General features: G+C 66.1%; 57 protein-coding genes, 2 tRNA genes, 1 other RNA gene and 1 riboswitch (1 of these 61 running past the window's edge). Of the genes, 40 read left to right on the plus strand and 20 right to left on the minus strand.

Annotated elements, in window-relative coordinates; all coding sequences use genetic code 11:
- Window positions 1–2: 2 nt before the first annotated feature.
- Complete coding sequence (locus tag QFZ57_RS13180) at window positions 3–1,403, minus strand: glucose-6-phosphate dehydrogenase (RefSeq protein WP_306900563.1); 1,401 nt, start codon at window positions 1,401–1,403, stop codon at window positions 3–5.
- An 84-nt stretch (window positions 1,404–1,487) separates the two neighbouring features.
- Here QFZ57_RS13180 and ffh point away from each other — a divergent pair, with 84 nt between their 5' ends.
- Complete coding sequence (gene ffh / locus QFZ57_RS13185; RefSeq protein ID WP_306900564.1) at window positions 1,488–3,071, plus strand: signal recognition particle protein; 1,584 nt, start codon at window positions 1,488–1,490, stop codon at window positions 3,069–3,071.
- 111 nt (window positions 3,072–3,182) lie between these two features.
- Entirely contained in the window at window positions 3,183–3,917 is a 735-nt protein-coding gene (locus QFZ57_RS13190; protein ID WP_306630838.1) for an alpha/beta fold hydrolase, read from the plus strand.
- Here QFZ57_RS13190 and thiC read toward each other — a convergent pair.
- Window positions 3,914–5,740 (minus strand): phosphomethylpyrimidine synthase ThiC, encoded by a 1,827-nt coding sequence (gene thiC, locus QFZ57_RS13195; protein ID WP_373461245.1) that lies wholly within the window; start codon window positions 5,738–5,740, stop codon window positions 3,914–3,916. The genes QFZ57_RS13190 and thiC overlap by 4 nt on opposite strands.
- Window positions 5,736–5,843, minus strand: a riboswitch (TPP riboswitch). It overlaps the preceding gene by 5 nt.
- Window positions 5,844–5,921: 78 nt before the next feature.
- Between thiC and QFZ57_RS13200 the strand changes: the two genes are divergently transcribed.
- The 17 genes from QFZ57_RS13200 (at window position 5,922) to QFZ57_RS13280 (ending at window position 19,322) form a co-directional block, all read left to right on the plus strand.
- A complete protein-coding gene (locus QFZ57_RS13200) occupies window positions 5,922–7,004 on the plus strand; it encodes an amidohydrolase family protein (protein ID WP_306900565.1) in 1,083 nt (360 codons plus the stop codon).
- Between the two features lie 99 nt (window positions 7,005–7,103).
- Window positions 7,104–7,979 carry a VOC family protein gene (locus tag QFZ57_RS13205; RefSeq protein WP_306900566.1) on the plus strand — a complete coding sequence of 292 codons (876 nt, stop codon included), beginning with the start codon at window positions 7,104–7,106 and terminating at the stop codon, window positions 7,977–7,979.
- A gap of 122 nt (window positions 7,980–8,101) precedes the next feature.
- The gene (locus QFZ57_RS13210) at window positions 8,102–8,557 is read left to right on the plus strand and encodes a hypothetical protein (RefSeq protein WP_306630841.1); all 456 of its coding nucleotides are present in this window, start codon (window positions 8,102–8,104) and stop codon (window positions 8,555–8,557) included.
- Between the two features lie 235 nt (window positions 8,558–8,792).
- Window positions 8,793–9,215: a 30S ribosomal protein S16 gene (rpsP, locus tag QFZ57_RS13215; protein ID WP_056335390.1), complete on the plus strand. Its 423-nt coding sequence runs from the start codon at window positions 8,793–8,795 to the stop codon at window positions 9,213–9,215.
- A 1-nt stretch (window position 9,216) separates the two neighbouring features.
- On the plus strand, window positions 9,217–9,459 hold the full coding sequence (locus QFZ57_RS13220; RefSeq protein ID WP_306630842.1) for an RNA-binding protein: 243 nt from the start codon (window positions 9,217–9,219) through the stop codon (window positions 9,457–9,459).
- A gap of 100 nt (window positions 9,460–9,559) precedes the next feature.
- Window positions 9,560–10,108, plus strand: coding sequence for a ribosome maturation factor RimM (gene rimM / locus QFZ57_RS13225; protein WP_306900567.1), 549 nt, complete (start codon window positions 9,560–9,562; stop codon window positions 10,106–10,108).
- Entirely contained in the window at window positions 10,109–10,921 is an 813-nt protein-coding gene (trmD, locus tag QFZ57_RS13230; RefSeq protein WP_306900568.1) for a tRNA (guanosine(37)-N1)-methyltransferase TrmD, read from the plus strand.
- A gap of 236 nt (window positions 10,922–11,157) precedes the next feature.
- Window positions 11,158–11,517 carry a 50S ribosomal protein L19 gene (rplS, locus tag QFZ57_RS13235; RefSeq protein ID WP_306630844.1) on the plus strand — a complete coding sequence of 120 codons (360 nt, stop codon included), beginning with the start codon at window positions 11,158–11,160 and terminating at the stop codon, window positions 11,515–11,517.
- Between the two features lie 84 nt (window positions 11,518–11,601).
- Entirely contained in the window at window positions 11,602–12,279 is a 678-nt protein-coding gene (gene lepB, locus QFZ57_RS13240; protein ID WP_306900569.1) for a signal peptidase I, read from the plus strand.
- Window positions 12,280–13,107: a signal peptidase I gene (gene lepB / locus QFZ57_RS13245; protein WP_306630846.1), complete on the plus strand. Its 828-nt coding sequence runs from the start codon at window positions 12,280–12,282 to the stop codon at window positions 13,105–13,107.
- Between the two features lie 2 nt (window positions 13,108–13,109).
- Entirely contained in the window at window positions 13,110–13,931 is an 822-nt protein-coding gene (locus QFZ57_RS13250; protein WP_373461246.1) for a ribonuclease HII, read from the plus strand.
- A gap of 47 nt (window positions 13,932–13,978) precedes the next feature.
- The gene (locus QFZ57_RS13255) at window positions 13,979–14,305 is read left to right on the plus strand and encodes a DUF2469 domain-containing protein (protein WP_306630847.1); all 327 of its coding nucleotides are present in this window, start codon (window positions 13,979–13,981) and stop codon (window positions 14,303–14,305) included.
- Window positions 14,306–14,414: 109 nt separating this feature from the next.
- The gene (locus tag QFZ57_RS13260) at window positions 14,415–14,771 is read left to right on the plus strand and encodes a YraN family protein (RefSeq protein ID WP_306630848.1); all 357 of its coding nucleotides are present in this window, start codon (window positions 14,415–14,417) and stop codon (window positions 14,769–14,771) included.
- Complete coding sequence (locus QFZ57_RS13265) at window positions 14,771–16,315, plus strand: YifB family Mg chelatase-like AAA ATPase (RefSeq protein WP_306630849.1); 1,545 nt, start codon at window positions 14,771–14,773, stop codon at window positions 16,313–16,315. Before QFZ57_RS13260 ends, QFZ57_RS13265 begins: the two co-directional genes overlap by 1 nt.
- A gap of 152 nt (window positions 16,316–16,467) precedes the next feature.
- Complete coding sequence (dprA, locus tag QFZ57_RS13270; protein WP_306901580.1) at window positions 16,468–17,604, plus strand: DNA-processing protein DprA; 1,137 nt, start codon at window positions 16,468–16,470, stop codon at window positions 17,602–17,604.
- Window positions 17,605–17,651: 47 nt separating this feature from the next.
- On the plus strand, window positions 17,652–18,578 hold the full coding sequence (locus tag QFZ57_RS13275) for a tyrosine recombinase XerC (protein WP_306900571.1): 927 nt from the start codon (window positions 17,652–17,654) through the stop codon (window positions 18,576–18,578).
- Between the two features lie 240 nt (window positions 18,579–18,818).
- Window positions 18,819–19,322, plus strand: a complete 504-nt coding sequence (locus QFZ57_RS13280) for a DUF3145 domain-containing protein (RefSeq protein ID WP_188571271.1) — start codon at window positions 18,819–18,821, stop codon at window positions 19,320–19,322.
- A 113-nt stretch (window positions 19,323–19,435) separates the two neighbouring features.
- On the opposite strand, the gene fabF is transcribed toward QFZ57_RS13280, so the two are convergent.
- From fabF to aceE, 6 genes are all read right to left on the minus strand, one after another.
- Window positions 19,436–20,671: a beta-ketoacyl-ACP synthase II gene (gene fabF, locus QFZ57_RS13285; protein WP_306630851.1), complete on the minus strand. Its 1,236-nt coding sequence runs from the start codon at window positions 20,669–20,671 to the stop codon at window positions 19,436–19,438.
- Window positions 20,672–20,847: 176 nt separating this feature from the next.
- A complete protein-coding gene (locus QFZ57_RS13290) occupies window positions 20,848–21,093 on the minus strand; it encodes an acyl carrier protein (protein WP_056335424.1) in 246 nt (81 codons plus the stop codon).
- A gap of 77 nt (window positions 21,094–21,170) precedes the next feature.
- A complete protein-coding gene (locus tag QFZ57_RS13295) occupies window positions 21,171–22,232 on the minus strand; it encodes a beta-ketoacyl-ACP synthase III (protein WP_306900572.1) in 1,062 nt (353 codons plus the stop codon).
- Window positions 22,229–23,158 (minus strand): ACP S-malonyltransferase, encoded by a 930-nt coding sequence (locus tag QFZ57_RS13300; protein ID WP_306900573.1) that lies wholly within the window; start codon window positions 23,156–23,158, stop codon window positions 22,229–22,231. The genes QFZ57_RS13295 and QFZ57_RS13300 overlap by 4 nt, the downstream gene beginning before the upstream one ends.
- Before the next feature lie 88 nt (window positions 23,159–23,246).
- Entirely contained in the window at window positions 23,247–24,491 is a 1,245-nt protein-coding gene (locus tag QFZ57_RS13305; RefSeq protein ID WP_306900574.1) for a PucR family transcriptional regulator, read from the minus strand.
- A 242-nt stretch (window positions 24,492–24,733) separates the two neighbouring features.
- A complete protein-coding gene (aceE, locus tag QFZ57_RS13310) occupies window positions 24,734–27,475 on the minus strand; it encodes a pyruvate dehydrogenase (acetyl-transferring), homodimeric type (RefSeq protein ID WP_306630855.1) in 2,742 nt (913 codons plus the stop codon).
- Window positions 27,476–27,903: 428 nt separating this feature from the next.
- Here aceE and QFZ57_RS13315 point away from each other — a divergent pair, with 428 nt between their 5' ends.
- The 7 genes from QFZ57_RS13315 (at window position 27,904) to QFZ57_RS13345 (ending at window position 32,878) form a co-directional block, all read left to right on the plus strand.
- Window positions 27,904–28,323, plus strand: a complete 420-nt coding sequence (locus QFZ57_RS13315) for a DUF3052 domain-containing protein (RefSeq protein WP_306630856.1) — start codon at window positions 27,904–27,906, stop codon at window positions 28,321–28,323.
- Entirely contained in the window at window positions 28,320–28,814 is a 495-nt protein-coding gene (locus tag QFZ57_RS13320) for a peroxiredoxin (protein WP_306630857.1), read from the plus strand. Before QFZ57_RS13315 ends, QFZ57_RS13320 begins: the two co-directional genes overlap by 4 nt.
- A gap of 7 nt (window positions 28,815–28,821) precedes the next feature.
- Window positions 28,822–29,742: an NAD-dependent protein deacetylase gene (locus QFZ57_RS13325; protein ID WP_306900575.1), complete on the plus strand. Its 921-nt coding sequence runs from the start codon at window positions 28,822–28,824 to the stop codon at window positions 29,740–29,742.
- A 98-nt stretch (window positions 29,743–29,840) separates the two neighbouring features.
- Window positions 29,841–29,916 (plus strand) — tRNA-Val (locus tag QFZ57_RS13330).
- 100 nt (window positions 29,917–30,016) lie between these two features.
- Window positions 30,017–30,307, plus strand: coding sequence for a hypothetical protein (locus tag QFZ57_RS13335; protein WP_306900576.1), 291 nt, complete (start codon window positions 30,017–30,019; stop codon window positions 30,305–30,307).
- Window positions 30,308–30,578: 271 nt separating this feature from the next.
- Window positions 30,579–31,376 (plus strand): IclR family transcriptional regulator, encoded by a 798-nt coding sequence (locus QFZ57_RS13340; protein WP_306630860.1) that lies wholly within the window; start codon window positions 30,579–30,581, stop codon window positions 31,374–31,376.
- 155 nt (window positions 31,377–31,531) lie between these two features.
- Window positions 31,532–32,878, plus strand: a complete 1,347-nt coding sequence (locus QFZ57_RS13345) for an MFS transporter (RefSeq protein WP_306630861.1) — start codon at window positions 31,532–31,534, stop codon at window positions 32,876–32,878.
- A gap of 154 nt (window positions 32,879–33,032) precedes the next feature.
- On the opposite strand, the gene QFZ57_RS13350 is transcribed toward QFZ57_RS13345, so the two are convergent.
- On the minus strand, window positions 33,033–34,097 hold the full coding sequence (locus QFZ57_RS13350; RefSeq protein ID WP_306900577.1) for a D-2-hydroxyacid dehydrogenase: 1,065 nt from the start codon (window positions 34,095–34,097) through the stop codon (window positions 33,033–33,035).
- A gap of 61 nt (window positions 34,098–34,158) precedes the next feature.
- On the opposite strand from QFZ57_RS13350, the gene QFZ57_RS13355 reads away from it, so the two are divergent.
- The 3 genes from QFZ57_RS13355 to QFZ57_RS13365 are packed head-to-tail and all read left to right on the plus strand — an operon-like array spanning window position 34,159 to window position 36,922.
- On the plus strand, window positions 34,159–35,085 hold the full coding sequence (locus QFZ57_RS13355) for an NAD(P)-dependent oxidoreductase (protein WP_306900578.1): 927 nt from the start codon (window positions 34,159–34,161) through the stop codon (window positions 35,083–35,085).
- Window positions 35,082–35,852: an SDR family oxidoreductase gene (locus QFZ57_RS13360; RefSeq protein ID WP_306900579.1), complete on the plus strand. Its 771-nt coding sequence runs from the start codon at window positions 35,082–35,084 to the stop codon at window positions 35,850–35,852. Before QFZ57_RS13355 ends, QFZ57_RS13360 begins: the two co-directional genes overlap by 4 nt.
- Window positions 35,852–36,922, plus strand: coding sequence for an L-idonate 5-dehydrogenase (locus QFZ57_RS13365; protein WP_306900580.1), 1,071 nt, complete (start codon window positions 35,852–35,854; stop codon window positions 36,920–36,922). Before QFZ57_RS13360 ends, QFZ57_RS13365 begins: the two co-directional genes overlap by 1 nt.
- On the opposite strand, the gene QFZ57_RS13370 is transcribed toward QFZ57_RS13365, so the two are convergent.
- Window positions 36,923–37,648, minus strand: a complete 726-nt coding sequence (locus QFZ57_RS13370; protein ID WP_306630866.1) for a FadR/GntR family transcriptional regulator — start codon at window positions 37,646–37,648, stop codon at window positions 36,923–36,925.
- A 234-nt stretch (window positions 37,649–37,882) separates the two neighbouring features.
- Here QFZ57_RS13370 and gndA point away from each other — a divergent pair, with 234 nt between their 5' ends.
- Window positions 37,883–39,319 carry an NADP-dependent phosphogluconate dehydrogenase gene (gene gndA, locus QFZ57_RS13375; protein WP_306630867.1) on the plus strand — a complete coding sequence of 479 codons (1,437 nt, stop codon included), beginning with the start codon at window positions 37,883–37,885 and terminating at the stop codon, window positions 39,317–39,319.
- Between the two features lie 83 nt (window positions 39,320–39,402).
- On the opposite strand, the gene epsC is transcribed toward gndA, so the two are convergent.
- The 3 genes from epsC to msrA all read right to left on the minus strand — a co-directional run bounded on the left by epsC (window position 39,403) and on the right by msrA (window position 41,552).
- A complete protein-coding gene (gene epsC / locus QFZ57_RS13380; RefSeq protein ID WP_306630868.1) occupies window positions 39,403–39,987 on the minus strand; it encodes a serine O-acetyltransferase EpsC in 585 nt (194 codons plus the stop codon).
- Between the two features lie 39 nt (window positions 39,988–40,026).
- Window positions 40,027–40,962, minus strand: coding sequence for a cysteine synthase A (gene cysK / locus QFZ57_RS13385; protein WP_306630869.1), 936 nt, complete (start codon window positions 40,960–40,962; stop codon window positions 40,027–40,029).
- A 65-nt stretch (window positions 40,963–41,027) separates the two neighbouring features.
- Entirely contained in the window at window positions 41,028–41,552 is a 525-nt protein-coding gene (msrA, locus tag QFZ57_RS13390) for a peptide-methionine (S)-S-oxide reductase MsrA (RefSeq protein WP_306900581.1), read from the minus strand.
- Window positions 41,553–41,651: 99 nt separating this feature from the next.
- On the opposite strand from msrA, the gene QFZ57_RS13395 reads away from it, so the two are divergent.
- Both QFZ57_RS13395 and QFZ57_RS13400 read left to right on the plus strand, forming a co-directional pair.
- The gene (locus tag QFZ57_RS13395) at window positions 41,652–42,575 is read left to right on the plus strand and encodes a Nif3-like dinuclear metal center hexameric protein (protein WP_306900582.1); all 924 of its coding nucleotides are present in this window, start codon (window positions 41,652–41,654) and stop codon (window positions 42,573–42,575) included.
- 103 nt (window positions 42,576–42,678) lie between these two features.
- Window positions 42,679–43,416: a zinc ribbon domain-containing protein gene (locus tag QFZ57_RS13400; RefSeq protein WP_306900583.1), complete on the plus strand. Its 738-nt coding sequence runs from the start codon at window positions 42,679–42,681 to the stop codon at window positions 43,414–43,416.
- A gap of 8 nt (window positions 43,417–43,424) precedes the next feature.
- Here the strand turns inward: QFZ57_RS13400 and QFZ57_RS13405 are convergent, their stop codons facing one another.
- Window positions 43,425–44,189 carry a YaaA family protein gene (locus QFZ57_RS13405; protein WP_306900584.1) on the minus strand — a complete coding sequence of 255 codons (765 nt, stop codon included), beginning with the start codon at window positions 44,187–44,189 and terminating at the stop codon, window positions 43,425–43,427.
- A gap of 56 nt (window positions 44,190–44,245) precedes the next feature.
- On the opposite strand from QFZ57_RS13405, the gene rnpB reads away from it, so the two are divergent.
- From rnpB to QFZ57_RS13430, 5 genes are all read left to right on the plus strand, one after another.
- Window positions 44,246–44,637, plus strand: an RNA gene (gene rnpB / locus QFZ57_RS13410) — RNase P RNA component class A.
- A gap of 45 nt (window positions 44,638–44,682) precedes the next feature.
- Window positions 44,683–45,225 (plus strand): TspO/MBR family protein, encoded by a 543-nt coding sequence (locus QFZ57_RS13415; RefSeq protein WP_306900585.1) that lies wholly within the window; start codon window positions 44,683–44,685, stop codon window positions 45,223–45,225.
- A gap of 269 nt (window positions 45,226–45,494) precedes the next feature.
- Window positions 45,495–46,973 carry a glyceraldehyde-3-phosphate dehydrogenase gene (locus QFZ57_RS13420; RefSeq protein ID WP_306630875.1) on the plus strand — a complete coding sequence of 493 codons (1,479 nt, stop codon included), beginning with the start codon at window positions 45,495–45,497 and terminating at the stop codon, window positions 46,971–46,973.
- Window positions 46,974–47,048: 75 nt separating this feature from the next.
- The gene (locus tag QFZ57_RS13425) at window positions 47,049–47,258 is read left to right on the plus strand and encodes a hypothetical protein (RefSeq protein ID WP_306630876.1); all 210 of its coding nucleotides are present in this window, start codon (window positions 47,049–47,051) and stop codon (window positions 47,256–47,258) included.
- 125 nt (window positions 47,259–47,383) lie between these two features.
- Window positions 47,384–48,199: an HNH endonuclease family protein gene (locus QFZ57_RS13430; protein ID WP_306900586.1), complete on the plus strand. Its 816-nt coding sequence runs from the start codon at window positions 47,384–47,386 to the stop codon at window positions 48,197–48,199.
- Between the two features lie 35 nt (window positions 48,200–48,234).
- Here QFZ57_RS13430 and def read toward each other — a convergent pair whose 3' ends face one another.
- The 3 genes from def to orn form a co-directional block, all read right to left on the minus strand.
- Window positions 48,235–48,807 (minus strand): peptide deformylase, encoded by a 573-nt coding sequence (def, locus tag QFZ57_RS13435; protein WP_306900587.1) that lies wholly within the window; start codon window positions 48,805–48,807, stop codon window positions 48,235–48,237.
- 113 nt (window positions 48,808–48,920) lie between these two features.
- Window positions 48,921–48,993 (minus strand) — tRNA-His (locus QFZ57_RS13440).
- A gap of 130 nt (window positions 48,994–49,123) precedes the next feature.
- Window positions 49,124–49,753, minus strand: coding sequence for an oligoribonuclease (orn, locus tag QFZ57_RS13445; RefSeq protein WP_306630879.1), 630 nt, complete (start codon window positions 49,751–49,753; stop codon window positions 49,124–49,126).
- A gap of 156 nt (window positions 49,754–49,909) precedes the next feature.
- Between orn and mptB the strand changes: the two genes are divergently transcribed.
- On the plus strand, window positions 49,910–51,466 hold the full coding sequence (gene mptB, locus QFZ57_RS13450) for a polyprenol phosphomannose-dependent alpha 1,6 mannosyltransferase MptB (protein ID WP_306630880.1): 1,557 nt from the start codon (window positions 49,910–49,912) through the stop codon (window positions 51,464–51,466).
- 25 nt (window positions 51,467–51,491) lie between these two features.
- Here mptB and QFZ57_RS13455 read toward each other — a convergent pair whose 3' ends face one another.
- The gene (locus QFZ57_RS13455) at window positions 51,492–52,199 is read right to left on the minus strand and encodes a DNA alkylation repair protein (RefSeq protein WP_306900588.1); all 708 of its coding nucleotides are present in this window, start codon (window positions 52,197–52,199) and stop codon (window positions 51,492–51,494) included.
- 81 nt (window positions 52,200–52,280) lie between these two features.
- Here QFZ57_RS13455 and QFZ57_RS13460 point away from each other — a divergent pair, with 81 nt between their 5' ends.
- Window positions 52,281–53,183: an aldose 1-epimerase family protein gene (locus QFZ57_RS13460; protein ID WP_306900589.1), complete on the plus strand. Its 903-nt coding sequence runs from the start codon at window positions 52,281–52,283 to the stop codon at window positions 53,181–53,183.
- A gap of 47 nt (window positions 53,184–53,230) precedes the next feature.
- Here the strand turns inward: QFZ57_RS13460 and QFZ57_RS13465 are convergent, their stop codons facing one another.
- Both QFZ57_RS13465 and QFZ57_RS13470 read right to left on the minus strand, forming a co-directional pair.
- Window positions 53,231–53,992 carry an alpha/beta hydrolase gene (locus QFZ57_RS13465; protein WP_306900590.1) on the minus strand — a complete coding sequence of 254 codons (762 nt, stop codon included), beginning with the start codon at window positions 53,990–53,992 and terminating at the stop codon, window positions 53,231–53,233.
- Window positions 53,992–55,068: a LacI family DNA-binding transcriptional regulator gene (locus tag QFZ57_RS13470; protein ID WP_306630883.1), complete on the minus strand. Its 1,077-nt coding sequence runs from the start codon at window positions 55,066–55,068 to the stop codon at window positions 53,992–53,994. Before QFZ57_RS13470 ends, QFZ57_RS13465 begins: the two co-directional genes overlap by 1 nt.
- A 169-nt stretch (window positions 55,069–55,237) precedes the next feature.
- On the opposite strand from QFZ57_RS13470, the gene QFZ57_RS13475 reads away from it, so the two are divergent.
- Window positions 55,238–55,278, plus strand: the beginning of a protein-coding gene (locus tag QFZ57_RS13475; RefSeq protein ID WP_306900591.1) for a Gfo/Idh/MocA family protein. 1,129 nt of this gene lie beyond the right edge of the window; only the first 41 of its 1,170 coding nucleotides appear in the window; its start codon is at window positions 55,238–55,240; its stop codon lies off the right edge, out of view.

A 55,278-nucleotide genomic window follows, 5' to 3' on the forward strand; every position in this document is an offset into this window, starting at 1 on the left:
TCCTACTTGGTGCCGTTGGTGGGCCAGGACGCCGGGCCGGCCGAACCGGCGTCGTACTCTTCCAGCGGGACCTCCCCGCGCTCCCAGGCTTTCAGCACCGGCTCCACGATCCGCCAGCAATCCTCCGCTGTATCGCTCCGTACGGAGAGCAACGGATCGCCGGCCAGCACGCCTTCCAGCACTTCGCCGTAGGGCAGGAGATCGGAGGCGCTCAGTTCCGCTTCCAGGGTGACCCGGCCCAGGCTGAAGATGTTTCCGGGACCGTTGACGTCGACGTCGAACTCCAGCGTGTCCGGGCCGAAGCCGATGCGCAGCTGGTTGGGGGAGTCCACCCCGGTAAAGCCCTGCGGCAGGTGGGGCACCGGAAGGAAGGTAACCACCGCTTCCTTGCGCTTGTCGCCCAGTGCCTTGCCCGAGCGCAGGATGAAGGGGACGCCCCGCCAGCGCCAGTTGTCGATGCCCACCTGGATCTCGGCGAGTGTTTCCGTTCCCCGTCCGGCATCCACGCCTTCCTCCGCGGCGTAGTCGGGGACGTCCTTGCCTGCCACCGAACCCGCCGTGTAGCGGGCCCTGCGCGTTGAGTCCGTGAAGGGGGCGCTGACGCTGCTGGCCCTCAGGACGGTGGACACGGCGTCGCGGAGGTCGCGCTCGCCGATGGTGGCGGGTGGCTCGATGGCCATGATTGCCATGATCTGCAGGAGGTGGCTTTGGATCATGTCGCGGAGGGCGCCGGCGCCGTCGTAATAGCGGGCGCGGCCTTCCAGGGCGAGGTCCTCGTCGAAGAAGATCTCCACCTTTTCCACGTGCTGCCGGTTCCACACCGGCTCCAGGAAGTTGTTGGCGAAACGCAGGCCCAGGATGTTCAGGACGGTGGCCTTGCCCAGGAAGTGGTCCACCCTGTGGATGTGGTCCTCCGGGACCAGGCGCGCCAGGGTCCGGTTGAGGGAGCGTGCCGATTCCTCGCTGGAGCCGAACGGCTTCTCCATCACCAGCCGGGTGCCATCCGGAACCTCATCGGCCTGGAGCGTCTCGCATGCCAGCTGGCTGATCCGCGGCGGCAGCGCAAAGTAGACGGCCACCGGGCCTTCCAGTTCCGCGAGGAGGGCTGCAAGGGCACCCTTGGCCGTAACGTCCACCTGGTGGTACACCGTCTCCTTGTGCAGCAGCTCCAGGGCGTCTTTCCCGGACTCATCTGCTGCACCGGCTGCGGCGCTGAACGATGACTGGACCCGCTCCCGCCATTGTTCCGGTGTCCACGGATCCGAGCCGGCACCCACCAGGGTGAGGCCCTCCGCGCGGCCCGCCGCAACAAGCCGCGCCAGGCCTGGCAGGAGGAGCCGGCCGGTGAGGTCGCCGGAGGCACCGAGGATGAGCAGGGTCTTCACAGTTGTTTGGCTCGTCATTTTGCCAGCATGCCACCTGACGCGCCTGACTTGATACCCTAGATAGTCGAGTCCCGATCATCCACTGAAAGAAGTGCACGTCGCGTGTTCAATTCACTCTCTGACCGGTTGACAGCAACCTTCAAGAATCTCCGCGGTAAAGGCAGGCTCACCGAGGCAGACGTCGATGCCACCGTCCGGGAGATCCGCCGCGCCCTTCTGGACGCCGATGTTGCCGTTCCGGTTGTCCGGGAGTTCACCGGCCGGGTCCGTGAACGCGCTCTGGGTGCCGAGGTCTCGGCCGCGCTGAACCCCGGCCAGCAGATTGTCAAGATCGTCAACGAGGAACTCGTGGAGATCCTTGGCGGCGAAACCCGGCGGATCCGGCTGGCAAAGAACGGCCCCACGGTCATCATGCTCGCCGGCCTCCAGGGTGCAGGCAAGACCACCCTTGCCGGGAAGCTGTCCAAGTGGCTGAAGTCCCAGGGCCACAGCCCCATGCTGGTGGCCTGCGACCTGCAGCGGCCCAACGCCGTCACCCAGCTCCAGGTGGTGGGCCAGCGCGCCAACGTGCCCGTGTTCGCCCCGCATCCGGGGGCCACCTCCGCGGAGCTGGACCAACCAGCCGGTGACCCGGTCGCCGTCGCTCGCGCCGGAGTCGAGGAAGCACGCCAGAAGCTGCACGACGTCGTCATCGTTGACACGGCCGGCCGCCTCGGCGTGGACGCGGACATGATGGAACAGGCCCGCCAGATCCGCCGCGCCATCGTGCCCAACGAAGTCCTGTTCGTGATCGATTCCATGATCGGCCAGGACGCCGTGAACACGGCCCTCGCCTTCGACGAAGGCGTGAACTTCACCGGCATCGTGCTCTCCAAGCTCGACGGCGATGCCCGCGGCGGTGCCGCGCTTTCGGTCGCGTCGGTCACCGGAAAGCCGGTCATGTTCGCCTCGACGGGCGAGGGCGTGGACGACTTCGAGCTCTTCCACCCGGACCGCATGGCCTCCCGCATCCTGGACATGGGCGACGTGCTCACGCTCATCGAGCAGGCCGAGAAGTCCTGGGACAAGGACGAAGCCGCCCGGATGGCGAAGAAGTTTGCCGACCAGGAAGAATTCACCCTGGACGACTTCCTTGCCCAGATGCAGCAGATCCGCAACATGGGCTCCATGAAGAAGATGCTCATGATGATGCCGGGCGCCCAGAACATCCGCCAGCAGCTGGAGCAGTTCGACGAGCGCGAGATCGACCGCGTGGAAGCGATCGTCCGGTCCATGACGCCGCACGAGCGGCTTGCGCCGAAGATCATCAACGGCTCACGGCGGGCCCGCATCGCCCGTGGCTCCGGCGTCCACGTCTCCGAGGTCAACGGCCTGCTGGAGCGCTTCGCCCAGGCGCAGAAGATGATGAAGAAGATGGCCCAGGGCGGCATGCCGGGAATGCCCGGGATGCCGGGCCTGCCCGGTGCCGGCGGCGGTGCGCGGAAGAACGCCAAGAACGCGCCCAAGAAGAAGGCAAAGTCCGGCAACCCGGCCAAGGCTGCCCAGGAGCGCAAGGAGGCGGAGGCCCGCCGTGCCAACGCTGCCAAGGCGCTGCCTACCGGTGCCGCCTTCGGCCAGCAGGGCGGCGACTTCGATCCGTCCCAGCTGAACCTCCCGAAGGGCTTCGACAAGTTCCTCGGCAAGTAGCAGGCAAGTAGCAGTTCCCGGCCAGGTAGCGCCAGGTGCCGTTTTGTTCGCTCCAAACGACACCTGGCGCTACGTGCTTGGGATGTCAGTGCCGTGGAATAGGGTTGGGACATGTTCAAGCAAAGGGTAGTGTTCGTGCACGGCGCCGGAACCTTCGGTGCCGCCGCATGGCCGCGCCAGCACGGCATGGCACTGTCCTACGACGCCCTGTTCCTCCGCCGCCACGGCTTTGATGCCGACGCGGAGCCGCTGGAGTCTTCTTTCGCGGAGGACACCGCAATCATCCTGCGGTCCCTCGCCGACGACGGCCGCGGCGCGGCCGGCGGGCACGTGGTGGCACACGCCCAGGGGGCAATCGCTGCCATGATGGCCGCCGTCGAACGCCCGGACCTGGTCTTTTCGTTGACGCTGGTTGAGCCGGCCTGCCTCTCCCTGACCGCGGAACTTCCGGCCACGGCGGCGCACATCAGCCTGATGCAGCCACTTTTCGACGTCCGGCACCAGCTCAGCGACGAAGACTTCCAGCGCGAATTCGTCCGGCGGGTCTACGCCACGGACCTCCAGCAGGCCGCCACCACGGAGGAGAAACGGTCCGCCCGGCGCCTGCGGCTGCAGGCACCGTCGTGGGAGGCGCCGCTGCACATTGTTCCCGGTGTTCCCACGCTGGTCCTGACCGGCGGGTGGGAACCGCTGTACGAGGAAATTGCCGGCTACCTCCGGGAAACCGGCGCCCTGCACCGCGTTGCCGCGGGAGGGCACCGGCCCCACGACTCCCCGGACGGGGACCGGGCCATCCGGCAGTTCATCAGCCGGGTCAGCCAAAGCCAGCCCGCCCGGGCATCCTAACTGTCAGCGGGAACCCGCAGTTCGGGCAGGTAGACCTTACCGCCTGCCGCCAGGAATTCCTCGCTTTTCTCCCGCATCCCCGATGCCACCCCGGCAAGCGCTGCCTGCGCTTCCGCGGAGCCGAATTCGTCGCGGATGTCCTGGCTGATCCGCATGGAGCAAAACTTGGGCCCGCACATCGAACAGAAGTGTGCCGTCTTCGCGGGCTCGGCCGGCAGCGTCTCGTCGTGGAACGCCTCCGCCGTCACCGGATCCAGCGACAGCGCGAACTGGTCCCGCCAGCGGAATTCGAACCGCGCCTTGGACAATGCGTCGTCCCGTTCGTTCGCCCCCGGGTGGCCCTTCGCAAGGTCCGCCGCGTGCGCCGCGATCTTGTAGGTGATCACGCCGGTCTTCACGTCATCCTTATTGGGCAGGCCCAGGTGTTCCTTCGGGGTGACATAGCACAGCATGGCGGTGCCGTAACGGGCAATTTCGGTGGCACCAATGGCTGAGGTGATGTGGTCGTAGCCGGGAGCAACATCAGTCACGAGTGGTCCCAGGGTGTAGAACGGCGCCCCCTTGCAGAGTTCCTGCTGCCGCTCGACGTTTTCGCGGACCAGGTGGAAGGGAACGTGGCCGGGCCCTTCCACCATCACCTGCACGTCGTACTTCCAGGCACGCTGGGTAAGCTCGGCAAGCGTGTCCAGTTCCGCGAACTGGGCCGCGTCGTTGGCGTCCGCCGTTGAACCTGGACGCAAGCCGTCACCCAGGGAGAAGGCGACGTCGTACTTCGCGAAGATTTCGCACAGCTCGTCGAAGTGCGTGTAAAGGAAGTTCTCCTGGTGGTGGGCCAGGCACCAGCCGGCCATGATCGAGCCGCCCCGCGAGACAATCCCCGTCACCCGGTTGGCTGTGAGCGGGACATACCGCAGCAGCACGCCGGCGTGGATGGTCATATAGTCCACGCCCTGCTCGCACTGTTCAATCACGGTGTCCCGGAAAATCTCCCAGGTCAGCGCGTTGGCTTCCCCGTTGACCTTCTCGAGGGCCTGGTAGATGGGGACGGTCCCGATAGGAACCGGAGAGTTTCGGATGATCCATTCCCTGGTGGTGTGGATGTCGTCGCCGGTGGAAAGATCCATCACGGTGTCCGCGCCCCACTGGGTGGCCCACTGCAGCTTGTCCACCTCCTCGGCGATAGAACTGGTGACCGCCGAGTTGCCGATGTTCGCATTGATTTTCACCAGGAATGCCTTGCCGATGATCATCGGCTCGGACTCAGGGTGGTTGATGTTGCTGGGGATGATGGCCCGGCCGGCAGCTACTTCACTGCGGACCAGTTCGACGTCGCAGTTCTCGCGGAGCGCCACGAAGCGCATCTCCTGCGTGATGATTCCCTGCCGGGCATAGTGCATCTGCGTCACGGTCCTGCCTTCGACGGCGCGGCGGGGCACCGGTTGCGCGCCCTTCCACTCCGCCGAGGCAGCACCGCGGCGCACGGCCGAGCGGCCGTCGTCGAGGAGGTTGCGCTCCCGGCCGCTGTATGCCTCCGTGTTTCCACGTGCCGCGATCCACGCCGAGCGGAAGGGCTGCAGGCCGCGGACGGGGTCGCTGCCGGGCCCCGCTGTCCGGTAGGTCCGGAAGGGCGCGTTCGGCTGGCCGTTGGGGGACGGCTCCAGGGCGACCTCCGTCACCGGTACCCGGATTCCGGACCCGGCGTCTTCAATGAACGCCAACGAATGCGACGACAGGGACTGGGTCACCTGCGGTGCCGATGCAGTGCCGGACTCCCCGGCGGCCGGCACGTGGGCAGGGTTCAACTGGGTGTTTTGCGTACTCAAGGGAATACTCACTTCCTTCGCCGGCATTACCCGGACAGGTTCAACGGTCGCAGGCTGCGTCAGCCCGATCTCAGCCCTTGCAGGGGCACCCGTGTGGTCAGGATCGAAGCTACCACAGGGCCGCGGAAGCGCCCCGTCACATTGCGGGTGCTAGCCTGTCCGGGCATCGAAAGGAGCCGGAATGGCAGGCATCATTCACTTTCGCGGTCCCGTTTTGGCCGCACCGGACCAAGTACGGCACGGGCTCTGGTCAGTGGACGGCAGGCTCACGTTCCGCCGGCCCGCCGCCCCTCCGGACCGGGTGCTCGATGGATGGGTCCTGCCCGGCTTCGCGGATGCCCACTGCCACATCGGGCTGGGGCCCGCCGGGCCAGTCGAACCCGCCGTTGCGCGGGAACAGGCACTGGCTGACCTGAACGCCGGGACACTGCTGGTCCGGGACGCCGGCTCACCCGCCGATACCCGCTGGATGCAGGGCGGCCGGGACTTCCCGGTGCTGATCCGTGCCGGACGGCATGTCGCCCGGACGCGCCGGTACCTGCGCGGCTTTGCCGAGGAGGTTGAGCCGGAGGGCCTCGTTGAGGCTGTGCGAAAGCAGGCGCGCGACGGCGACGGCTGGGTCAAGCTGGTGGGGGACTGGATTGACCGGAGCGTTGGTGACCTGGCGCCTTCCTTTCCCGCCGCCGTCGTGCGTGACGCCGTCCAGGCTGCTCATGATGAAGGTGCCCGGGTCACGGCGCATTGCTTTGCCGAGGACACCCTGGACCAGGTGCTGGACGCCGGGATCGACTGTGTCGAGCACGCCACGGGGCTCCTGCCCCGCCACCTGCCCCGCTTTGTGGAACAGGGCGTACCGATCGTGCCCACGCTCATCAACATCGCCACGTTCCCCGATATTGCCGCGCAGGCAGATTCCAGGTTTCCGCGCTACGCGGCCCACATGCATGCCCTTTTTGAGCGCAGGCTGGAACGGGTCGCGGAGGCCCATGCCGCCGGCGTGCGTATCTTTGCCGGCACCGATGCAGGCAGCGTGATCCGGCATGGCAGGATCGCCGATGAGATCCTCGCGCTGCACAGCGCAGGCCTGCCCATGGAGGCGGCCCTTGATGCCGCCTGCTGGGCGGTCCGCAGGTGGCTGGGTGCGGACGGCCTGGAGGAAGGCGCGCGGGCCGACGTCGTGGTCTGCCGGGAAGATCCGCGGGCAGTGCCGGAAACGATCACGGACCTGGAACATGTGGTGCTGGGCGGTCGCATGGTCCGCTGACCATCAGTAACCCGGGACTTGGAATAAATTGAAGCTTCAAGTAATTTTAACGTGTGACAGGCCGCCAACGGGACGGCCGCCAACACAAGGAGCCTTCACATGACCGAAGCAGCCAGCACCCAGGATCTTCTTCCTGCCGAACTCGCCATGGGCACGGTGATGCTCAAGGTGGGCGACATGAAGGTCATGACGGACTACTACCAGCGTGCATTGGGCCTCGAGGCGGTGGCCGAGCAGGACGGCGGGCTCTACCTTGGCAGGCTCGGCAAGCCGTTGGTCCACCTGGCGCCGGCTCCCGGGCTGCACCTTCCCGGCAGGGGAGAGGCGGGCCTGTTCCACACTGCCCTGCTGTTTGAGGACCAGGCATCCCTTGCTGCCACCATCGCCACGGCCGCACAGTACGAGCCGCGGTCCTTCACCGGCAGTGCCGACCATCTGGTCAGTGAGGCCTTCTACTTCACCGACCCTGAGGGCAACGGCGTCGAGCTGTACTGGGACCGCCCGCGCAGCAACTGGTCCTGGAACGGGACCGACGTGGTGATGGACAGCCTCGCGCTGCCGCCGCAGCGCTACCTGGAGCAGTACCTCACCGAGGAGTCCCTGGAGGGCCAGCGGCAGACCCCCGCAGGGGTGGGGCATGTCCACCTCCAGGTTGGTGACGTCCAGACCGCCCGGGACTTCTACGTGGGCACGCTCGGTTTCGAGAAGACGGCGGGCTGGCACGGGCAGGCACTGTTCGTTTCCGCCGGCCGCTACCACCACCACATGGCCATGAACGTCTGGAACAGCCGCGGTGCCGGCCCGCGCAAGGACACGCTTGGCCTGGGCGAGGTGCTCATTGAGGTTCCCTCGGGTGACGACGTCGGGGCGCTGGCTGACCGGCTCAAGGTCGCCGGGGTGCCCGCCCACCACACCGGTGCCGAACTCCGGTTCGAAGACCCATGGCGCAACCGGCTCCGGGTGGCGGTCCGCTGACTGGTGCCGGAAGCGGTCCGCGTGTGCGCCGGCAGGTCCGCAACTACTAGGCTGAATCCGTACGGCCGGGCGGCAGGCAGCACCCGGCGCACAGCTCCGTCAACGGAAGAAGGGCACCAGCCATGGGCTTCACCGAGATCTTTGTCGCCACCCATGACGCCGCGCTAAAACGCGCCGGCATCCTTGACGAAGGAAGCGGCTCCGCGGCGGACGGCACGGCCGCGGGCCAGGCGGTCCGCATCCAGGGCATCAGCGACTTTGAAGTCGAACAGCTGGGTGATCTCGCCGGCACTGCCGTGCACGCCGGCGGAGCCGACTATGAGCTGACCATGGTGGATGTCGCCAGCGATTCCCTTCTCGCCGTTCCGCCGGCCATGGTGCGCGCCCTGGCGGACCTGCTCACCTACGAAACCGAAGGCGAAGGAAATGTCCTCGACGACGTCGCCGAACAGTGGGCCGGCCAGGAGGACATGCCGTTCGACGCCGGCCAGGCCCGGACCTACGTGCATCAGCTGGCGGAACTTGCCGCCTCAGTCGACGACGCCGACCGGACGGGGCTGTACGTCTGGTCCGCCTGACCCGCAGATGCCGGATTGGCGGGTCTTCCGGGCGCCCTGCGGCCGGCTGCCGCGCCGCAGGCAGCAGGCCAAGTCGAAATAACGGCGCCCATCTGGCACAATAAACAGGTACTCGATCTGCGCGGCCCCTCTCTCCGCGTCCGGATCCTGTCCTTTGAGCCCGCAAGTACGGCCCGCCCCACGGGTGCAGAAAGCCGGGTTCACCCCTTTTTCTGAAACAGGAGTGACCACAAAAGTGGCCGTAAAGATTCGCCTTAAGCGCTTCGGCAAGATGCGCGCCCCGTACTACCGCATCGTCGTCGCGGACTCACGCACCAAGCGTGACGGACGTGCCATCGAGGAAATCGGCAAGTACCACCCCACCGAAGAGCCCTCGTACATCGAGGTCAACTCCGAGCGTGCACAGTACTGGCTGTCCGTCGGCGCCCAGCCGTCCGAGCAGGTTGCCGCGATCCTGAAGATCACCGGTGACTGGCAGAAGTTCAAGGGCCTGCCGGGCCAGGAAGGCACCCTCAAGACCAAGGTCGAGAAGGAAGCCTTCGTTGCCCCGGAGAAGGGCTCGGTCATCATCCCGGAAGCCATCACCAAGAAGGCCTCCAAGTCTGACGCTGCCGAGGCCCCGGCCGACGCCGAAGCTGAGACCACCGAGGCTGAGTAGATTGCTGGCAGACGCGCTGGAGCACCTGGTCCGGGGAATCGTTGATTCCCCGGACGACGTCAAGGTCAGCTCGAAGAACAACCGCCGCGGGGACACCCTCGAGGTGCGCGTTCATCAGGACGACCTCGGACGGGTGATCGGCCGCCAGGGCCGCACGGCCCGCGCACTGCGCACCGTGGTGGCAGCACTGGCCGGCGGCGAACCGGTAAGGGTCGACGTCGTCGACACCGACCGCCGCCGCTGAGCGCTCGGCAACATTCAGTTTTGCTCCGGCCCCTCCACCACCAGGTGGAGGGGCCGGACTGCTTTCACCAGAATCACCACAACCCGGAACAGAGGAACAGATGCAGCTTCAGGTGGCACGGATTGGCAAGCCGCACGGCATTCGCGGGGAAGTCACGGTCCAGGTCCTGACCGACGCCCCGGAGGACCGCTTCGTGCCGGGAACGGAATTTGTGGTCGAACCGGCCTCTGCCGGCCCGCTGACCGTCAGCAGCGCCCGCTGGAACAAGGACATCCTGCTGCTGGGCTTCGACGAAATCGAAACCCGCAACGACGCGGAAACCCTGCGCGGGGCCAAGCTGTTCATCGAAACCGAAGAACTGGACGGGGACGACGACGACGAGGGCTGGTACGAGCACGAACTTGTCGGCCTTGAGGCCAGGGTAGGGGATCAGGTGGTGGGCAAGGTCGCTGCGCTGAACACCATGCCCGTCCAGGACCTGCTCATGGTCACCACCCCGGAGGGCAAGGAAATCCTTGTCCCGTTCGTGGAGCAAATCGTGCCTGAGGTGAATATCGCGGAGGGCTTCATCCTCCTCACCCCGCCGGACGGCCTCTTCGAACTCAACTCCGACGAAGCCGCCGCCCCGCAACCGGAAGGCAGCGACTAGATGCGGATCGACGTCGTCAGCATCTTCCCTGACTACCTGGCCCCGCTTGAACTCTCGCTGATCGGCAAGGCCCGCCAGGACGGAATCCTGGACCTGCACGTCCATGACCTGCGCAGCTTCACCACGGACAAGCACCGTTCCGTCGACGACACCCCTTACGGCGGGGGCGCCGGGATGGTCATGAAGCCCGAACCCTGGGCCCAGGCCCTCTCCGCAGTGGCGGAGGGGCGCCCGGATCCGCAGCGCAAGCCGGTCCTGATCGTTCCGTCGCCCGCGGGCGAACGGTTCACGCAGGCCCTCGCCTACGAACTGGCGGAGGAACAGCACCTGGCATTTGCGTGCGGGCGGTACGAAGGCATCGATGAACGGGTCGTCGAATGGGCGCAGGAGCACTTCACCGTGCGGCCCGTGAGCCTGGGCGACTACGTGCTGAACGGCGGGGAAGTGGCCGTTCTTGCAATGGTCGAGGCCATTGGCCGGCTGCTCCCCGGTGTGGTGGGCAACCCCGACTCCCTGGTGGAGGAATCCCACTCGGACGGGCTCCTGGAGTATCCGGTCTACACCAAACCCTCCGTTTGGCGTGACCGCGAGGTACCGCCGGTGCTCCTCAGCGGCAACCACGGCAGGATCGCCCAATGGCGCCGGCACGAACAGTACCGCCGGACAGCGGACCGCCGTCCGGACCTCCTGGAAGGGTTCGACGCCGGCAGCCTGCCCCGTGCCGACCGCACCGAACTGCACAACCTGGGCTACGACGTCGTGGACGGCAGGCTGGTCCGCCGCCCGGAGGCGGCAGTCGAACGGCGGGACTAGTGCCGGCGGAATTGGCGTAACCCTGCTGCTGTGGCAAAATTAACCCTTGTGTCTGCTGGGTCCGCACCTGCCACAGGGGGTAGCGCGGCCAACAGCCCGACAACCGGCCCCATCAACCCTTGAAGCGGCCGGACCACTTTTACTTCGGCGGCGAGACCCGGACTGCTTTCGAGCAGCCGGACTTGGCTGCCGTGACCCAAAGTGAATGACCTGTGGCGTTCACCAGGAGTGCAATCATGCATATTCTCGATTCCGTCGATGCAGCCTCGCTGCGCAGCGATGTTCCCGAATTCCGCGCGGGCGACACCCTCAAGGTGCACGTGAACATCATCGAAGGCAAGAACACCCGTGTCCAGGTCTTCCAGGGCTTCGTCCTGGGCCGCCAGGGCGACGGCGTGCGCGAAACCTTCACCGTCCGCAAGGTCTCCTTCGGTGTCGGTGTGGAGCGTACCTTCCCGGTGCACTCCCCGATCATCGAAAAGATCGAGGTTGTCACCAAGGGTGACGTCCGCCGCGCCAAGCTGTACTACATGCGTGCGCTGCGCGGCAAGGCTGCCAAGATCAAGGAAAAGCGCGACTTCAGCTCCGCCAAGTAAGTCCTGCCCGGACTTACCGCAAGGCTGGAGCGCGGCCGTAGCCGGCACGCGCCGGAGCAATCCATCAGCGCCAGGATACGGACCATGCACCAGACAAAACGCCAGCCCCGCAAAACGGGCTGGCGTTTTGTTTTACTTGCCCTTGTCCTTGCCGTGGCCATCAGCGGGCTGGTCCGCTCCCTGTGGCTTGACGTCTACTTCATCCCCTCGGAGTCCATGGAGCCGCTGCTGGAAGGCGGGGACCGGATCCTGGTGTCCCGCACGGACTTCCAGTCCGAACCCATCCGGCAGGGGGACGTTGTTGTCTTTGACGGCCGTGGCAGCTTCGCGCCCCTCAACAGCGGCAGAGGACCGTTGGTGGATGCCGCAGCCTCCGCCATGCAATGGCTTGGCCTCACCGGCAGCGACACAACCTACGTCAAACGGGTCATCGGCCTTCCGGGGGACACAGTGGTCTGCTGCGACGCGGCCGGGAAGGTCACCGTCAATGGGACAGCGCTGGATGAGCCCTACGTCTTCCCCGGCGACGCGCCCAGCACGCAAAAGTTCAGCACCCTGGTTCCCGAGGGGAGGCTGTGGCTGATGGGCGACCACCGCTCCGTGTCCGCCGATTCCCGCAGCCTGCTTGGTGCGCCCGGCGGGGGACTGGTCCCGCTGGCCCGGGTGATTGGCCGGCCGGTCCAGATCCTTTGGCCGCTTGATAGATTTGCTCCAGTAGCACGGCCGCCCGCAGCGGGGCCGACAACAGAGAACGGACGGTAAATGCCCGAGAACCACGAGCGGAAACCTGAACCGCGCCACGACGGCGCCTCAGGGACGCCGGCCGTTCCAGCTTCGTCCGCGCCCGGTGAGGGTCCGGAGGCGGCCGCGCGTGTCCACCATCGAACCAGGATGGCATCCAAGGCTGCGGGCAAGTCCCCCGGCAACCCCTTGCTCGGGTGGCTGAAGGAAATCGCCACAGTGGTGGTCATTGCGGTGGTGTTGTCCTTCCTCATCAAGACTTTCCTCTTCCGGGCCTTCTTTATCCCGTCCGAATCCATGGTGAACACCCTGGACGTGGACGACCGAATCTTCGTAAACCTCCTCGTTCCGGAGCCGTTTGCCCTCAGCCGCGGGGATGTGGTGGTGTTCCGGGATACAAAGGGCTGGCTGCCGCCCGCCCCGGCAAAGGCACAGGGCCCGTTCACCTGGGTCCAGGATGGCCTGACGTTCGTTGGCCTCCTGCCGGACAACTCCGAGCAGCACTTGGTCAAGCGGGTCATCGGGCTCCCGGGCGACCACGTGGTCTGCTGTGATGCCGGCGGTAAACTGACCATTAACGGGACCGCTGTCGACGAGAAGTACATCAACCCGGCTGAGGTCCCGCAGGTCCGCAACTTTGACGTCACCGTTCCGGAAGGCAAGGTGTGGGTGATGGGTGACAACCGCAACCACTCCGCCGATTCCCGCGCGCACATGGAGACCAACGGCGGATTCATAGAACTCAAGGACCTCGAAGGCAAAGCTGCTGTGATCGCGTGGCCGCTCAACAGGATCAAGACACTGGACAACTACCCGGACGTGTTCCGGAATGTCCCCGCGGCCCGCTGACCATGTCCTCTGCAGTGCAGGCTTCTCCGGGAGTGGAAGTTCCCCCGGCCGTGAAAGTTCCGCCGGCAGCCAAAGTGCGCTCCGGTTCGAAGCCGGCGGCACGGGGCGCGAAGGCACCCACGCTGCGGCATGAGCGGACCTTCAAGGCCCAGGGCGTACGCCTGCTGGCCGGGGTGGACGAGGTGGGCCGCGGCGCCCTTGCCGGCCCTGTCAGTGTGGGAATCGCCGTCGTTGACCTGGAGCGGCAAAAGCCGCTGGCGGGCGTGCGGGACAGCAAACTCCTCAGCCCGGCGGAGCGGGAACGGCTTGACCCCCTGGTGCGGCGCTGGAGTGTCGCCTCGGCGGTGGGACACGCCTCCGCCGGCGAGATCGATTCGATCGGCATCATCGCTGCCCTTCGGCTGGCAGGAACCCGGGCGTGGAACAGCATCCTCGGGGCGGGAACCATCCCGGAGGCCGTGCTGCTGGATGGAAGCCACAACTGGCTTTCCCCGGCAGGCCAGCTGTCCTTGTTCGATCAGCCCGTGCTGGAGGCCGCCTGCGAAGCGCCGGTGCACACCAAGGTCAAGGCGGACATGCAGTGCCTCAGCGTGGCGGCTGCGAGTGTCATCGCCAAGGTGGAACGGGACCGGATGATGCGGGAGCTGCACACGGAGTATCCCGATTTCGGCTGGGACATCAACAAGGGGTACGCCACGGCAGCGCACCGGAACATCCTGCGTGCCGCCGGGCCCACACCGTACCACCGGGTGAGTTGGCGGCTGCTCGGCGGGGAACTGCAGGGCGCAGAGGCCTCCGACGGGGAAGAGACGTACGAAGACTGACTCCCGCCCCGGCGCCAGCCGTACCGGACATGGTGCAAGATGGAAGCATGAGTGCTGAGGATCTTGAGAACTATGAAACCGACATGGAGCTTCAGCTCTACCGTGAATACCGCGACGTCGTCGGCCTGTTCAGCTACGTTGTCGAGACCGAGCGGCGCTTCTACCTCGCCAACCACGTTGACCTCCAGGCCCGCAGCGCCGATGGCGAGGTCTACTTCGACCTGACCCTCCAGGACGCCTGGGTATGGGATGTCTACCGTTCGGCGCGGTTCGTCAAGAGCGTCAGGGTCCTGACCTTCAAGGACGTCAACGTCGAGGAACTGCCCCGCAACGAGGAACTTTCCGTGCCCAAGGACGTGGACCTGGGTAACTAGGGCCCACCGGGAGCCCGACTTCCCCTCCACACCAGGCCCCTGTCCACATACGGCAGGGGCCTTCTGTTCTCCGCTGCCGTCCGCATCCAGGCTGGTTGCGGAGGTAGAAATGAAATCGAAAGACCTGTTGGGCAGGCGCGGCGAGGACCTCGCCGCGGGCTATCTTGAAGCGCTGGGCATGCTGGTGGTTGAGCGCAACTGGAGGTGTGCTGAGGGCGAGATCGACATTGTTGCCCTCGACGGCGATGCGCTGGTCATCGCCGAAGTCAAAACCCGCCGCTCCCTGGATTACGGCCACCCCTTTGAGGCGGTGGGCCCGGAAAAGCTGGCCAGGCTGCACCGCCTCGGTGCCGCCTGGTGCCGGGACCATGAGTTGCGGATGCCGCTGCGCCGGGTGGACGTTGTCGCCGTCGTGGACGACGGCGGCGGGGAACCCGTGGTGGAACACCTCAAGGGGGTGGGGTGATGGCGCTCGGCCGGACCTACTCCGTCGCCCTGGTAGGGCTCAACGGCTACATCGTGGAAGTCGAAGCGGACATCGGCCAGACCCTCCCGGCCTTCGTCATTCTTGGGCTGCCGGACGCGTCGCTGAATGAAGCCAAGGAGCGCATCCGCTCAGCTGCAAAGAACTCCGGGATTCCACTCAGCCGCCGGAAGATCACCGCCAACCTCATTCCCGCCTCGCTGCCCAAGCGCGGCTCGGGTTTCGATCTCGCCGTCACTATGGCCGTGCTCCGGGCCGCGAACGATATCAAGCACACGGGGCGCGCAGTTTTCATCGCTGAGTTGGGGCTCGACGGCAGGCTGCGGCCCGTGCGGGGTATCCTGCCGGCGGTCATGGCGTCGGTCCAGGCCGGGTATCCGGAGATCGTGGTGGCGGAAGCCAACCTGGCGGAAGCCTCCCTTGTCCCCGGTGCCAAGGTACGTGGATACCGAACACTTGCCCGGCTTGCCCTCGACTTCGGGGCTGATCCGCAGGAACTTGCCCTGGATTTCGAGCCTGACGAGGCCGATGATGCCGGTGATGGCCCGGCCCTGCCTGGCCCGTGTCCCGACATGGCGGATGTCTCCGGACAGGGCGATGCCCGCAGGGCTCTGGAAGTGGCTGCGGCGGGTGCCCATCATGTGCTCCTCACCGGGCCGCCGGGCGCCGGAAAGACGATGCTGGCGGAGCGGCTGCCCGGTCTTTTGCCGGACCTTGGTGACCACGAGTCCATGGAGGTCACGGCCATCCACTCACTGTGCGGCCTGCCGTCATCCACTGTCCAGCTCCTGCGGCGCCCGCCATTTGAGAACCCGCACCACTCAGCCACCGCTGCAGCCATCATCGGCGGCGGCTCGGGCCTGCCCAGGCCAGGTGCAGCGTCGCGCGCCCACCGTGGCGTGCTGTTCCTGGACGAGGCACCGGAATACGAACGCCGCGTCCTCGACGCACTGCGGCAACCGCTGGAGAGCGGGGAACTGGTGATCCACCGGTCAGCCGGAACGGCGGCCTACCCGGCCCGGTTCCAACTGGTACTCGCGGCCAACCCCTGTCCCTGCGGCAAGGCGTCGGGCAAGGGGCTGGACTGCACCTGCACGCCCGTGATGCGCCGGCGCTACCTCGCCAGGATGTCCGGACCCCTGCTGGACCGGGTGGACATCCAGTTGCAGGTGGAGAGGGTATCCCTGGCCGAGTTCGGGCAGGCGGGCGCGGAAGAGGACACCGCATCAGTGGCACGCCGGGTACTGGACGCGCGTGCGCGGCAAGCGGAGCGGTTACGGTCCTTCGGTCTTGAGACCAACTCGCAGGTGCCAGGACGCATACTGCGCGGCGAATTGCGGCTTCCCCCGGCCGCCACCCGGATCCTGGACCAGTCGCTGGAGCGGGGAGTGCTGACCGCACGCGGGTATGACCGCGTCCTTCGGCTCGCCTGGACCCTTGCGGACCTGGGGCACAGGGAGAGGCCGGAGCCAAATGACATCGGACAGGCACTGTGCCTGCGGCAGGCCGCGGCGGCCGTGGCATGACAAACGTGGCGGTGTGGAACGAACAGAAGGAACCGGGTGTGGAGAAGGAATTGCTCGTGGAGAAGGAACCAGCCGTGGAGAAGGCGCCGGGAGTAAGGAAGCCGGTGGGCATTGATTCGGAACGGTTGGCCCGCGCTGCCCTTTCCCGGCTGATGGAGCCACAGGACGCAGCGGGCCTGGCCCTCGTGCAGATTGCAGGGGCAACAGACGCCCTGCGTATCGCCACCGGCCAAGTGGCGCCCGGACCTGGCCTGGAGCGCGACATCACCTCGCTGCTGGCGGACAGCGGTGCGGCCAACAGCTGGGCCGGACTGGCTGCGGCATTGAAGCGCTGGCAGCCACGGCTGCCTGACCTTGCGCCCGAACGCGACCTTGCCACCATGACCCGGCTTGGCGGGCGCCTCATCATCCCCGGCGATGAACTGTGGCCGGCCCAGCTTTCGGACCTGGGAATCCAGGAGCCCATCTGCCTTTGGTGGCGCGGCCAGGAACAGCCGTTGCCGGCGGCAGAGAAGTCCATCGCCCTCGTGGGATCCCGGGACAGCACCAGCTATGGGGCGGCGGTGACAGGGGACCTCGCCTACTCGCTGGCGCAACGGGGCTTCACAGTGGTCTCGGGCGGAGCCTACGGGATCGACGCCCATGCGCACCGTGCCGCCCTTGCCGGGGGTACCTCGGCCGTCCCCACCATGGCGGTCATGGCCGGGGGAGTGGACCGGTTCTATCCGTCAGGCAATGACGACCTGCTGCGCGCTGTGGCAAATCAGGGTGCGGTGCTGGCCGAGGTACCGCCGGGCTCGGCCCCTACCCGCTACCGCTTCCTGCAACGGAACCGACTGATTGCTGCGCTCTCCGCGGTGACGGTGGTGGTGGAGGCACGCTGGCGCTCCGGCGCACTCAACACAGCCCACCATGCCGAGACCCTGGGCCGTGCCGTCGGCGCCGTTCCCGGATCAGTCCACAGCGCCAACTCCGCCGGCTGCCACCGGCTCCTCCGCGAAGGGGGAGGTGTCTGCGTCACCGATGCGGCTGAAGTGGCCGAACTTGCCTCACCCAGCGGAACCGGACTGCCCGAACAGGGCACCGCGGACGCGGCGGTGCAGGACGGATTGACCCTGGAGGATCTGATCCTGCTGGATGCGCTGCCGCTTCGCTCCACTACTTCCGTGGAAAAGCTCTCGGCCGTGGCCGGACTGGGTCAGGAGTCGGTGCGGGCAGGACTCGGGAGGCTGGGGCTGCTGGGACTGGCAGTGTCGGAGCGCGGCGGCTGGAAACGCGGCAAGGCATAGACCGTGTCCGGCGGCGGTGGAGGCCGGGCAGCTGGGAAAGTAGAGGAGTGGACAATGACGGACTGCACGGGGAGCTCGGCAAGGCACTGGACGCGTTCGCCGGCTACTTGTCAGGGGAGCGTGGGATGTCGGCGCACACCAGGCGTGCGTACTTGGGCGATCTGCGCAGTCTCTTGGCCCACGCTGCATCGGAAGGCGTGTCAGGGCTGAAGGACCTTGAACTGGGCACTTTCCGCCGCTGGCTCGGCAGCCAAAGTACGGCAGGCGCCTCGCGGGCAACGCTTGCACGCCGGTCTGCCACGGCGCGGGTCTTCACTGCCTGGGCTCTGCGGGAAGAACTTATCGACGTGGATCCCGCCCTGCGGCTGAAGGCACCCAAACGCGAAGGATCCCTGCCGGCAGTCCTGCAGGCATCCCAGCTCACCCGCGTACTTGAGGGGCTGGAAACGGCAGCCGCGGAGGGCGAACCGCTCGCCGTGCGGAACCGCGCCATCGTGGAACTCCTTTATGCCACAGGCATCCGGGTGGGGGAACTCGCCGGGCTGGACGTCGATGACCTGGACCCCGACCGCCGCACTCTGCGGGTCATCGGCAAAGGCAACAAGGAACGCACCGTCCCGTTCGGAGTGCCGGCCGCCGTCGCCGTCGACGACTGGCTCCGGCGGGGGCGGCCGGCAGTGGCGAAGGACAACAGCGGGCCGGCGCTCTTCCTCGGAGCCCGCGGGGGACGGGTTGACCAGCGCCAGGTCAGGGCCCTGGTGAAGACCCTGTTCGAGGCACTGGGTGATACCTCCGCATCGGGACCCCACGCCCTGCGCCACTCGGCAGCCACGCATCTGCTCGACGGCGGCGCGGACCTGCGCGCCGTGCAGGAGATCCTGGGCCACAGCAGCCTGGCCACCACCCAGATCTACACGCATGTCTCGGTTGACCGCCTCCGGAAGAGCTATCAGCAGGCGCACCCCCGGGCCTGAGTGCCACGCTAATCGCACTGGCGTAATTCCATGGCGTACGGCACAATAAGAGTCACGTCCGGCAACTTTCAAGTGCGGCTTGAAGCTCGCAAGGCTTCATGCGGCGCGGCAAGCCCGGACGCTGCTTAATCTGATACATCTGAATACAGGCAGGGAACCACCGCCGCAGTGAAAAGGCGCAGCAGTTCCATCCAGGCAGAGGTCGTTGGGGAAGACGTACCTAGAGCTATGGAGGATGGAATGTCTGTTGCAATGACCCGCGGTGTGCTGTTCGTTCACTCGGCCCCTACGGCGCTGTGCCCCCACGTTGAGTGGGCAGTCGGCGCCGTGGTGGACAAGCGGACGGACCTTGAGTGGACCCCGCAGCCTGCCGCGCCCGGAATGTTCCGGGCCGAGTTGTCCTGGACCGGTGCCCCTGGCACAGGTTCAAAACTCGCGTCCTGCCTTCGCGGCTGGGCGCATCTCCGGTATGAGGTGACGGAGGAGCCCAGCCAGGGCGTGGACGGCGGCCGCTGGTCCCACACCCCGGAACTGGGCATTTTCCATGCCGTCACCGACGTCCACGGCAACATCATGGTGTCCGAGGACCGCATCCGTTACGCCTACGAATCCGGCGCCGGTGACCCTGCCGCCGTGTACCACGAGCTGTCCCTCGCCCTGGGCGAGGCCTGGGACGAAGAACTTGAACCGTTCCGCCACGCTGCCGAAGGCGCTCCCGTGCGCTGGCTCCACCAGGTGGGCTGACCGCCGTCGTCCGTCCCCGCAGCGACGAAACCACACCTCCATAGCAAAAGGAGGCCCCGCATCCTGGCGGGGCCTCCTTTTGTGCCGTCCGGGGCGCGTTCCCCGGGCAACGCCTAGACGCTGCGGATGGCCACGACGGCGTTGTGGCCGCCGAAACCGAACGAGTTGCTCAGTGCCACGATGTTTCCGGCAGGCAGGTCACGGGCGGAGGTGACCACGTCGAGCGGGATCTCCGGATCCTGGTTTTCAAGGTTGATAGTCACCGGCGCCTTGCGATCGTGGACGGCCAACACGGTGAGGACAGCCTCAACCGCGCCGGAAGCCCCCAGGAGGTGGCCCATCTGGGACTTGGTGGCTGAGACCGCGACGCTGTCCACGTGAGCGCCCAGGGCGGCGCGCAGGGCCGTGTACTCGGGCTTGTCGCCGACAGGGGTGGAAGTGGCGTGCGCGTTGACGTGAACCACGTCTTCAGGCTGGATCCGGCCGTCGAACATGGCCGCCTTCAGCGCGCGGGTGGCTCCGAGCCCCTGGGGGTCCGGCGCGGTGATGTGGTAAGCGTCAGCGGTGACGGACGTCCCGGCGAGCTCGGCGTAAATCCGGGCACCCCGGGCCAGTGCGTGCTCCTCGGCTTCGAGGACCAGGGCGCCTGCACCTTCACCCATGACGAAGCCGTCACGCGCGGTGTCGTAGGGGCGGGAGGCGCGCTCGGGCTCGTCGTTCCGGCGGGACAGTGCCTGCATGGAGGCAAACGCTGCCAGCGGCATGGGGTGGATGGCAGCCTCAGCGCCACCGCACATGACGACGTCCGCCTTGCCCGAGCGGATGAGCTCCAGGCCAAGGTGCATGGCTTCCGTGCCGGAGGCGCAGGCGGAGACCGGCGTGTGGGCACCGGCACGGGCGCCGAGGTCCAGGCTTACGGCTGCGGCAACACCGTTGGGCATGAGCATGGGCACGGTCATGGGAAGAACCCGGCGCGGGCCCTTTTCCTTCAGGGTGTCCCAGGCATCCAGCAGCGTCCAGACGCCGCCAATGCCGGTGGCAAAGGCAACGGCCAGCCGGTCCTGGTCGAATTCCGTGATGCCGGAATCGGCCCAGGCCTCGCGCGCGGCGATAACGCCGAACTGGGTGGAGGGGTCCATCCGCTTCGCTTCGACGCGGCTGAGCACCTCAAGGGCCGGTGTGCTGCACCGGGCAGCGAAATGGACGGGAAGCTCGTACTTGGCTACCCAGTCGTCCTCCAGGGTGCGGGCACCGGAGACCCCCTTGAGGGCGTTGTTCCACATCGTGGGTACATCGCCGCCGATGGGCGTGGTGGCACCCAGACCGGTAATGACTACTTTGCGTGTCATGGGATCACTCTTTCGTCGGTGGGGTATCCATCTGCGGCTGCCGCAGGGTCCCGCACATTTGATAATCGGCCCCGTCCCTTGTCAGGGCAATGGGCCGGATAAATGCGGCGGGCTGCCGGTCCGGTCAGTCCGGACCGGCAGCCCTGCCATGCCGTGAGACGGCGAAAAGCCTGTGACTAGGCCTGTGCTCCGGAGATGAAGCTGACAGCGTCGCCCACGGTCTTGAGGTTCTTGACCTCTTCGTCCGGGATGCGCACGCCGAACTTTTCCTCGGCGTTGACCACGATGGTCATCATGGAAATGGAGTCGATGTCCAGGTCCTCGGTGAAGGACTTGTCCAGCTCGACTGCCTCCGGGGCCAGGCCGGTTTCCTCGTTGACGATTTCAGCCAAGCCGGCCAGGATCTCTTCGTTGCTAGCCATTGGTGGCTCCTTTTCTTGTATTGCCGGCAGGGGCTGCCGGAAACGGTCCGGACCGCGGTTGCGGCCCTTGGGCGTATCTAGGGAAGGACAACTACCTGCGCGCCGAAGACCAGGCCCGCGCCGAAACCGATCTGAAGGGCCAGCCCGCCGCTCAGACCGGGGTTCTCCTGCAGGAGCCGGTGCGTCGCCAGCGGGATGGAGGCAGCGGACGTGTTGCCGGCTTCGGCAATGTCCCGTGCCACTGTAACCGTCTCGGGCAGCTTCAGCTTCTTCACCATCTCGTCGATGATGCGCATGTTGGCCTGGTGCGGGATGAAGGCAACCAGGTCTTCAGCCTCGATGCCGGCGGCATCGAGCGCCTGCTGCGCCACCTTGGCCATTTCCCAGACAGCCCAGCGGAAGACGGTCTGGCCGTCCTGGCGCAGGGTGGGGTACAGCTCCTGGGCTTCTTCGAGCAGGGCCAGATCGCCGGTGGAGTCGGACTGGCGGGCGGCGAGGCCGAGGTCGCGGACGTCCAGCATTGAGCGGGTCATGCCGATGGCGTCCCACTTGCTGCCGTCCGAGCCCCATACGGAGGGGGCGATTCCGGGAGTTTCGGAGGGGCCGATCACAACGGCGCCCGCACCGTCCCCAAGAAGGAAGGAGATGGTGCGTTCCCTGTTGTCAATAACGTCCGAGAGCTTCTCGGCACCAACCACCAGCACGTACTTGGCCGCGCCGGAGCGGACCAGCGCATCACCCTGGGCGATGCCGTAGCAGTAGCCGGCGCAGGCAGCCGAGATGTCAAAGGCGGGCGCCGGGGTAGCACCGAGACGGTTGGCAAGGCTGGCCGCGGCGGAGGGCGTGGCGTAGGGGTGGGTCACGGTGGAAACAATGACGGCGCCGAGCTCCGAGGCCTCAATGCCGGCCTTCTCCATGGCTTCGCGGGCAGCGCCTTCGGCCATATCGATCACGCTGACGTCCGCTGGCGCACGATGGCGGGTGACAATGCCGGTGCGCTGTCGGATCCACTCGTCCGATGAATCGATCCACTGGCAGACGTCCTCGTTGGTGACGATGACATCCGGCCGGTAGGCCCCGAGGCCGAGGATGCGGGTGTGTTCGTGGATCGGAGCCTGTTTCAGCGTGGGAACGCTCATGCGTTGCCCTCCAGTTCTGCAAAGAGCGCCAGGGCGGCGGAGAGGTCCTCGGGGGTCTTGACCGCGACGGTCTTGACGCCGGGCATGCCGCGCTTGGCCAGTCCGGCCAGTGTGCCGGCAGGTGCGAGTTCAATCACGCCGGTAACACCGCGGTTGACCATGGTTTCCATGCAGAGGTCCCACCGTACCGGGCGCGAGACCTGGGCGATCAGGCTTTCGACGGCGGCACCTCCGTCGGTGACCTCGGCGCCGTCGTAATTCGACAGCAGGGGCACCTTCGGCGCCACCGGGTTCAGCTGCGGCTCCAGTTTCCTGAGGGCGCTGACTGCGGGCGACATGTGGCTGGTGTGGAAAGCGCCGGCCACCTTGAGCGGGATGACGCGGGCCTTGGCGGGCGGGTTGTCGGCCAGGGCCTTCAGCTGTTCGAAGGTTCCGGCGGCGACTGTCTGGCCAGCCCCATTGACATTGGCAGGGGCCGCACCGGCCGCCTCAATGGCAGCCAGCACCTCGGCCGGGTCACCGCCGACTACGGCGCTCATGCCCGTGGGGGTGACGGCTGCCGCGGCGGCCATGCTGTTGGCACGCTCGCGGACGAAGGTCATGGCTTCCTGCTCCGTCAGCACGCCGGCAAGGGCGGCTGCAGTGATCTCACCGACGGAGTGGCCCGCCAGGATCACCGGGAGGGAGCTGAGTTCGACGTCGAAGAGGGAGGCGGCGGTGACCAGCCCCGCGGCAACGATCAGGGGCTGCGCCACCGCAGTATCCTTGATGGTTTCCTCGTCGGAGGTGGTCCCGTGGGCCACCAGGTCGATGCCTGCGATGTCGCTCAGGGAGGCCAGCTGGCCTGCCACCGAAGGAAGTTCCAGCCAAGGGGCCAGAAAACCCGGGGTCTGTGAGCCCTGTCCAGGGCAGACTATTGCAAGCACGTAACCAGCTTTCCAAATTACTGTGTGATCCAGCGGTGTTTCTCCACACCAAGCTCACGGGGTCAGATTGTAGGAAGTCTACAATGCCTCACGCCTGGTTCCGGGACACCTGCCGCTCCGTGGCGGCCTTAGGCGGGGCGGAAAGACGGCCCACCACCAGCGCGGCCTGCAGCACGAACGCCTCCCGCGGCAGCAGCGGGTCCCAACCGGTGACGTCGCAGACGCGCTTCAATCGGTACCTGACGGTGTTGGCGTGGACGAAGAGTTCCCGGGCCGTGGCCTCGAGTGAATGACCCAGCTCCAAGTAGGTTCCCAGCGTTTCCACCAGACCGTTGGAGGCCGCCAGGAGCGGCCGGTAGATGTTCTTCACGAGCGAGCGGCGTGCGGCGTCGTCACCGGAAATAACCCGTTCCGGCAGCAGGTCGTCAGCGGCTACCGGGCGTGGGGCGGAGGGCCAGGCGCGGGCGGCCGTCAGCCCGGCAAAGGCCGACTGGGCGGAACCGCTGGCCTCCAGCAGCGAACTGGCCTCGGGGCCGTAAACAACCGGCCCGGGGGCGAACATGTCGCTTAACTTCACGTAGGCGGTTTCGCGGTCCTGCACCCCGCCAAGGATGAGGATCAGCCGGTCGCCCTGAATTCCTACCAGCGCGTCCTCGGCGTAACGGCCAGCCATGCGCCGCAGCTCGCTGACATAGCTGGCGCTGGGCTCCGACGGTGAATTTCCCACCATCACCGTGAACCGCTCCTGCGCCTTCCAGCCAAGCGCTGCGATGCGTGAGCGCAGGGCGTCCGTGTTTTCGCCGCGCAGGATCGCGTCGACAATCAGGGCTTCCAGCCGGGTGTCCCAGGAGCCGCGGGATTCAGCAGCGCGGGCATAGACATCTGCGGCTGCAAAGGCCACTTCCCGCGAGTACCGCAGGACTGCCTCGCGCAGGGAGGGCTGGTCGGCTTCGGGTGCGATGACCGGAACCTGGTCCTCCACCACCTCCACCACGATCCTGATCAGCTGCAACGCCTTCTGCAGGCTGATTGAGCGGGTCAGCTCCGTGGGGGCTGTCCCGAAAACGTCCGTAAGGATCCACGACGGCGAACTGGGCCGCTCATACCAGGTGACGAAAGCCGCGATGCCGTTCTGCGCCACCATGCCGAGCGCCGAGCGCTCGTCCGCACTGAGCCGGCTGTACCAGGGCAGCGCCTGCTCGAGCCTGCGCAGGGTGGTGGTGGAGAGCTGGCCTACGCTGGCGCGGAGCTGCTTGAGGGTTTCGGACTTCTCCGGCGTGGCCTTCGGCGGCGCTGGTTTCCGCTTCGGTGACGGACTGGCTGGTGCTGGCATTCTTTGAGCATACGGCCAGCGTCGCGCAAGCTCCATTTGTGCGAAGGCTACAATCCGCCTTGTCACGGATCACAGCGGGACCCGCCTCCCTGGGCCCGCCCATCCAGGAAAGGACGACGGCGGCCCCCACCTTGTGGTGGGGACCGCCGTCGTTCGTTTGTCGTTCGTCGTTTTTGGGCAGATATGCGGGGTTCCGGGCCTCGGAAGTCCTTGTACCTGCCCAAAAACTCCTCGGGTGGAGGCTAGGCTTCGCCTCCGGCGTTGCCTGTGGTGCCGGCATTGACGTTGAGCAGCTTGTACTTCTCGATCGCCTTGACCGGGGCGTCAACATCCACCTCGCCGCGGCGCGCCAGCATTTCGAGGGCACGGACCACGATGGAGTGGGTGTCGTTTTTGAAGAAGCGGCGGGCTGCTGCGCGGGTGTCGGAGAAGCCGAAGCCGTCGGCGCCGAGGGTGGCGAATTCGTTGGGGACGAATTGGCGGATCTGGTCCGGGACGGCTTTCATGTAGTCACTGACGGCGACGATGGGGCCGGTGGCGCCTTCGAGTTGCTGGGTGACGAACGGGGTGCGGGCGGGTTGGCCGGGGTTGAGGAAGGCTTCCTCTTCGGCGGCGAGTCCGTCGCGGCGCAGTTCGTTCCAGGAGGTGACGGACCAGACGTCGGCGGAGACGTTCCAGTCGTCGGCCAGGACGCGTTGGGCTTCGATGGCCCAGGGCACGGAGACGCCGGAGGCGAGGATCTGGGTGCGGGGACCGTCGATCTTTGCCGGGGCGAGCAGGTAGATGCCCTTGATGACGCCTTCGATGTCGAGGTTTTCGGGTTCGGCGGGCTGGATGATGGGTTCGTTGTACACGGTGAGGTAGTACATGACGTTCTTGTCTGTCGAGTCCGGCCCGTACATGCGTTCGAGGCCGGAACGGATGATGTGTCCGATTTCGTAGCCGTAGGCGGGGTCGTAGGTGAGGACTGCGGGGTTGGTGGAGGCGAGCAGGGGGGAGTGGCCGTCGGCGTGCTGGAGGCCTTCGCCGGTGAGGGTGGTCCGGCCTGCGGTGGCGCCGATGATGAAGCCGCGGGTCATTTGGTCCGCGGCGGCCCAGAAGGCGTCGCCGGTGCGTTGGAAGCCGAACATGGAGTAGAACACGTAGACCGGGACCAGGGGCACGCCGTGGGTGGCGTAGGAGGTTCCGGCGGCGGTGAAGGCTGCCACGGCGCCGGCTTCGTTGATGCCGGGGTGGATCAGTTGGCCCTGTGCGGATTCCTTGTAGGCCAGGACGAGGTCGCGGTCCACGGAGAGGTAGTTCTGGCCCTTGGGGTTGTAGATCTTCGCGGTGGGGAAGAACGCGTCCATCCCGAAGGTCCGGGCTTCGTCGGGGATGATCGGGGCGATGTGCTTGCCGAAGTTCTTATCCCGCATCAGGTCCTTGAGGAGCCGGACGAATGCCATGGTGGTCGCGGCCTGCTGTTTGCCGGAGCCGCGCTTGGCGACCTCGTAGGACTTGTCTTCGGGCAGCACGATCTGGTCGTGGGTGTTCCGGCGTTCGGGGACGGAGCCGCCCAGGGCGGCGCGGCGTTCCATCATGTACTTGATTTCGGGGGCGCCGGTGCCGGGGTGGTAGTACGGGGGCCGGTACGCGTCCTTCTCGAGCTCTTCGTCGGTGACGGGGATCCGGAGGTGGTCGCGGAACTTCTTCAGGTCATCGAGGGTGAGTTTCTTCATCTGGTGGGTCGCGTTGCGGCCCTCGAAGTGCGGGCCCAGGCCGTAGCCCTTGACGGTGTGGGCGAGGATGACGGTGGGTTTGCCCTTGAATTCGGTGGCTGCCTTGTACGCGGCGTAGACCTTGCGGTAGTCGTGGCCGCCGCGTTTGAGGTTCCAGATCTGGTCATCGGTCAGGTCCGCGACGAGGTCCTTGGTCTGCGGGGTTTTGCCGAAGAAGTGTTCGCGGACGAACCCGCCGGATTCGGCCTTGTAGGTCTGGTAGTCCCCGTCCACGGTCTCGTTCATGATCTTCACCAGGGACCCGTCGGTGTCGCGGGTGAGCAGGTCATCCCATTCCCGGCCCCAGACGACCTTGATCACGTTCCAGCCCGCGCCGCGGAAGAACGCCTCGAGTTCCTGCATGATCTTGCCGTTGCCGCGCACCGGCCCGTCCAGGCGCTGGAGGTTGCAGTTGATCACGAAATTCAGGTTGTCCAGGTTCTCGTTCGCCGCCAGCTGCAGCAGGCCACGGGACTCGGGTTCGTCCATCTCACCATCGCCCAGGAACGCCCAGACCTGCTGGTCCGAGGTGTCCTTCAGGCCCCGGTTGTGCAGGTACCGGTTGTTCTGCGCCTGGTAGATCGCGTTCATCGGCCCGATGCCCATCGACACCGTGGGGAATTCCCAGAAGTCCGGCATCAGGCGCGGGTGCGGGTAGGAGGACAGGGCGTGCCCTTCCCGGGACTTTTCCTGCCGGAACCCGTCCAGGTCCTCCTCGGAGAGCCGGCCTTCCATGAACGCCCTCGCGTACATGCCGGGGGAGGCGTGGCCCTGGAAGAAGACCTGGTCCCCGCCGCCGGGGGCGTCCTTGCCGCGGAAGAAGTGGTTGAACCCGACCTCATACAGGGTCGCCGCACCCGCGTAGGTCGAGATGTGCCCGCCGACGCCGATATCGGGCCGCTGCGCCCGGTGGACCATGACCGCGGCGTTCCACCGCATGTACGCCCGGTACCGGCGCTCAAACTCCTCGTTGCCCGGGAACTCCGCTTCCTGGTCCACCGGGATCGTGTTCACGTAATCGGTGGTGGTCACCATCGGCACCCCGACGCTCTGCGCGCCCGCGCGCTGCAGCAGGCTCCGCATGATGTATTGGGCACGCTCGGTGCCCTGTTCCCTGATCAACGCATCCAGGGACTCAACCCACTCGGCAGTCTCTTCCGGATCACGATCAGGCAGCTGGTTAGTCAACCCGCTGAGGATATGGGAGGTCTCTTCTCCTGCAGCCACGTCCAACCTCTCTTTGCGCGCATGAATCGGCGCACTCAGGCCAGGCAGGGTGACTGCCCGGCGTATATACGCCGTGTGCGACGTATCGGTTACAACAGCCCGGTCATGTGTGCCGGGCAGCTTCCTAGCGCTCCTATGGTCTGCAGGGAGTCGCAAGGTTGTCGTCCCGCAGCCATAGTTGTCATCAGCCACTCTAGCCCTGACCAGAACACGATGCGTAGCTGCAGCCCGGGTCCTGCAGTTGTATTTCGTTCGTCATACTGGTTGTGTGACGAAAAGCCGCTGCCATCGTGCGGCTGCAGCTGGATGTGACGCAGAATATGCGCCGTTCCAGGGGCGGCAGCTTGAAGCGCAGGCACAAAGGGTGTTGGCTTGGGAGTAATGGAAATCACTATGCGCACCGCATATATGAGGCATTGGAGGAACACGTGAGCGAGGCCGACGCCGCCACTTCGGTAAATGTGGCGGAAAAATTGGGTTTCAAAAACGGGGATCTGATTCAGGAGTTCGGTTACGACGACGATGTCGATTTCGACTTGCGTGACGATATTGAGGACTTCACCGGTTCGGAGCTGCTGGACGAGGACGATCACGAGGTGGCGGACGCCGTCGTCCTGTGGTGGCGCGCCGGCGACGGAGACCTGGTGGACAGCCTGATGGATTCCCTCACCACCCTGAGCGAAAACGGCGTTGTCTGGGTTCTCACCCCCAAGTCGGGCAGGGGCGGCTACGTTTCGCCCGCGGACATCCAGGAAGCGGCACCCACCGCCGGCCTGCACGTGACAACCTCAGCGGGAGTCTCGAAGGACTGGAGTGCAACCCGTCTGGTCAGCAGGAAGAACAAGTGACGGCAGCGGTTGAGGCCGCTTCCGCAGCTGTTCCAGTGCCCGGCGCAACAGCGCCTGACTTTGAGCTTGCCAACCAATACGGCGAGCCGGTGCGGCTGTCGTCCTTCCGCGGGCAGAATGTAGCGCTGGTTTTCTACCCGTTTGCGTTCTCCGGGATCTGTACCGGCGAGCTGTGTGAGATCAGGGACAATCTGGCCACGTTCGAGGATTCGAACGCGGTGGTCCTTGCGGTTTCCGTGGACAGCAAGTTCAGTCTCCGTGCCTATGCGGAGCGGGACGGCTACACTTTCGACCTGCTTGCCGACTTCTGGCCGCACGGCGCGGTAGCCAGTGCCTATGGGGTGTTCGACGCCGTCAGTGGCATGGCAAAGCGGGCCACTTTCATCATTGACGCCGATGGCAGGATCAGTTACCGCGTGGTGAATCCCCGCGGCCAGGCGCGGGACTTTGCCGAATACCGCGCAGCCCTGGCGGATCTGAAGCAGGCCTGAGCGACCCATGGCGGAGCAGCGGCGCGGGACAGGGCTTACCGGCTTTGCCAGCATGCCGCCAGTGGCCCCTGCCCCGCCTTCAGGCGAGGATCTTGAGACCCTGGCCCGGATCCGGGACCTGCTTGCCGGCGCCCGCTTCGCACTGCTGACGGGCGCCGGCCTCAGCACCGACTCCGGCATTCCGGACTACCGTGGCCCGGACTCGCCGCCGAGGACGCCCATGACCTACCAGGAGTTTGTCCGGGACGCAGCCAACCGGAGGCGTTACTGGGCCAGGAACCATATCGGGTGGTCGCATATGCGGCACGCGGACCCGAACCAGGGCCATTATTCCGCCGCTGAGCTTGAACGGCTCGGTTACCTCACCGGCCTGGTCACGCAGAACGTGGACCGCCTGCACCAGGATGCGGGCAGTTCAAACGTCGTCGATCTCCATGGCCGGTATGACCAGGTGATCTGCCTGGACTGCGGGCGAACCTACACCCGGCGTCTCCTGGCTGGCGTTTTCGAGGAGCTCAACCCCGGATTCCTGGAACGGGCCGCGGCCTCGGGGCTGGTGGAAATGGCACCCGACGCTGACGCCACCGTGGAGGACCAGACGCTTATCAGCAGCTTCGTGGTACCGGTCTGTCCTGCCTGCGGCGGGACCCTGAAGCCGGACTTCGTCTACTTCGGGGAAAATGTTCCCAAGGACCGGGTGGAACGCTCCTACGCCATGGTGGACCAGGCAGCCGCCCTGGTGGTCGCGGGGTCATCGCTGACGGTCATGAGCGGCCTGCGGTTTGTGCGCCACGCTGCCAAAGAGTCCAAGCCGGTGGTCATCATCAACAGGGGCGCCACCCGCGGTGATGACAGGGCAACCATCAAGCTCGAAGCCGGGGTGAGCCAGGCGTTGGGTTACCTGGCAGCTGAACTTCCACCGCTCTAGGAAAGACCGTTTCTTCCATGGATTCGCGTTTCCGGTCCGCAGTCGGGTAGAGTTTATGTTCGTTGGTTGCGGCGCTACAGCCTGAAACCGCGTCGTTTGGGTCTTTAGCTCAGCTGGTAGAGCGCCACGTTTACACCGTGGATGTCATCGGTTCGATCCCGGTAGGACCCACCAGGATAGACCCCGTTGCCCCGCCTTGCCGGTGGACGCAGCGGGGTTTTTTGTTGCCTGCCCTCGTGCCGTAATTGTCCGACCCCTGCCATACCTTGCAGGAATGGAACACGTCATAGTGCACACAGACAGCAACGGAATGCCGACGGCGGTGCTGGGCCGGGGCAGGGAATGGACAGTGGGTGCCGAACCGGTCAGATGGTTCGAGCGCATCAACTGGTGGGAATCCAGCCGCCGGATGCCGAAGGGCGGGAGCGGTGTGGATGTCGAAGTCCTGCAGCTGCAGGTGAGGCTGGGAAACAACAGCAGGTCAGCCCTGACCACCCTGTACCTCCAGCGCGACGGCGTCGGCGGCGGCTGGCGCCTTCGGGAGTCAGAAGCGGGCGCAGCCTGAAGGACTGGCCCGGGCAGTTTCCGGGGGCTCCGGTTGGCGGCAGTCTGTTTTCAGGCATTGGAAAACCCTCCACCGCGACTATTGGGGGATGCCGCGGTGGAGGGCCTGGGATGAATATACCGTGAACTGCCGGAAACAAAAAGTCATGCGGCGCGTATGGTTTCCCCGCGCCTGGGCAGGGCCGCCGCTGGTCATCAGCGAGCCATTATGATGGTTGGTGTTCAGCTGAATGGACAGCAGGACAAGCGCCCGCGCCTACCGAAGGAGAATCATGGCCGATTCCCGTACTCCGCGTTCTTCCGACGGGCAGGGAAGCGCTTCGCCGGCGCCGGCTGTCACCCGCGCTGCGGCCGTCCTGGAGGCTCTCGCTGCGTCAGCCGGTGGAAGGCTCACCCTCAGTGACCTTGCCCGTGAGCTGGGAATCCCAAAATCCTCCACCTCCAATCTGCTGCTGGCTTTGGAGGAGGCCCGCCTCATCAACAGGCAGGGCTCCGAATTCACCCTGGGCCGCAAGCTGGTTGAGCTTGGCGCGGCCTACTTGAGCCGCATGGACGAGGTCCAGGAGTTCTACCGGTACTGCGAGCAGGCGCCCACGCTCTCGGGTGAGACCGTCCGAATTGCCATGCTGGACGGAACCAACGTCATCTATTTGGCCCGTTATGAGGGGCATCCCGCCGTCCGGCTGACATCAAACATAGGCGACAAAATGCCCGTCTCACTTTGTGCGGTGGGCAAGGCCTTGGTCGCCAGGCTTCACGAGCACGACATTGACGATATGTTCCCCGACGACGCCCAGCTGCCCGTCCTCACCCCCAAGTCACTGCGGACCGGCCGGGAGCTCAAAGCCCAGCTACGGACAATCCGCGAGCAGGGCTATGCCTTCGAGGACGAGGAATCCACCACCGGCGTGGTTTGCCTGGCGGTGGCTGTCCCTACCCGCGGCTCCCATGGCCCCAGCCTGGGGCTGTCCGTAACTGCGCTCAAGGCCACCTATACGGCGGAGCAGGGGGCGCAGATGGTCAAGGAGTTACAGGAACTCGCGCAATCCCTCGGTAATCCCATGGGCTAGGAGGGGCGCCGCCCAAGGCGGACTGGGCATTTTGCACTCAAGCCCTTCCCTCTTGTCCAACTTGCTGTACTCTGTTCAACATAGTGATCGGCACGATGGTGCTGTCGCTGACCCGCCAGGCCAACGGGGGCCTGGCGCGTGATGAGGGAGTTCTTGTGACAACTCGTACTAATGCACCGCAGGCCGCGGACGGCACCGTCGTCGACGCGGACCAGCTGCGAAGGGCAACTCTGGCAAGTTCCGTAGGTTCCGCACTGGAGTACTACGACTTCTATATATACGGCCTCGCGTCCGCACTCATCTTCGGGCCGCTCTTCTTCGCACCGCTCGGCGAAAGCGGTGCTGTCATTGCATCTTTTGCCACTTACGGCGTGGGGTTTGCTGCCCGGCCCTTCGGCGGCGTCGTTTTTGGCTACATCGGTGACAGGTTCGGCCGCAAGATGGTCCTGATCCTCACCATCGGCCTGATGGGCATGGCCAGTTTCGCCATAGGGCTCCTGCCCACCTTCGAACAGGCCGGGATGCTCGGCGCAGTCCTCCTTGTAACCCTCCGCATCATCCAGGGCCTCGGGGCCGGAGCCGAACAGGCAGGTGCCACAACGCTCATTTCGGAGGTGGCGCCGCGCCGCCGTCGTGGTTTCTTTGCCGCCCTGCCTTTCGTAGGGATCCAGCTGGGCACCCTGCTTGGTGCGGGAACCTTCGCGCTCATGGCGCTGGCGGACAAATCCGTCCTGCAGGCCTGGCTGTGGCGCGTGCCGTTCCTGGCAAGCTTCATCCTGATCGCCATTGCGGTCTTCATCCGCCTTCGCCTCAAGGAAACGCCCGTCTTCCAGGAACTGGAGAAGCATAAGGCGGTGGTAAAGAATCCTGTCGGCCAGATCTGGAAGCATTCGAAGAAGAATGTCCTGGTGGGCATCGGCCTGCGCATGGGTGAAAACGGAAACTCCTCCATCTACTCGGCCCTGCTGGTTTCGTTCATCAGCATGCCCGCCGGAGTTTTCGCCGGTGACAAGTTCATCGGACCCACCGGGCTGCTGATCGCAGCCGGCTTTGCCGCTGTCATGGTGGTCACCTTCGGCGCTCTTTCCGACCGCTACGGCCGTGTCCCTGTGTACCGGTACGGGGCCCTGTTCCAGGCGGTGATCGCCCTTCCGGCGTTCTATCTGGTGACGCTGGGCAACGTTACGCTCGTCTGGGTTGTCATGGTGCTTGGCATCGCCCTGGGCGTGCAGGCCATGCTTGGGCCGCAATGTGCCCTCCTGCCGGAGCTGTTCGGTTCCCAGCACCGCTTCACGGGAGTCGCCCTGAGCCGTGAAATCTCCGCAGTTCTCGCCGGCGGGTTTGCGCCCATGATCGGCGTCGCGCTCCTGGCCGCCACCAACCATTCCTGGCTGGTTCCCGCGCTCTACTCGCTGGTTCTGGCGCTGATCTCGTTCATCACCACCTTCTTCACCCCGGAAACGGGCGGACGGGACCTGGTCCTCGTCGAGGACGCCAGCTAGTGCGGGACTAACGCCCGGCCGGGGCAACCCGGCCGGGCGTTTGGCGTGCTGCGACGCAAAAGTACGGCCGCTGCAGGCCCCCGGTGGAGGGATGCAGCGGCCGTACGTGGTGCAAGCCGGCCCGGACGGGCGGTGGTCAGCAGAAATGCGGTGGTCAGTAGAAGTGGACCGTGTCCACGAGGTGTGGCAGTTCGCCGCCGTCGAGGAACGTGCGCAGGTTGGTGCAGAAGCGTTCAGCGATCAGCCTGTTCTCCGCGGCGCTCAGGGCGGAGGTGTGCGGCGATACCAGGACCTTGGGGTGGCCCCACAGCGGGCTTTCGAGGGGGAGCGGCTCCACCGCGAACACGTCCAGGCAGGCGTAGGAGACGTGGCCGTTGTCCAGGGCTTCCAGCAGTGCCTCCTCATCCACGACCGTTCCCCGGCCGACATTGACGAAGACGGTGCCAGGCTTCATGGCGGCGAAGGCGTCGCGGTTGAAGAGCTTTTCCGTGTAGGGCGTTCCGGGAAGCGTGTTGACCACGGCGTCGGCGGTCGCCAGGAGGCCGGCGAGTCCGTCATTGCCGGTGACCTGGTCGATGCCTTCCAAGGGCTCCAGGGTCCTCTTGGTGCCGCTGACAGTCATGCCAAGGGCCCGCGCCAGCCGGGCCGTCTCGAGCCCGATCTCGCCGAGCCCTGCAATAACAAGCCGGGACCCGCTGACCAGCCGGGTGGGGGTCCGGAGTGCCGGCCAGTTCCTGGCCTGCTGGTCGCGCACCAGATCGGCGGTGCGCTTGAAGCCGTTCAGGATGCCCATGGCCGCGAACTCCGCCAGGGGCAGGGCATGCACGCCTGCGGATGTTGTGACTTTGAATTTCTGCAGGGTCTTCTGGTCCAGGCCGGAGGCCTTGACGGCGCCGCCGGCTCCGGCTGCCATGGCATGCACCCACTGCAGGTGTTCGTTTTCGTTGGCGATCCGGGCCAGGCCCGACGGGCTCTCGTTGGGGAAGCCGTAGAGGACCTGGGCGCGCTTCAGCATCGACCAATAGCGCTCTTCCTGTTCCGGGGTACGCCGGAACCGTGGATCTCCGGCGTGGTCCGCCGGAAACCGCTCGGGAGGCAACAGGTCGGGCTCGTACAGGACGGTAACGGATGGGTCCACGGCCCGGATGCGGTCCACCAGCTCAGCTTCGAGCGGCACGGCAATGGCCACGGTAGTTGCAGAAGTCATAGTGTTCATCATACTGAATTATGGCTAGGATATTGAACGATTGTTTTCGAGCACGACGACGTGAGGCTGATCCATGGAGGACAAGCGCGCAGGCTTTGTTGGCTTGGGGCTGATGGGCGGGCTGATGGCTGCGAACGCCATTGGCAGGGGTTGGCAGGTTACGGGCTGGAACCGGTCGCCGGAGGCGGTGTCACGGCTGCAGGATTTGGGCGGCACGGCTGCCCGGCAGGTTACGGATCTGGGCCACCTTCCCGTCATTGTCTTCATGCTGCCGGACCTGCCCCACATCGAGGATGCTGCTGCCGGGCTGCTTGAGGGCTGGAAGCAGAAGCCGCCCGCGCCGAACACGGTCCTGCTGGTCATGAGCAGCGTCTCGCCCACGGCCGTGCAGGCCTTCGGGCGCCGCATCGCCGGGCTCACCCACGGCAACGCCCAGGTTGTGGATGCCCCGGTCAGCGGCGGAACCAGGGGCGCAGCGGACGGTACCCTCGCCATCATGGCCGGAGGGGACGTCGAAGCCTTCCAAAAGGTCGAGCCGCTGCTGCAGTGCATGGGCACCACAGTGCGTCATCTCGGCCCCCTCGGCGCAGGGTCACTGGCCAAGGCATGCAACCAGTTGGTGGTGGGAACCACGACGGCGGCGCTCGCCGAAGCTGCCGAACTCGCCGAACGTTCCGGGCTGGACCCGGCGGGGCTCTTTGACGTTCTGTCCGGCGGCCTGGCCGCAAGCAGGGTCCTGGACATCGTGGGACCGCGCCTGGTCAGCAAGGACTACACCCCGACCGGCCCCGCAAAATTCATGCACAAGGACCTGTCCTTTGTGCTGGACGCCGCCCGGGCGGCGGGTACCGCGACCCCCATGGCGACGGCCGCCGTCGACCTCTACGCGGAACTTAAGCGCCAGGGCCTCGGTAACCAGGACCTCGCCGTCGTGCGCCGGACGATCTCGAACCTCAGCCAGGGAGCCGCAGCAGCGGCGGAAGGAACAGTTGCGCCATGAGTTCTTTGTTTGATTTGACGGGCCGCGTGGCCCTGGTCACGGGTTCCAGCCGGGGGATTGGTTCGGCCCTTGCGCGGGCGCTGGCGGATGCCGGTGCCACGGTGGTGCTGAATGGGGTGGATCCGGAGCGGTTGAAGGCGGCCGAGGCTGCGCTCGCGGCGGGTTTTCCGCCGGGCCGGGTGCACAGTGTCGCGTTTGATGTCACGGATGGTGACGCGGCGGCCCGGAGTGTCCAGTGGATTGAGGAGCATGTGGGTCCGTTGGAGATCCTGGTGAACAATGCCGGGATCCAGCACCGGGTGCCGATGCTGGAGTTGGATGTGGCGGACTGGGAGCGGGTGCTCGCCACGGATCTGACGAGTGCTTTCCTGGTGGGCCGGGAAGCCGCCCGGCACATGATTGGCCGGGGGCGGGGCAAGATCATCAACATCTGCTCGGTCCAGGCGGACCTGGCCCGGCCCACGATTGCACCGTATGTCGCGGCGAAGGGCGGGCTGCGGAACCTGACCCGGGCGATGACGGCGGAATGGGCCGGTTCCGGGCTGCAGATCAATGCGGTTGCGCCGGGCTATATCCATACGGAGATGACGCAGAACCTGGTGGATGATGAGGAGTTCAATTCCTGGATCCTGGGCAGGACGCCCGCGCACCGGTGGGGCACGGTGCAGGACCTGGCGGGGCCGGTGGTGTGGCTGGCCTCGGACGGGTCGGACTTCGTGAACGGACAGACCATCTTCATTGATGGCGGAATGACGGTGGTGGTCTGATGGCAGCAACATCCCTTGGCGTGGCGGAACTCCCGGCGTCCGGCCCGGCGCTGGTGGCGCATGCCGCAGGGGACCTTCGTGTTGATGAGGTGCCGTTGGCCCGGCCGGCACCGGATGAAGCGGTGGTCGAGGTGATGTACGGGGGGATCTGCGGGTCGGACCTGCATTACTGGCTGCACGGAGCGGCGGGGGAGTCCATCCTGAAGGCGCCGCTGGTCCTGGGCCATGAGATCTCCGGGGTAGTGGTGCGTGCCGCCGCCGACGGGTCCGGACCGCAGGCCGGGACCGCCGTCGCGGTCCACCCGGCAACCCCGGGTCCGGGTGCGGCGAGGTATCCGGCGGACCGGCCCAACCTGTCCCCGGGGTGCACGTACCTGGGCAGCGCGGCCCGTTATCCGCACACGGACGGTGCGTTCAGCCGCTACGTGAACCTGCCCACACGGATGCTGCGGGCCCTGCCCGAGGGGATGGACCTGCGCACCGCTGCCCTGATCGAGCCCGCCTCGGTGGCCTGGCACGCTGTATCCCGGGCCGGCGATGTCCGTGGGAAGACCGCCCTGGTGATCGGCTCCGGGCCCATCGGCGCCCTGGCCGTCGCGGTCCTTAAACGCGCGGGCGCCGCCCGGATCACCGCCGTCGACCTGCACCCCAAACCGCTGGACATCGCCACGGCCGTCGGCGCGGACGAGGTAATCAATGCCGCCGACGCCGCAGCGATCGCCGCCGTGGAGGCCGACGTCGTGATCGAATCCTCCGGCAACCACCACGGCCTCGCATCCGCCATCCAGGGCGCGGCCCGCGGCGGGACCGTGGTGATGGTCGGGCTGCTGCCCGCCGGCCTGCAGCCGGTGCCCATTTCGCTGGCCATCACGCGCGAACTCGACCTCAAAGGCTCCTTCCGCTTCAACGACGAAATCGATGAAGTGATCAGCGCCCTCGCGGACGGCTCCCTGCACATCGACCCCGTCATCACCCACGAATACCCGCTCGCAGAAGCCCTGCACGCCTTCGAAGTGGCCAAAGACTCCACCACCTCAGGCAAGGTCCTCCTCAGCTTCGGCGGCAGCTAGTTACTGCCGGACGGGGATGAACACCCGTGGCTGCTCCGTCCAGGTATCGGCCATCTGCGACATGGTGCGCCGCATGATACGGTCCGAGGCCTCACGTGCAGAGGCGGCATCACCCCTGGCAATTGCTTCCGCTACATCCTCATGCCACTGGAGGGCCGCCTGATGGGGATGGTCAGGCATCAGGCCGTGGACGGTGCGGCCGGTCAGGGTTTCGGCCACCTGGCCCATGAGGTTGGCGAACATCTCGTTGCCGGAACCGGAGAGCAGCAGCGAATGGAACCGGATATCCAGTTCCAGGAAGCGGGCAACTTCGCCGTTGTTCCCGGCTTCGCGCATGGCACGGGCAACGTCAACGAGTTCCATCCGCAGCGGGGCCGGCGCGTTCTGTGCTGCCAGCTCGGCAGCCGCGGGCTCCACCGCGGCGCGCAGTTCGGCAAGTGAGCGCAGCTGGGCGCCACGGGCGTCGCTTGCCAGCCGCCACCGGATCACCTGTGGATCAAAAGGATTCCAGCGGCTTGCCGGCAACACCCGGATGCCCACCCGCTTGGTGGTTTCCACCAGCCCCAGGGACTGCAGGACCCGCACCGCTTCCCGGATTACCGAACGGGAAACCTTCAGTTCATCCTCCAGTTGCTCCGCGAGCATGACGTGTCCCGCAGGGAGATCCCCGGCGATGATCCGCGTGCCCAGGTTGTCGATGGCACGGTGGTGGAGGCTGCTGGTCATGCTGCTAAGCCTAGTTGTTGGCAGACGCCCGGTTGTGCCCGTTCCCGCTGCGGCCGGGAATGGCGGACGCCGGCGGCCCTAAACTGGCACCGACACAATCGGTTCCATTACGCCGCCGTTACTTTCGCGTCACAGCAAGAATATATATGCTTTATTCCGACCCCCTGATATGCCCCGGCGTCTTCCCGTCCGCGGAAGCCGGCATCCGTGGCTAACAATGAATTGGAGTTATTGATGTCTGCACACATCGGTGTCACCGGCCTCGCCGTCATGGGCGCCAACCTCGCCCGGAACCTCGCCCGCAACGGTTTCACGGTTGCCCTGCACAACAGGTCGGTGGAGAAGACGGATGCGCTGCTGGAGAAGCACGGTTCGGACGGAGACTTCATCCGGACCGAAACCCTGCAGGAGCTGGTGGACTCCCTGGAGAAGCCGCGCCGGGTGCTCATCATGGTCAAGGCCGGCAAGCCCGTGGACTCGGTCATCGAGCAGCTTGAGCCGCTGCTGGAGCCGGGCGACATCATCATCGACGCCGGCAACTCCCACTATGAGGACACCCGCCGCCGGGAAGCGGCCCTGGCCAAGAAGGACCTGCACTTCGTGGGCGTCGGCGTGTCCGGCGGCGAGGAGGGTGCGCTGAACGGCCCTTCCATCATGCCGGGCGGTTCCAAGGAGTCCTACAAGGCCCTCGGCCCGCTGCTGGAAAAAATCTCCGCAAAGGTCGACGGCGAGCCCTGCTGCGCCTGGATCGGCACCGACGGTGCCGGGCACTTCGTCAAGATGGTCCATAACGGCATCGAATACGCCGACATGCAGGTCATTGGCGAGGCCTTCGACCTGCTCCGCTCCGGTGCCGGCATTGAGCCCGCCGAGCAGGCCAAGATCTTCTCCGAGTGGAACCAGGGCGAGCTGTCATCCTTCCTGATCGAGATTTCCGCCGAGGTCCTGGGCCACGTGGACGCCAAGACCGGCAAGCCGTTCGTTGACGTCGTCGTCGACGCCGCAGGCCAGAAGGGCACGGGCCGCTGGACTGTCATCTCCGCCCTGGAACTGGGTTCACCGGTATCCGGCATCGCCGAATCCGTCTTCGCCCGGGCGCTCTCTTCCCAGGCCGCACAGCGCAAGCTGGGCCAGGAGCTGCTGGCCGGCAACGAGGCCGCCGTCGAGATCCCGGAGACGTTCGTTGAAGACGTCCGCCAGGCGCTCTACGCCTCCAAGCTGGTCTCCTATGCCCAGGGCCTGGACATGCTGACCTCCGCAGCCAAGGAATACGGCTGGGAGCTGAAGCTGGACGAAATCGCCTCGCTGTGGCGCGCCGGCTGCATCATCCGCGCCGAGCTCCTCAAGGACATCACCAAGGCCTACGCCGCGGACCAGAAGCCGGCCAACCTGCTGTTCGCTCCGGCGTTCACTAAAGCCATTGCCGATGCCCTGCCTGCCTGGCGCCGCGTTGTCGCCACCGCCGTCCAGCTCGGCATCCCGGTGCCGGTCTTCTCCTCATCGCTGGCCTACTACGACGGCCTGCGCCGCAAGCGCGTGGCCGCCGCGCTGATCCAGGGCCAGCGTGACCTCTTCGGCGCGCACACCTACGGCCGCATCGACACCGAGGGCACCTTCCACACCCTGTGGGGCGAGGACAAGTCCGAGGTTGAAGCGGTGGACACGCACTAGCACTAGCCGCCGCACGACAAAGGCGGGCAGTTTCCCCGGTCACCCGGGGGAGCTGCCCGCCTTCGTTATGCTGCGTTAAATTGTCAGATCCGGTATTCGATGTCGTATTCGGCCGGATCCACGGCGGGCTTGGTTTCCCGCTGCGCATCCCGGTGCCTCCACCTGGCGGGAACGCCGGTGACGATCGATTCCGGCGGTGCATCCTTAACCACTACGGCGTTGGCCCCCACGGCACTGTCACGGCCGATCGTGATGGGTCCCAGGATCTTGGCGCCGGCGCCGATCGTGACGCGGTCGCCGATGGTGGGGTGCCGCTTGATCCGGGCCAGTGAGCGCCCGCCGAGCGTGACGCCGTGGTAGATCATCACGTCCTCGCCGATCTCGGCGGTCTCCCCGATCACCACCCCCATGCCGTGGTCGATGAAGAAGCGCCGGCCGATGGTGGCGCCGGGATGGATCTCGATGCCGGTCCAGGACCGGCCCAGCTGGGAAAGCAACCGCGCCGGGAAACGGAGCGCCGGGTTCTGCCACATGCGGTGCGTCAGCCGGTGGATCCAGATGGCGTGCAGGCCGGAATAGGCGAAAAAGTTCTCAAAAGAACCTCGAGCCGCCGGGTCGTGGGACCGGGCGGCGTCGAGGTCTTCCTTCAGTCTTGCGAAAAAGCCCACAAAGTTCTTTCTACAGGAAACGGTCGGACGGCGGACTGATCAGCCGCGGATGTCGTCATAGAGCACGGTGGAGATGTAACGCTCACCGAAGTCGCACACGACTGCCACGATCAGCTTGCCGGCGTTTTCCGGGCGCTTGGCCAGTTCCAGGGCGCCCCAGACAATGGCGCCGGAGGAGATGCCGCCGAGGATGCCTTCCTTGGTGCCGAGCTCGCGGGCTACCCGGACCGAGTCCTCGAGGGTGGCGTCGAGAACTTCGTCATAGATGTTGGTGTCCAGCAGTTCCGGGATGAAGTTGGCGCCCAGGCCCTGGATCTTGTGCGGGCCGGGGGCGCCGCCGTTCAGGATGGGGGAATCCTTGGGCTCCACGGCCACGATCTGCACGCCGGGCTTGCGTTCCTTCAGGACCTGTCCGACGCCCGTGATGGTCCCGCCGGTGCCGATGCCTGCAACGAAGATGTCCACGGCGCCGTCGGTGTCCTCCCAGACTTCCTCGGCGGTGGTCTTGCGGTGGATCTCCGGGTTGGCTTCGTTGGCGAACTGCTGGGCCCAGATGGAGTTCTCGGTGTTGGCCACGATTTCCTGGGCCTTTTCCACGGCGCCGCGCATGCCCTCGGAACCGGGCGTCAGAACGATCTCGGCACCAAAGGCGCGCAGCATGACCCGGCGTTCGGTGGACATGGTCTCCGGCATGGTGAGGATGACCTTGTATCCGCGGGCGGCACCCACCATGGCCAGCGCGATGCCCGTGTTGCCGGAGGTGCCCTCGACGATGGTGCCGCCGGGCTTCAGGGCGCCCGACTTTTCCGCGGCGTCGATGATGGCAACACCGATGCGGTCCTTGACGCTGTTGGCCGGGTTGTAGAACTCCAGCTTCACGGCAACGGTGGCGTCCAGCCCCTCGCTGAGCCGGTTCAGCCGGACCAGCGGGGTCCCGCCCACCAGTTGCGTCACATCGTCATAGATCCGTGCCATGTACATACGCCTATCTCTAAGGGGTGGATACTGAGGTCAGCCTAACGAGGCCGTGTAACGACAGGCTAAGCGTTAAGCCATGCAGAGTAATATTTCCGGGCCTTGGCCAGCTTGGGGTTGATGATCACCTGGCAGTACCCCTGCTCCGGGTATTTGGCGTAGTAATCCTGGTGGAAGTCCTCCGCCACATGGAACCGCGGCAGGCGGCTGACCTCGGTGACGATGGGATGCGGCCAGAGTGCCTGGTTGCGTTCGATGGCTTCCTCGAACAGGATTTTTTCCTCCGTGGTCTCGTAGAACATCGAGGAACGGTACTGGGTGCCCACGTCGTATCCCTGCCGGTTCAGTGTGGTGGGGTCATGCAGGGCGAAGAACATGTCCAGGATGACCTCAGCCGGGATAATGTCCTCATCGAAGGTCACCGCCACAACCTCCGCGTGGCCGGTGGTTCCACTGCAGACCGAGTAGTAGTCCGGATGGGGATCGTGCCCGCCGGTGTAGCCGGACACCACCGAGGTGACGCCCCTGGTCTTCTGGTAGACGGCGTCAAGGCACCAGAAGCAGCCTCCGCCAAGAACAAAAGTTTTCATGACCTCTTCAATGCTTGAGGGCGTCGGATGATTCCCCGGCAGCCCGGCACACGGCCGCGGACTGGGGCCGCCGGAAGCCGATGGGGTAAAACTAAGACTATGGAACCAGTGGACACCGACGTTACCGGCCAGGCAGATCACGACGGCGAAGCCTCCTCCGCCACGCCGGCTCCGGCCGGCTCCGCGGATGCCCCCACCCTTGCCGAACTGCTTCTGGCGGTCGAGGAACTGTGGCCGGAATCCCTGGCGGAAAACTGGGACGAGGTGGGGCTCGTGGCGGGCCACCCGTCCGCCCCCGTCACCAGGGTCATGTTTGCGGTGGATCCCACACTGGAGGTCATCGAGGAAGCCGTTGCGTGGGGAGCCGAGCTGCTCATCACGCACCACCCCCTGCTGCTGAAGGGCGTCACCTCGGTGGCGGCCACGTCGGCGAAGGGCCGGGCGGTCCACCGGCTCATCGAGTCGGGAACGGCACTGCTGACCGTGCACACCAACGGGGACTCCGCCGTCGGAGGCGTTTCCGATGTCCTGGCCGATGCCCTCGGGCTCCAGGACGTGGCTCCGCTTACGGTTGCGGCCAACGGACTGCCGGAGGAGGGCATCGGCCGTGTGGGCGACCTGGCGGAGGCCATGAGCCTGGGCGACTTCGCGGCGAGGGTATTCGGGATTCTTCCGTCGGTTGCCGGGGGAGTGCGCGTCTCCGGCGACAAGGACGGGCTGGTGCGCCGCATCGCCGTCTGCGGCGGGGCCGGCGACTCGCTGTTCAACGAAGTGCGGGCCAGCAGCGCGGACGTGTACGTCACGGCCGACCTTCGCCACCACCCCGCATCGGAGGCGCGTGAAGCCGCCCTCAACGGACGGCCCTACCTGGTGGACGTGTCGCACTTTGCCAGTGAATGGCTCTGGCTGCCGGCGGCCGCCGCCGCCCTGGGCAACGTGCTCGGGGACCAGGGCCACGACGTGGAGATCCGGGTCAGCACCACCAACAGTGACCCGTGGGACTTCATCCTGACTCCGGGCTGAGCCCAGGCGTGCGAGGGAGCCGGTGGGGCAGCAAGGCGCTAGAGTCTAGGGAGCGCCGGTTCGGTGCCCGGCCACGGCCGGAGGGGATCTAGCGGAGGTAACAGTGGCCAAGGCAGCACCGGCGGAACAGTTGAAATTGCTCGAACTGCAGGGGCTGGACGCCCGGCTGAAGGGCCTCACCAACCGCCGCCGCACGCTGGAAAATGATCCCCGCATCAAGGACCTTGAGGCCGCCCTGTCCGTTGCCAACGGTGAACTGGGCGCTGCCAAGGTGGCTGTGCACGACGCCGAGGCCGGACTCAAGCGGGCGGAAGCCGACGTTGAACAGGTCGCGTCACGGATCGAACGTGACGAGGCCCGGCTCAACAGCGGCACCGGCCTGTCCAAGGACCTGGTTGCGCTGCAAAAGGACATCGCCTCGCTTAACAAGCGGCGCTCCGACCTTGAGGACGTGGAACTGGAGGTCATGGAGCGGCTGGACGGCCTGCGGGAACGGCAGGCGGCCCAGCAGCAGATTGTCGACGACATCCAGGGTTCCTTCGGCACCATCAGGGCGGAGCTTGATGCGGCCCTCGCCGAGGTGGAAACCGAAGCGGCAGGGCTCCGCGCCCAGCGCGCCGAATTCGCCGCAGGCCTGGATGCCGGCATGCTGGCGGTCTACGAAAAGACCCTTGCCAAGCGGGGAGTGGGTGCGGCGAGGCTGTTCCACGGAACCTCGGAAGCCTCCGGCATGAAGCTCAGCCCCGGAGATATCGCCGAGATCAGGGCGGCGGCTGCGGACGACATCGTGTTCTGCCCGGACTCCGGCGCCATCCTGGTCCGGTCAGACGCGTGGTCCTGACCAGCTGATCAGCCCGGCAGGATGATGTTCAGGGCATGCGGCTTGCGGGTGGTGCCCGGCACCAGTTCGGCCTCCCACTTTTCGCGGGCAGCCTTCAAAAGCTCCGACGGCGCCGCCGGGGCTTTTCCGCGGCGCACCAGCAGGTGCCGCGCCAGTTCCCCGCGGGTGTGCTTGGCAAAGTGGCTCACCACCTTGCGGACCCCGCCGGCCTCGGTGAAGACGTTCACGGAGACTGTCTGTTCCGGCGCCGGCGCCCATGCCGCCGCGTAGGTGCTGGACCGGCAGTCGACCAGCAGGTGCCCCTCGGCCGCCGTGCTCAGGGTCTCCCCAAGCTGCGCCTTCCAGAACGGAGCCAGCCGGCCGACGTCGGGCAGGGCCGTGGCCATGGACAGCCGGTAGGCGGGGACGCTGTCGCCCAGGCGAAGGGCTCCCCACAGCGCTGAAATCACCAGGACGGACCCATCTGCCTTGCGGCGCTGTGCCGGCGTGAGGCCCGCGTAATCCAGGGCGTCATACAGGACGCCGGAGTAGATGCTGTGTGCCGGCGCCGCGGGTTCGGCGTGCAGGCGCGTATTGCGTTCGACATCGGCATGCAGTGATGCGCCCACGCCCAGCAGGGCGAGGGCGTCCCGGTGTGCGCTGACCGTTCCCAATGCCTCAAGGACCTTGGCGCGGTACGGGTTGAGTTCCGGGAAGCCCAGCGATGACCAGTCGACGGCCGGCCCGCGGAGCGCGGGTGTCTTTCCTTCGGAAGGGGGAAGCAGAATCAGCACCGTCCGATCCTACCGGCGACGGAAACGTGTCCTGCCGCCGTTAGACTGGAGACGGATGGGTTGACCAGGCGGCCGCGCGTCACGCAAGTGGCTCGAGGAACGTCCGGGCTCCGCAGGGCAGGGTGGTGGGTAACGCCCACTCGGGGTAACCCGCAGGCCAGTGCCACAGAAAACAGACCGCCTGGGTCGTGCCGGTTTGAAAGCGGTACGAAACAGGTAAGGGTGAAACGGTGGTGTAAGAGACCACCAGCTTCCCGGGTGACCGGGAAGGCTAGGTAAACCCCACCCGGAGCAAGGCCAGACAGGACACGTTCGAGGGCTGCCCGCCCAAGTGTCCGGGTAGGCCGCTGGAGGGCGTCGGCAACGGCGTTCGTAGATGGATGGCCGCTACTCCCGTGCCGGCAACGGAACGGGAGCACAGAACCCGGCGTATCGGTCAACCCATCCACCCAATCCCGTTTGACCTTGGAAGCTGAGTTGGGGATGCTGGACCGTGCCCGCTAATCCTCATGGACAATCCGCTCCGAAAACCGCTTGGCGGCATGCTGGCTCGATCGGCAGGCAAGTTCTTGCCCTCGCCGGGTTTCTGGCCCTTTCCTACGCCGTATGCCTGCTGGCCGCCGTCCCGATCACCCTGCACATGAACGGCTGGTTTGCCGCCTCCACCAAAGCGCCCTGGATGCCGGCGGGCTGGATGTTCCGGAGCGTGTGGATGGTGCTCTATGCCTGCATCGGAGTGTCCGGCTGGCTGGTCTGGCGCAGGGGAGCCCTCACCGGCCGCGTCCTGCGGCGGTACGGGCTGCAGCTGCTGTTGAACCTGGCGTGGCCGTTCGCTTTCTTTGCCATGTACCCCATGCTCGGTCCCGTCGCCCTCTGGCTGGCCCTCGCCGTCATCTGCGCACTGGCCGGTGTGCTGGTCCTGCTGATCCTCGATGTTGGCCCGGTCCACACCTTGGCCGGCCTGCTGGTGCTGCCCTACTTCTCGTGGGTGGTGTTCTCCGCCAGCCTGAACCTCTATTCAGCCGTCTACAACTGACGTCCGGCATTGCCGGCCCTGCCGGCGCAGCTGCCATGTGAGTGATTTCACGCAGCACAAGCGTGTTCCCTGCAGCCGGTCAAATTAGAATAGATAACGGACGCAGGAGTTCTACCGCCGAAAGTTGCGTTCGCAGCCGGCGGTTTTTCTTTGCCCGCGACCCAGGCGCCTGGGGGCCATCCCTGCAGGCGCCGGTGCCCCTGGACATCATCAGGTGGACTACATCTGTGTACGAGGACGTACACGGCTGAACCGAGGAAGGTATTTCTGTGAGCCAGACGTCTGATTCTTGTCTTGATACGTGGATGGGCCGGGAGGCCCTCGCCGAAGCCATGATCCCGGTGATCGGCAGGCTGTACCGCGAAAACAACGTGGTGACCAGCATTCACGGCCGGAGCCTGATCAACAAGTCCACCATGAACATCCTCAAGGCGCACCGCTTTGCGCGCCGGATGAGCAAGGACGAATTGCTCCTGGAGGACACGGCGCCCCTGCTGAACACGCTGGCCGGACTTGAGCTCGGCGCCGCCTCGATCGACATCGCCCGCCTGAACCAGAAGTTCAAGGAAGAAGGCAACGGCGCCACCCTGGAGGAATTCCTCCGCAGCGAGCTCGCCGAGATCGTGGGCAAGCGGGGCGGCGATGACCGCACCAGCACCGACGTCGTACTTTATGGCTTTGGCCGCATCGGCCGGCTCCTGGCCCGCATCCTCATCGAAAAGGCCGGTGGCGGCCATGGACTGCGCCTGCGCGCCATCGTGGTGCGCCGGGGCTCGGACAACGACCTCTCCAAGCGCGCCAGCCTGCTGCGCCGCGACTCCGTCCACGGGTCCTTCGAGGGCACCATCCGGATCGACGAGGACGCCAACACCATCACGGCCAACGGCGTCCAGATCCAGGTCATCTACTCGAACGACCCCGCCACCATCGACTACACCGCCTACGGCATCAACAACGCCCTGGTGGTGGACAACACCGGCCGCTGGCGGGACGCCGAAGGACTTTCCCAGCACCTCCAGAGCAAGGGCGTGGCACGGGTCCTGCTGACCGCACCGGGCAAGGGCGAACTGAAGAACATCGTCCACGGCATCAACCACCGGGACATCAACGATTCGGACCGGATCGTCTCTGCCGCTTCCTGCACCACCAACGCCATCACCCCGGTCCTGAAAGCCATCAACGACAAGTTCGGCGTGGTGCACGGGCACGTGGAAACTGTCCACTCCTTCACCAACGACCAGAACCTGATTGACAACTTCCACAAGGGCGACCGCCGCGGCCGCTCGGCAGCCCTGAACATGGTCATCACCGAAACCGGTGCTGCCAAGGCTGTGGCCAAGGCCCTCCCCGAACTGCTCGGCAAGCTTACCGGCAGCTCCATCCGCGTCCCCACCCCGGACGTTTCGTTGGCCATCCTGAACCTCAGCCTTGAGAACGGCACCACCAAGGACGAGGTCAACAACTACCTGCGCGAGATGTCGCTGCACTCGGATCTCCGCAAGCAGATCGACTACATCGACTCACCCGAGGTTGTCTCCACCGACTTTGTCGGGTCCCGCCGCGCCGGCATCGTCGATGGACTCGCCACGGTGTCCACGGACAAGAACCTGGTCCTCTACGTCTGGTACGACAACGAGTTCGGCTACAGCTGCCAGGTGGTGCGCGTCATGGAGGAAATGGCCGGTGTGAACCCGCCGTCGTTCCCCGCCAAGGAAAGCGCCGCCGCACTGGCCGCTATCGCCGTCTGACGAAACCCGCCATGTCCTGCCAATTTCCCGGCTGGTTCTCTGGAATCAGCCGGGAAACGGGACCACACTGGGGGCATGGACAACGAATCGACAATTCAGCACGACACCACCCTCGAACACGCCCTGGACGTGGCCAAAGCCAACCATAAAGAAGCAGTACGGCTGCTCGAACGCGCACGCGCCGGACATAAGACCGGCGATGTCAGCGACGACCGGGTGCGCCAGCTCGAGGGGCTGCTGGCCATCGCCGAGGAAGACCTTCGAAGGGTCACCAGGGAGCAGTAGCCAACAGCACGGGCACGGCCGTGTGAGCCATCACTCGTCCTCAACAGTGTGGATATCAGCGGCCGGGCATGCCCTGTGTCCTAGGCTCTTGGGGTGCCTGACTTTACCCTCCCGGCGTCCACGCCATGACCATCAGTTGGTCTGCCTACCGCCGCGCACGCCGCCGTTCCCGGCAGGCCTGGGCGCTGCTCGTCGCGGCTGCCGTCTCCGTCCTCGCCGCCCTGTTCTGGTTCTTCACCGCCGGCCAGTTCGCGGCAGCCGGGCCCGCGCCGGAGGGGCCAACGGCCGCGCCGGTCTTCGACGCCGCCTGGATGAAACCGGTGCAGGAACCCAACCCCGTACCGGCGGACAGCGCCCTTTCCGCGCTCGACGGCCTGGCCGTGAAGGGCCGGGCACCAAACACCGGCTACAGCCGGGAGGCCTTCGGCCAGGCGTGGCTGGATGTTGACCGGAACGGCTGCGATACCCGCAATGACATCCTTCGCAGGGACCTCGCCGACGCGGTGTTCTCCGAAGGCTCGACGTGCAAGGTAACGACTGGACACTTCCGGGAACCCTACACGGGCCGGGACGTGGATTTCCGCCGCGGTTCCGAGAGCAGCCGTGCTGTCCAGATCGACCACGTCGTGGCACTCGGAGACGCCTGGCAAAAGGGGGCCCAAAGCCTGGGGCCGAAGGAACGCCAGAGTTTGGCCAACGATCCGCTGAACCTCATCGCCGCCGACGGCTCCGCGAACCAGCAGAAGAGCGCGGGGGACGCCGCCACCTGGCTGCCGAAAAACACCGCGATCCGCTGCCACTACGTGGCCCGCCAGATTTCGGTCAAGGCTGCCTACGGGCTCTGGGTGACGGCAGCGGAGAAGGACGCCATGAAGCGGGTCCTCACATCCTGCCCGCAGCAACAGACAATCACCGTCCCACAGGACATCACTGCCCGCTGACGGCGTTCCCTTGGACCGGGCCAGTGACCGAAGGGTCAGTGGCCGAACGGGTCCGGATCCACGCCGGGCATCCACGTCAGCCCCGGAACGCCCCAGCCGTTTTTCTTGGCCTGCTTCCGGGCCTTCCGGGAATAGCGGTCCATGAGCCGGTTGACATACAGCTTGCCGTCGAGGTGGTCGTATTCGTGCTGGATCACCCTGGCGAACCAGCCCGTTGCTTCAAACTTCACCGGGTTGCCAAAGCCGTCAAACCCTTCAACCCGTGCCCACTCAGCCCGCTTCAGCGGATACTGCTCGCCGGGGAAAGACAGGCAGCCCTCTTCCTCCTCGTCCGGGTCGGGAGCGGCCCCGGAGATCTTGGACAGGGTCAGGACCGGATTCACCAGCACGCCGCTTGGGGGAGCACCATCGTCGTTGGCGTACTTGTAGACGAAGATCCGCTTGCCCACGCCGACCTGCGGGGCGGCGAGGCCCACACCGTTTGCAGCGTCATTGGTTTCGAGCATATCGGCAATAAGGGCGCGCAGTTCGTCGTCGAAAACGTCCACCTCGGCCGCGCGCCTGTGCAGGACAGGCTCGCCCCAGATGGTGATTGGCAGAACAGTCATCTCGCGGTCCTTTGGCGGTGTCTCGTGCAACAGCAGTAGGGGAAAGCAAAGGAGGCCGTACCGGATATCCGGTACGGCCTCCTTGCTGGACGGCTGAAATACCATCCCGTGAGGGTGAGCTACGGGGGTTGAACCCGCGACCTCCTGGACCACAACCAGGCGCTCTGCCAACTGAGCTAAGCCCACCATGCGCCCTGCAGATTTACCGGCTTACCGGCCCTCTGGAAAGGCAACTCAAATAGCTTACCTGCTCCGAAGGGGTGCTTTGTCCACTTTCAGCGATTTACCGCGAAATTTCACCCAAACGTGGCGCAGATTACTCGCCGGGCTGCCCGTCGGCCCCGCCGGTGGTGATCCCCCGGGCGATCTTCTGGGCCGTGGCACTGTCCGGCCCGGGCGCGGGTACGAACACTGCTTCACGGTAGTACCGCAGCTCATCGATGGAGTCCTTGATGTCCCCGAGTGCGCGGTGGCCGCCCTTTTTGGCCGGTGACTGGAAGTAGGCGCGGGCATACCAGCGCCGCGACAACTCCTTGATGGTACTGACGTCGATGACCCGGTAGTGGAGGTGCTCAACCACCGCAGGCATGTCCCGCGACAGGAACACGCGGTCTGTTCCCACCGAGTTGCCGCCCAGGGGTGCTTTACGCGGATCCGGAACCCAGGTGGAGATGTACTCCATCACCGCGGCCTCCGCTTCCGCCATCGTCTTGCCGTGCGGAAGTTCGGCCAGCAGCCCGGACCGGGTGTGCATGTCCCGGACAAAGTCGGACATCTGGGCAACCGCGGCGTCATCGGGTTTGATGACCACGTCAACGCCGTCGCCCAGGATGTTCAGTTCCGAATCGGTAACCAGGGCGGCCACCTCGATGAGGGCGTCGTTCTTGATGTCCAGACCGGTCATTTCGCAGTCGATCCAGACGATTCGTTCGTTAGATATAGGCACCGGACCAGCCTACCGTTACACTCCCGGGCGCCCCGCCGATGCTAGGATTTCGGGTACGCGGCGGGTCGCCCTTCCGCCCTGAACCATGTCCCGGCCGGAGCCCGCGCGGCCCGCCGGGCGGACCTCGGAAACGCAAGAAGATTGGACGATCCTGAGATGACGGCGCCTGTGCCCGCAACGGGGGAGATGGCGGCGGCCGGCACTGCCGGAGCGGGCAGTGCCGAGGTGGACAACCCACGCTCACCATTGCTTGCCGGTTTCCTGGGTTCCATGTTCATGATGGTCGGATCCATCGGCGTGGGCTGGCTGGCCCCCGTCTCGGAACTGCGCCGCATGCCCCTCTTCATCTGGATGCGCACCGAAGCCCCGGGCGTGGCCCTGTCCATTGTCCTGGTGGCTGTCGGGGGGATGCTGCTGGTGCGCGCATGGCTGCGGCTCGGCCAGAAAGTCCGTGTCTGGGGGGAGCAGGCGCGGAGGGCAACCCTGGCCGCATTGGTGGCGTGGGGGCTTCCCATGATGTTCAGCGTGCCGCTGTTCAGCCGTGACGTTTATGCCTACATCGGGCAGGGTCGCCTGATGGTGGAGGGGTTCAACCCCTACGAAAACGGCATCTCCGCCCTGTCCAACTACTTCCAGCTCGGCGCCGACAAAATGTGGACTGAAGCCCCGGTTCCCTACGGCCAGCTGTTCCTGTGGATCGAGCAGTTCGTCGTCTGGGCTACCAATGTCCAGCCGGAGGCCTGCGTCATGCTGTTCCGGCTGGTGGCAGTGGCCGGCGTGGTGCTGTGCGTCATCTACGTGCCCCGGCTCGCGGAGTTGCACGGCGTCAACCCGCACCGGGCCCTCTGGCTGACCGTGGCAAACCCGCTCTTCCTGACCAACTTCATTGCCGGCGTCCACAATGACTCCCTGATGATTGGGCTGGCCCTGGCCGGGCTGTACTATTCCGCGACCAGGCGCGAGGTCCGCGGCATCGTGCTGGTGACCCTGTCAATCGCCGTCAAGCCCATCACCATCGTCTTCCTGCCGTTCCTCGGCCTGCTTTGGGCAGGAAAGGGCGCAGGTTGGCTGCGGAAGGCTGCCTTCTGGGCGCTGACGGCGGGCATCAGCCTGGCGCTGCTGGCCGCGATGAGCATGGTCAACGGGTTCGGGTTCGGCTGGATCAACGGGCTGTCCGCTCCGGGCAGCATCTCCATCTGGTACGCCCCCGTAGGGTTGCTCGGAATGGTGGTGGGATCCCTGGCCAACGCGTTTGGCCTGGACGGGTCGGTGCCCGCGGGCTGGGTGTACGACGCCGGGAAGCTGCTCGCGGTGGGCATCGCCGCCTGGCAGATCTTCAGGGGGGACTACGACCGGCTGATGCGCCGGCTGGCCCTCGCCTTCGCCGCCGTGGTGCTGCTGGCCCCCATCATCCAGTCCTGGTACGTCGTCTGGCTGATCCCGCTCTTCGCCGTGACCGGGATCCGCAACGACTGGCAGGTCAAGGCCCTCTACTTCGTGGTGTCCTTCTTCATGATCTACGCCATTTCGGACCAGCTGGACGTCTTCCCCTACCTGCAGACCCAGGACCTGGGCTTCGCCCTTGCCCTGGCACGCATTGCCGCGGCGCTGACGGCCCTCCTGTTCGCCCTGTACCTGATCTTCTGGGACCCCGGCACCCGCACGCTGTTCCGCAAAACGCACGAGCCCGTCGTCGAACGCCCCGTGATCTAAACGCTCCCTGATCCAGCCGGCGCACCTACGGCCGCGCCGCCCCGCCGGAGATCCTGCGCAAGGCCTCCCGTCGTGACAACGGGCTCATGGCCGCTCCCTGCCGGGCGATGAAGGCTTCCACCCACCCGGGGTCGGTCTTGGCGTATTCACGCAGGGCCCAGCCCACCGCCTTCCGGATGAAGAATTCCCCATCCGCCAGATTGGGTTCAATGACGTCGGCAAGCAGTGCGGTGTCGGTGGCCTTCTTCGCGCACAGCTGGGAGGTGATGGAGGCCCTGCGGATCCAGAGGTCCGGATCGCGGCTCCACTGCCTGAGCGTTGCGGATATCGGGACCGGGTGCGCCTGCAGCAGGGCGCAGATCCGCCCGGACACGCCGTCCACCAGGTCCCACCAGGCGCCGGTGCGGATGATTTCCTCATAGACGGGCAGCATCTCCAGGTCACGGGCCGCCAGCCGGATTCCGGTCAGGTCTATGGCCGCGTACCGCTCCTCCCGGAACGTGGAGGTGCGCCATAGTTCCAGGACCGTGGCACGCAGTTGCACGGCAGAAGCGGGCGGGAACTCTGCCGCAGCCCGCGCTGCAACCCGCCGCACGTCCGGAACCCGCACGCCCAGCGAGGGGACTGCGGACTTCATGTAGGCCTGGGCGCCGGCGGCACGCCCAGGGTTGGCCAGTTCCCGCAGCGCGCTCTTGACGGCGGCGATCAGGTCCTGGTCGGGGGCCGTATCCATGGGGCAACTTTAGCCGGGAGACAATGCTGAAGGTGGGGTAGGCTGGTGAGCGCTAACACCAATCGGAACTTGAGGGAAGCCATGCCCGGAACAGACGTCCACCTCGCCCACGGACCCTACTCCGCCGTCGTCACCCGGCGCGGTGGGGCGCTCCGCGAACTGCGCCACGGGAACAGGGACCTGGTGGTGGGCTTTGGGCCGGACGGCCCGGTTCCCGATTACCGGGGCGTCATCTGCGCGCCCTGGCCCAACCGGCTGGCCGACGGCACCTACACCTATGCCGGCAACTCCTATGCCGCTGAAGTCAATGAACCGGAACGCGGCGCTGCGCTGCACGGCCTGGCCATTAATCAGCCGTGGGAAGTGCTGGAGGCGGCCGCGGACCGGGCCGTCCTGGGCTGCCGCATTCCGTCCGGCCCGGATTACCCCGGCGACCTGGAGCTCAGCGTCACCTACTCGCTCTCCGCCGATGGGCTCCGCGGCACGGTCCGGGCCGTCAACACCGGCCCTGTAATGGCTCCATACGGAGTGTGCCCGCACCCCTACCTCGTGGCCGGTCCGTCCCCGCTGGATGACTGGTGGCTGGAACTTCCGGCCGATGCCTACCTGGAGGTCACGCCGGACCGGCTGCTTCCCGTGGGCATGCGGCAGGTGGACGCGGACGCCTTTGACTTCCGCTCGCCCCGCCGGCTGGGGGCGGTGAAGATCGACCACGCCTTCACGGACATCTCGCGGGACGGTGCCGGCCTGGCGCGGGTTCGGGTGCTGGATCCGTCGGGAACGGGAGTGGAACTGGAATGGGGGGCGGAGTGGCCCTGGGTACAGGTGCATACCGGGGACAAGCCGGTTGGTCCGGACCGTCTTGGCCTGGCTGTTGAGCCCATGACGTGCCCGCCAGACGCACTGCATTCCGGTACCGACCTTGTTCATCTTGGGCCGGGTGCGTCCCATTCGGCGGAATGGACCATCCGGGCCCTGGGCTAATCGTACTCAGCCGGCAGTCCGGGCCGCCCTGTGGCGGCCGGTCGCTTTCAGCCGGCCGTTGCTGTTTCAGCCGGGGATACCGTCCACCCGGCACGCTGCAGCCATGCCGCGCACAGTGACGTCCACTGCCGGGGTCCGGGTTCACCCTCTGCGAGTCCCAGGCCGTGCCTTCCTTCCGGGAAGACGTGCAGTTCCGCCGGAACGCCGGCGGCAAACAGTGCCCTGGCGTAGTTCAGGCTGTTGCTGACCGGAACGGCGTCGTCATCGGCCGTGTGCCAGAGGAACGCCGGCGGCGTGCCGGGCGTGACGTTCAGCTCCGCCGAGAGCGCCGTAAGAAGGGCCGACGGCGGCGCGTCGCCAAGGAGGTTGGCCACGGATCCCTGGTGCGTTTCGTGGGTCAGTGACGCCACGGGGTAGCAAAGCACCGAAAGATCCGGCACGGCGGCGGGAACGTCCAGGTCCTGGTTCCCGGTGGCGGCAGCCGTGCTCAGGGTGGCTGCCAGGTGTCCGCCGGCGGAAAACCCCAGGACGCCGACGCGCTGCGTGTCCACGGGGAGCCCGTGCCGCCCCTCCCGGATATGGAGCATGGCCTCCTTGGCGTCCTCCAGGGGCCCCGGGTGCCGGTCCGGGGCCACCCGGTAGCGGAGCACAAAGGCGTGGATGCCCAGTGAGGCCAGCCAGTCCGCCACCGGCTCCGCTTCATGGTCTGCCTGGCGGGCGTAGCCCCCGCCCGGCAGGACCAGGATGGCAGGACGTGCGCCGGCGGCGTCCGGACGGGCGTGAACCGCTGTCAGTCCGCGCGGTGCCATCAGGCCGCCGCTTCCGTGCTGCGCCGCAGAGTGACCTCGCCCGTGATGTCATCGGGAGCGCCTTCCGGCTCTTCGCCGTTCGGCTGCCGGCCGGTAGACCTGGTGGCAAAGCGTCCGATGTCCTCCAAGGGCAGGCGGACCGTGGAAAGGGCGGGCCTGAAGTCGCGGAGGGTTTCAATGTCGTCAAAGCCGGCGATCGCTGCGTCACGGGGAATGCGCAGCCCCTCGGACCGAAGTGCTGCCGCGGCCCCAATGGCCATCACATCGTTGACGGCGAAAATGCACAGCTTGGGTGCTGCCGCGTCCCCGGACCGGGCTGCCTTGATCCTCGCGGCCAGTTGCAGCCCGGCTTCGTATCCGCCGGACCGGTTGAACGCACTCCTGAGTATCTCTGCCGGCCGGCGCCCGGCTTGCTCCAGTCCTTCCTGGAAGCCCCGGACGCGGTCATCGGAAGTCAGGAGGCCCTCGGGGCCGCCGACAATGACGAAGTCCCCGTCCCAGCCCGCCGCGAGCTCGGTGGCGAGCTGGCCGGCGAGCTCCTGGTTGGGGACCTTCACCACGTGGTACCCCTCCGCAGCGGTTGCACCCACGACGGGATGCCCCACCACTGCAACCCGGCCGCCGTTGCGGCAGTACCGGTCAAGCTCGGCGGCCAGCTCGGCATTGCCGTCCCGGTCCTGGTCGCGGCAGGAACGGGAACCGGCGATCACGATCGAGTCTGCCCGACGCGCCGCGAAGGCGGCCACCGCTTCCTTCTCCTCAGCCGGTCCGCCGCCGGTAGTGGCGAGCAGCACCATTTTGCGTTGTTCCCGGGCGGCCTCCTGAACACCCCTGGCGATGGCGGCGAAATAGGGGTCGGCGATGTCATGGACGATCAAGCCGATCAGGCCGGAGCTGGATTTTGCCAGGCCCTGGGCCTGGGCATTGGGGATGTAACCCAGCGAATCCGCCGCCTGCCGGACGCGTTCGGCGATGTCCTGGCCCGGTTTCCGGGCCGAGCCGTTCAACACCCGGGAAGCGGTGGCGGGAGAGACGCCGGCAAGGCGGGCCACCTCGGTAAGGGTACTTGCAGCCACTGCATCTCCTGTGTTTCGGGTACTGGCTCAAAGGCTAAGCACATTATGACAGTTCAAGCTACTTCCGGAAAGCGCTTGCCAACCGTAGGCGCGCGGTGCATTATTGAAGCAGCGGGAACGCGCTTTCCCGACCAGCTTTAGTACATCGCTCACTCACCGTGGAGGACACATGGGCTTCGAAACCAAAACCATCCGTATCGCCATGAACGG

Origin of the sequence: Arthrobacter sp. B1I2, from assembly GCF_030816485.1 — a bacterium.
In the GTDB taxonomy this organism is placed as follows: domain Bacteria; phylum Actinomycetota; class Actinomycetes; order Actinomycetales; family Micrococcaceae; genus Arthrobacter.

Excerpts from the sequence above, each read along its gene's own strand:
- QFZ57_RS13190 (WP_306630838.1), top strand. The coding sequence starts at position 3,183 with ATGTTCAAGCAAAGGGTAGTGTTCGTGCACGGCGCCGGAACCTTCGGT.
- QFZ57_RS13460 (WP_306900589.1), top strand. The coding sequence starts at position 52,281 with ATGCCCGGAACAGACGTCCACCTCGCCCACGGACCCTACTCCGCCGTC.
- QFZ57_RS13465 (WP_306900590.1), bottom strand. The coding sequence starts at position 53,992 with ATGGCACCGCGCGGACTGACAGCGGTTCACGCCCGTCCGGACGCCGCC.
- QFZ57_RS13295 (WP_306900572.1), bottom strand. The coding sequence starts at position 22,232 with ATGAGCGTTCCCACGCTGAAACAGGCTCCGATCCACGAACACACCCGC.
- QFZ57_RS13350 (WP_306900577.1), bottom strand. The coding sequence starts at position 34,097 with ATGATGAACACTATGACTTCTGCAACTACCGTGGCCATTGCCGTGCCG.
- QFZ57_RS13305 (WP_306900574.1), bottom strand. The coding sequence starts at position 24,491 with ATGCCAGCACCAGCCAGTCCGTCACCGAAGCGGAAACCAGCGCCGCCG.
- fabF (WP_306630851.1), bottom strand. The coding sequence starts at position 20,671 with ATGACACGCAAAGTAGTCATTACCGGTCTGGGTGCCACCACGCCCATC.
- lepB (WP_306630846.1), top strand. The coding sequence starts at position 12,280 with ATGCCCGAGAACCACGAGCGGAAACCTGAACCGCGCCACGACGGCGCC.
- QFZ57_RS13455 (WP_306900588.1), bottom strand. The coding sequence starts at position 52,199 with ATGGATACGGCCCCCGACCAGGACCTGATCGCCGCCGTCAAGAGCGCG.
- QFZ57_RS13210 (WP_306630841.1), top strand. The coding sequence starts at position 8,102 with ATGGGCTTCACCGAGATCTTTGTCGCCACCCATGACGCCGCGCTAAAA.
- QFZ57_RS13260 (WP_306630848.1), top strand. The coding sequence starts at position 14,415 with ATGAAATCGAAAGACCTGTTGGGCAGGCGCGGCGAGGACCTCGCCGCG.
- rplS (WP_306630844.1), top strand. The coding sequence starts at position 11,158 with ATGCATATTCTCGATTCCGTCGATGCAGCCTCGCTGCGCAGCGATGTT.
- trmD (WP_306900568.1), top strand. The coding sequence starts at position 10,109 with ATGCGGATCGACGTCGTCAGCATCTTCCCTGACTACCTGGCCCCGCTT.
- QFZ57_RS13265 (WP_306630849.1), top strand. The coding sequence starts at position 14,771 with ATGGCGCTCGGCCGGACCTACTCCGTCGCCCTGGTAGGGCTCAACGGC.
- QFZ57_RS13180 (WP_306900563.1), bottom strand. The coding sequence starts at position 1,403 with ATGACGAGCCAAACAACTGTGAAGACCCTGCTCATCCTCGGTGCCTCC.
- gndA (WP_306630867.1), top strand. The coding sequence starts at position 37,883 with ATGTCTGCACACATCGGTGTCACCGGCCTCGCCGTCATGGGCGCCAAC.
- QFZ57_RS13360 (WP_306900579.1), top strand. The coding sequence starts at position 35,082 with ATGAGTTCTTTGTTTGATTTGACGGGCCGCGTGGCCCTGGTCACGGGT.
- QFZ57_RS13395 (WP_306900582.1), top strand. The coding sequence starts at position 41,652 with ATGGAACCAGTGGACACCGACGTTACCGGCCAGGCAGATCACGACGGC.
- QFZ57_RS13325 (WP_306900575.1), top strand. The coding sequence starts at position 28,822 with ATGGCGGAGCAGCGGCGCGGGACAGGGCTTACCGGCTTTGCCAGCATG.
- QFZ57_RS13340 (WP_306630860.1), top strand. The coding sequence starts at position 30,579 with ATGGCCGATTCCCGTACTCCGCGTTCTTCCGACGGGCAGGGAAGCGCT.
- QFZ57_RS13365 (WP_306900580.1), top strand. The coding sequence starts at position 35,852 with ATGGCAGCAACATCCCTTGGCGTGGCGGAACTCCCGGCGTCCGGCCCG.
- cysK (WP_306630869.1), bottom strand. The coding sequence starts at position 40,962 with ATGGCACGGATCTATGACGATGTGACGCAACTGGTGGGCGGGACCCCG.
- def (WP_306900587.1), bottom strand. The coding sequence starts at position 48,807 with ATGACTGTTCTGCCAATCACCATCTGGGGCGAGCCTGTCCTGCACAGG.
- rimM (WP_306900567.1), top strand. The coding sequence starts at position 9,560 with ATGCAGCTTCAGGTGGCACGGATTGGCAAGCCGCACGGCATTCGCGGG.
- QFZ57_RS13425 (WP_306630876.1), top strand. The coding sequence starts at position 47,049 with ATGGACAACGAATCGACAATTCAGCACGACACCACCCTCGAACACGCC.
- QFZ57_RS13280 (WP_188571271.1), top strand. The coding sequence starts at position 18,819 with ATGTCTGTTGCAATGACCCGCGGTGTGCTGTTCGTTCACTCGGCCCCT.
- QFZ57_RS13370 (WP_306630866.1), bottom strand. The coding sequence starts at position 37,648 with ATGACCAGCAGCCTCCACCACCGTGCCATCGACAACCTGGGCACGCGG.
- dprA (WP_306901580.1), top strand. The coding sequence starts at position 16,468 with ATGGAGCCACAGGACGCAGCGGGCCTGGCCCTCGTGCAGATTGCAGGG.
- QFZ57_RS13250 (WP_373461246.1), top strand. The coding sequence starts at position 13,110 with ATGTCCTCTGCAGTGCAGGCTTCTCCGGGAGTGGAAGTTCCCCCGGCC.
- QFZ57_RS13255 (WP_306630847.1), top strand. The coding sequence starts at position 13,979 with ATGAGTGCTGAGGATCTTGAGAACTATGAAACCGACATGGAGCTTCAG.
- QFZ57_RS13205 (WP_306900566.1), top strand. The coding sequence starts at position 7,104 with ATGACCGAAGCAGCCAGCACCCAGGATCTTCTTCCTGCCGAACTCGCC.
- QFZ57_RS13430 (WP_306900586.1), top strand. The coding sequence starts at position 47,384 with ATGACCATCAGTTGGTCTGCCTACCGCCGCGCACGCCGCCGTTCCCGG.
- mptB (WP_306630880.1), top strand. The coding sequence starts at position 49,910 with ATGACGGCGCCTGTGCCCGCAACGGGGGAGATGGCGGCGGCCGGCACT.
- QFZ57_RS13200 (WP_306900565.1), top strand. The coding sequence starts at position 5,922 with ATGGCAGGCATCATTCACTTTCGCGGTCCCGTTTTGGCCGCACCGGAC.
- QFZ57_RS13355 (WP_306900578.1), top strand. The coding sequence starts at position 34,159 with ATGGAGGACAAGCGCGCAGGCTTTGTTGGCTTGGGGCTGATGGGCGGG.
- QFZ57_RS13335 (WP_306900576.1), top strand. The coding sequence starts at position 30,017 with ATGGAACACGTCATAGTGCACACAGACAGCAACGGAATGCCGACGGCG.
- lepB (WP_306900569.1), top strand. The coding sequence starts at position 11,602 with ATGCACCAGACAAAACGCCAGCCCCGCAAAACGGGCTGGCGTTTTGTT.
- msrA (WP_306900581.1), bottom strand. The coding sequence starts at position 41,552 with ATGAAAACTTTTGTTCTTGGCGGAGGCTGCTTCTGGTGCCTTGACGCC.
- QFZ57_RS13290 (WP_056335424.1), bottom strand. The coding sequence starts at position 21,093 with ATGGCTAGCAACGAAGAGATCCTGGCCGGCTTGGCTGAAATCGTCAAC.